The sequence below is a fragment of the Telmatospirillum siberiense genome (assembly GCF_002845745.1).
GTDB classification, from domain to species: domain Bacteria; phylum Pseudomonadota; class Alphaproteobacteria; order Rhodospirillales; family Magnetospirillaceae; genus Telmatospirillum; species Telmatospirillum siberiense.
Map to the genome: position 1 here is coordinate 1 of NZ_PIUM01000038.1, position 56,417 is coordinate 56,417.

Sequence of the window (56,417 nt, forward strand, 5' to 3'; positions counted from 1 at the left end):
CCGGAATGACCGTGTCCTTCTGATGACGGAAACAACGGGCATTTCGCTCGCCAGCCCCCCGGGGAAACCTCGCTTCCCCGGGGTAGTGCCTGGAATCGCCCTGTCCTTCGGCCTGCATGCGGCGGTCCTGGGATGGTGCCTCCAGGCCACCTCCCCGGGCACGGACGAGAGCGTCCTTCCGGCCGGCGCAGTTCTCGCGGTGGCGCTCGTCGCGCCACCGCCGCCGGAGGAGCCGGAACGCGAATCGACGACGCCCGCGCGCCCGCCGGCCAGCGATGCCGGCACCGCGACACGGCGAAAAAAAATCCCACCGCCCGCGAAGACGGCGCTTGCCGTCCCCACCCCACTTATCGACGGAAAGGATGACGGGACGACGGCGATGGAAGCGACACCCTCGTCCGCCGACGGCCCCAGCGCCCCGACGCCGCCGGGCGGCGCCCCCGAGGGCAAGACGCCGTCAGCGGACGAGGACAGCCTCCGCCTTTATGGCGAGACCATCCGCACCCTGATCCTGGCTCACCGGCCCGGACACGCCCGTTCACGGGGAACCGTGGAATTGAGATTTACCATTTTCGCGGACGGACGGCTCGACAGCGCCGCAATCGCAGCATCCAGCGGATCCGACACCCTCGATCAGTCGGCGCTGGCCGCCTTGCGGGCGGCGGCCCCCTTTCCGCCTTGCCCGGACGCGGCCGGACCGCTCACCTTTTCGCTGCCGTTCCAGTTCCGCTGAACGAGCGGAGCGCTCACCACGCCGGAAGGATCGCTCCCTTGAACCGGCTTTCCAGGAAGTCGGCCACCTCTTTCGATTGATAGGCGGCAACCAGCGTCGTCACTTCCCGGCGCCTTTCGGATCGGCGGGCACCGGAGCCCCGTCGACCAGCCCATAGGCCGCGCCGAGGCGGGCCGTACAATCCTTTTGCGCCGCCCCTTGGATGGGACCGCAGGTCTTCATCCAGTCGTCGGAATAATTTCCCGAGACCGCCGGCTTCTGTTCGGCGCGATCGGACTGAACGGCGGAGGGCTGCGGCTGACCGGCCTGGTTTTTCGATGACGGCCTGGTGAGGACGAAATAAGCCGCAACGATTACCAGCAAGCCGACAATCAGCGCCCACAGGCGCGCTCTCGTACTCATCGTCTTCTCACCCCTCGCTTTCGGCCGCACCTCCGGCCCGCCCCCTTGATAAACGCCGAACAGAGGAAACTCAACAAGGGGAACGGCCTGGCCCGGAACGCAGTCATTTAAACATATAAAAAGTGTTATTAAATTTCATAGCCACACCAGTTTTGTTGATATTGCATATTGTATATAAAACTAGTAGATAAGTTATGAGTTGTTTCCGGGCGCCAGGGCGGCCGGGATTCGCAAAAGAAGGGGCAAGGATGAACATTCGATCCATTGGATGGCGGTATCGCCCCGCCATGTTGGCGGCGGCGATGATGATGGCGGGAATCAGCGCCGGCGGCCAACCGGTCGGGGCGGCCGAAGCGGTCCTGCCCTCCATCAATCTGCAATTGTCGCCATGGACGGTAATCGCCCAGGAAAAGGGCATCTTCAAGGAAGAATTCGATAAGGTCGGCACCAAACAGGTCACCCTCATCGCCTCCGGCGCGGCCGAGCTTCTTGGGGCCGAGGCGGCGGCGGTCGGCGGCGGCGCCATCGCCATCGCCCAGCGCATGATCTATCCGGCGACCATCCACAGGGCCAACGGGCTGGACGGCGTCCTGATCTGGGTGTCGGAACCGTCGAACCGCTACCGGACACCGATCCTGACCCGCGTCGACAACGCGTCGGTCAATTCGGCCAAGGATCTGGACGGCAAGAAATTCGGCTCAAGCCGCATCAGTTGCTACTGGTCGGCGCCGTTCGAGATCCTCGATAAAGCCGGCTTGCCGCTTGACACCCGCAACCGCCAGGGCCGCGTCCGCTACGAATCGATCGACAATCCCACCGTGGCGATTTCCGCCGTCCTCTCCGGCGCCACCGACGCCACCGCCGCCCATCTGGCCGCCGGACATTTCACCGGCGCCTGGCTGTCGGGCAAGCTGAAGGTCGTGGCCAGGCCCGGAGACGACAGCGTCTACGTCAACCATGCGGGACGGGTCACCTATTTCGCCCGCCGCGATTTCGCCGAAAAATATCCCGAGGTGGTGAAAGCCTTCCTGCTCGCCCGCGAACGCACCCGCGAATGGGCGCTGGATCATGTCGATGAAGCCGCCGAGATCGTCGCCAAGGGCACCCGCGTGCCGCTGGAGGTCGCCAAGTTCCAGATCACCCATGCCGGCGAGTGGGAATTCATGGCCGGCGAAGCCAATGCCGGCCGCGCCCGGCAGAGCCTCAAGGCCTTCCAGGCCTGGTACATCGCCAACGGCGACGACATCCTGGTCGACCATAAGCTGAGCGACGAACAGATCGACGCCTTCGTCGACGAGAAGTTCTTCAACGGCGGAAAATACTCGATCTACAACTGACAACGATATCGGGCGACGGCTTTTCGCGAAGCCGCCGCCCGATTTTTTCGGACACGAGGGCCATGAACAGCATCAGCACCGCCATCGAAGTCGCCGAGACGCCGGTCATTCTCGCCCCGCGCAGATCATGGCGCTTCCCGAAAACCGCCAATTTGATCGGCCTCATCCTGCCCCTGGCCATTTTCGCCCTCTGGCAGACCGCGGCGACATTCGCCTGGATCGAACCGGTTTTCCTGCCCGCTCCGGCCAAGGTCGCCAGGGCCTTCTGGCAGATGCTGACCAAGCAGGATCTGGCGTTCGATTTCCTGGCCAGCGTCACCATCGTCGGGCAATCCCTGCTTTACGGCGGACTGGCGGGCGTCGGCCTGGGAATCGCGGCCGGACTTTCCGGCCGGGTGGAACGATTCTTCGGACCGACACTGGACACCATCCGCCACATTCCGGGGATCGCCTGGCTGCCTCTGATCGTGCTGTGGCTGGGCATCGGGGCGCCGGCCAAGATCCTGGTCATCAGCAAATCGGTGTTCTTCCCGATCTTCCTCAATACGCTGCAGGGCATCCGCAACGTCGAGAAGCATCACATCGAACTGGCGAAGGTGCTGACCCTGACCCGCTGGCAAATGGTCCGCAAGGTCATCCTTCCCTCCGCCCTGCCCAATATTCTGGTGTCCCTGCGCTATGCCGCCGGGCTCGCCTGGGCCCTGGTCGTCGTCGCCGAGGGCTTGAGCGGCATGCAGGGCCTGGGCTTCCTGATCTTCCGCGCCCAGGGATTGCTGCTGACCGACCAGCTCATGGTCTGCATGGTCGTCATCGGCCTGGTCGGCTTCGGCATCGATCGCCTGATGTTCGCCATTCAGCGCGGGCTCCTTCGCTGGAAACAAGGCTACGAAGGCTAGCCGCCCTGTCTCGCGAAACGCCCAAAAGGAACCCTGATCATGGCCGAAAAACTGGAAATTCAATCCGTCAGCAAGCATTACTCGATCGGGCAAAACCGGCTCGATGTTCTTTCCAACATCAATATCAACGTCGAATCCGGACATTTTCTCAGCATCGTCGGACCTTCGGGCTGCGGGAAATCCACCCTGCTCCGCCTCATCGTCGGCCTGGATGACCAATATGACGGTTCGATCCTGCTGAACGGGACGCGGATCGGCGGCACCAGCCTGGCGCGCGGCATCGTGTTCCAGGACCACCGGCTGCTGCCCTGGCTGACCCTGGAGGGGAATATCGGCCTCAGCCTGGAAAATTCCGGTTGGAGCAGACAAGACAGGGCCCTGGCGGTCGAGAGCCACATCGAGCTGGTCGGACTGACGGGGTTCGAGAAAAACTATCCCCACCAACTGTCGGGCGGCATGGCGCAACGCGCCGCCATCGCCCGCGCCCTGGTCGGCAAGCCGGAAATCCTGTTGCTGGACGAACCGCTGGGCGCGCTCGACGCCCTGACGCGGCTACGCCTCCAAGATGAACTGCTGCGTATCTGGCGCGCCCAGGCGACGACCATGATCCTGGTCACCCACGACGTCGACGAGGCGATCTTCCTGTCCAACGAAATTCTGGTCATGAGCGCCAAGCCGGGCCGTATCGCCAGCAGGATCGCCGTCGATCTCGACTATCCCAGGGATCGCGCCAGTCACGAATTCGCCGATCTGAAGCGCCGGGTCCTGTCCGATATGGACTTTTCCTCCAACCGCTCCGAAGCGGCCTGATCGTTTCCGGACGCCGGCCCTCAAGACGAGGGGCCGGCCCCATGCCCCCTCGAACCAGGGATTTCAAGTCAAGCCATGGCTACAACACTCGCACAGACCTCTCCCCAGCCCCCCTTCCCGACCGCGCGGGCGGCCTCCCCTTTCGCCGACGACGGGGGACTGACGCGCGAAACCCAACGACGGCGTTGCGAAGAGGCGGCGGCGAAAATCAAGGAGTTCCTGCTCGACGCCCCGCAGACCGTCGACACCGAACGATTGCCCATTCTGCTGGAAACCTACCGGACCCAGGCCCACGAACCCATCGTGGTACTGCGGGCCAAGCTCTTCGAGACCCTGCTGCGCAGGAAGACGCTGTTCATCGACGACAATCCGCTGGTCGGCACGGTGACCAGCCGTCCGGCCGGCGTCTACGTCTTCCCGGAATGGGGCGCCGAATGGATCCTGAAGGAACTGGACCAGCCGATGCAAAGCCATCTCGGCCATGTCGGCATCACCGGTGAGGAAAAGGCCCTGATGCAGGAAGCCGCCCGCTTCTTCGAGGAACGGAGCGCCGAGGCCAAGGCCCGCGCCCTGTCCCGGCAGTTGAACGGCTTCGATCCGGCGGAAGCGGTGGCGGCGGGCCTCTTCACCGAAACCGCCCCCTACACCATCGGCGCCGGCAACGTCGATTACGAAACCTTCATCGGCAAGGGCCTGGGCGCCATCATCGGAGAGACCGAGGAACGGCTCAAGGCCGTCCCGGTAACCGCCGAAAACAGCGCCAAAATAGACTTCTACCGCGCCGCGCTCATCTCGCTGCGCGCCCTGATCCACCTGGCCCACCGCTATGCCGATCTGGCGACGACACTGGCGGGGGAAACCAGCGATCCGGTGCGCCATGCCGAGCTTCTGGAAATCGCCGAAGTGTGCCGCCACGTTCCGGAAAACCCGCCCCGGACATTCCGGGAAGCCGTGCAATCCTGGTGGTTCCTGCATCTCGGCATCCAGATCGAACAAAGCGGCTGCGGCTCCTCCCCGGGTCGGCTGGGACAATATCTGGAACCCTATTACCAGGCCGACAAGGCGGCCAACGGCCTGACGGCGGAAGACGCGGTCGGCTGGTTCAAATGCCTGTTCGTGAAGATCCTGGAATATGGCTACTACCAGGGACTGATCAACGCCCGGCAGGTTTCGGGGCATACCGGCCACACGATCAATCTCGGCGGCCTGGACGCGGACGGTCGCGACGCCACGGGCGAGTTGGATTATCTGCTGCTGGATACGCAGATCGCGATGCACAACATCCAGCCGACCATCACGATCCTTTATCATGACGGCCTCAAGGAGGATTTCCTCCTGAAAGCCGTCGACCTGGAGCGCACCGGCCTCGGCCAGCCGCAATGGCTGAACAACCGCATCGTCATGGAACGTCTGCTGGTGCGGCATGCCAAAAACGGCATCACGCTAAAGGACGCGCGGAACTGCATCAACATGAGTTGCGTCGGCACCGGAGTGGCCGGAAAAACCGCCTTCCTGCATGAAAACGGTACCTTCAATCTGGCCAAATGCCTGGAACTGGCCCTGAACGACGGACGCGATCCCGGAACCGGCCACCTGGTCGGAGCCCGCACCGGGAATCCGCGCGACTTCACCGACTTCGAGCAGGTTTTCGCCGCCTACTCCGCCCAGGTCGGTCACCTGTTCGCCACCATCCGGCCCTATGGATCGCTGTCCAACAAGGCGCTGGGCGAAACCGTGCCGCCGGCCTTCCGTTCCGCCATGTATGGCGGATGCCTTGAACGCGGCCGGCACGTCTTCGACGGCGCCACCGATTATTACCTCTACTTCGTCATCAGCACGGCCGGCATCGACGTGGCCAATTCCCTGTCCACCATCCGCCACCTCGTATTCGAGAAAAAGGCCGTGACCATGGCGCGCCTCCTCGACGCGCTGGCCGCCGATTTCGCGGGCTATGAGGACGTCCTGGCCTTATGCCTGAAGGCACCGAAGCATGGCAACGGCGAGGCCGCGACCGATGCCCTGGTCCGCCGGGTCTACGACGACTCCATGGAGCGGTTCCGCGCCGTGGACGAGAAGTTCTACGGCGACCACATCGCCAACATCGAGGCCTATTCGCTGTCCATTCACAACTACTTCGGCCTGCTGACCGGCGCCTTGCCCAACGGCCACCGGCGGGGTTCCCCGCTCACGGACGGCAGCGTATCGGCCACTCCCGGCACCGACAGGGCCGGTCCGCTGGCCCTGGTCGCCTCGGCGGCGCAAGGGCTGGACACGGTCCAATTCGGTTCCAACCACTTCAATATGAAGTTCCACCCTTCCGCGCTGAGCGGTATCGGGGGGGCCCGCAAACTGCTGTCGCTGATCAAGACCTACATGGACCAGAACGGCTCGCACATTCAGTTCAACATCGTCTCGTCGGACACGCTGCGCGATGCCCAGGCCCATCCGGACGCCTACAAGGGCCTGACGGTGCGCGTCGCCGGTTTCAGCGCCTATTTCACCCGCCTGCACAAGGGCGTCCAGGACGAGATCATCGCCCGTACGGAATTGAACTTTTAGGAACGAAGGGGAAGCGACCGGGGCGCGGGAACGGTTTCCCCGCGCCCCTCGCGTTTTCAAGGCCCATCATGGACGACACACGCGGCGTCATCTTCGACATCCAGCATTTCAGCCTGCATGACGGGCCGGGAGTGCGCTCCACCGTCTTTTTCAAAGGCTGCCCCCTCTCTTGCCTTTGGTGCGCCAATCCGGAATCGCAGCGACACAAGGCCGAGTTGCTGTATTTCACGTCGCTTTGCACCCGCTGCGGCCACTGCGTCGAACAATGCCCGCAAGATGCCCTCGTCCTGGACGGGACCGGTATCCGGCTGGATCGCCGGCGTTGCGTCGGTTGCGGCGCCTGCGTGGACCTTTGCCCCCAAAACGCCCGTACTTTATCGGGCAAGACGATGACGGTCTCCGAGATCGCCGAGGAAGTCCGCCAGCATTGGCGGATCTTCATGCAAAGCGGCGGCGGCGTCACCTTCGGAGGCGGCGAAGTCCTGGCCCAACCGGCCTTCCTCGGCGCCTTGCTGCGGCATCTGCATGACGAGGTCGGGTTCCACACCTGCATCGATACCAGCGGCTATGCGCCATGGCCGACGCTGGAAGCCCTGTTGCCCCACATCGACCTGATTCTGCTGGACCTGAAACATATGGACGGTGCCCTGCATGCCGGAGCGACGGGCAAACCCAACGACTGGATCCTTCACAATGCCCGGACATTGGGCCGGCGGGGCTTTCCGGTGGTGGTGCGCCTACCCCTGATTCCCGATTTCAACGACACCGAGAGCAATCTCGACGCGCTCGGCACCTTCATGAACGAAGCCGGCCTGCCGTCGATCGAGGTTCTGCCCTACCATGATTTCGGCGTCTCGAAATACGAGGCGCTGGGCAAAAGCTATCAAATCCACTCGACCAGCAAGCCGCGCCTGGATCGGGCGAAGGACATCCTGAACCGCTATGGCCTCGACGTCTCGGTGAGCCGGGAGTAGCGGGAGTCCTCAGGAAATCCGATCGCCGCCCGAACCATGGCGGCGCATATGCACCAGCCGCCGGAAACGCGGATCGTCGGGATTTTTCTCCAGGGCCGGCTTCTCATCGCGATAGGGTTTGACGCTGACGCTGTCGAACAGCTTGCGATCGGCGCCGACCGGGCAGACCTTGACGCAGACGCCACAGGGCCAGCGGGTTTCCGTTTTCAGTTCGATGTGATGGCGGGTGCAGGCGTCCTTGTCCAGATCGCCCAGGATTTCCCCCTTCCTGGCCTTGATGGCGTTGACCGGACACAATCTCGCGCAGAGACCGCATCCGTTGCAGACCTGCGTCAGCTCGGCATCCCCGTCCATATCGACGCCCAGAAATACCGAATTCAGCCGGATCCTGGGCCCCCATTGCGGGGTGAGCAGATTGTGCGACATACCGACGGAACCGAGCCCCGCATATTTGGCGGCGTAGGTATGGCTGAACGACCCGAATGGATTTTTCAGCAACACCTCCAGGCTGCCATAGCCGTCACGCGGCAGGCAAATCGCCGGAATGCCCTGCTCGACCAGCCAAACCGACAGACGATAGCTGATCTCGTCCAGAAGCCGGTTCGAGGTATCGTACATTTCCTGATAGTTGATCGACGGCGTCGATTCGATGATCGGCAACAGCATCGGCACGCCGAAGGACACCACCGCCCGCGCCTGCGGCCAGAGATCCTGCGGGCGGTACCCTTCGGGAACCTCGCCATGCGCCGCCCACCGATCGACCGGCGCGAAACCGACGATCGAGGCGCCGAGCCGGCGCGCTTCGGCGGTGATGGCGGTTCTCAGGACCGCCGCCTCTTTCGTTTCCGCCCTTTCGTCCGACGCCGATCGCGTCAACTGGATATTCATGAATTCCACGTCCCTGAGCCAAGCCACCTTTGGCTTGGCTCAAAAATATGTCCATCCAGTTTATAGATAAAGATAATTAAGGCCGATATTTTGAAAATCCCCCTTACCAACCAGGACGCGATGCCGCTCCACCAACGATGCGCCGATGTTCGATTTCTTCCCGCATAAGGCCGGCGTAAGATCGAACGGTTTGGGTAGTTTCCGAACCTGTCGCCATCGCCCGACCGATTCTAAAATTCAGACGACGATCGACGGAGAAGCCCGAAGGCCCTCCACGAAGGACGAAACCGCTGAAAGTGTCCGATGAAGATCAATTCACGCGATTATCAGGTGCGAGAGGGAGACGGGGTCTCTCTCAAAAAATGGCCGACCAAAGGGGACCCCGCCTACGCGTCGAAGAAGCACTATCACGAAATGATGCACGAGCATGTCGCGCAACTCAGCGCGCGCCAGCAGCTTCTTTACGCCTCCAATGCCCATGCCGTTCTGCTGATCTTCCAGGCGATGGACGCGGCGGGAAAAGATGGCGCCATCAAGCATGTGATGTCGGGGGTCAACCCGCAAGGTTGCCAGGTTTTCAGCTTCAAGCATCCCAGTCCCGCCGAACTGCAACATGATTTCCTGTGGCGGACCACCCGTGTCCTGCCGGAACGAGGGCAAATCGGCATCTTCAACCGATCCTATTACGAAGAGGTCTTGATCGCCCGGGTCCATCCCGAGATTCTCCGCAGCGAAGGGCTCCCGGATTCCGTGCTCGATGAAACGACGGTCTGGCACGACCGCTACCGATCGATCCGGGATTTGGAAAAACACCTTGCGAGGAACGGAACCCGCATCATCAAGATCTTCCTTCACCTTTCGAAGGAAGAGCAGCGGAAGCGATTTCTCGAACGTATCGACGATCCCGACAAAAATTGGAAATTCAGCATCGCCGACATTGAGGAGCGGAAATTCTGGAAACAATATATGGCGGCCTATGAGGCCTGCCTGAGCGCGACCAGCACAGAAGACGCACCCTGGTACGTCGTTCCCGCCGACGACAAGAAAAATGCCCGGTTGATCGTTTCGCAAATCGTCCTCGACACGCTCGAAGATCTCAAAATGACCTATCCGGAAACAACCGCGGAGCGCCGGCAGGAATTGCTGACGATCCGAGCACAGTTGACGAAGTAAGACCCCGTAGATGTAAGGATCTATTGACGAATCGACGGGTCCTTGACGTCTTTTCATCGCGACGCTATCTAAACCCCAGGGATTTCGCCCGGTTTCATCGGTAAGATAACGTCCATGCGTCACCGGATATCCCTTCGAAGCCGCTGGCTGATTGCCGTGAGCATTCTGCTCGTCGCGTTCGTCATCGCCGTCGCCATCGCCAGCGCACTCGCCCCCACCCTGTTCCCCGGAGAAGAGCGGATGGGTGGGATGCGTCACGAGGTCGCCGCCTGCATCATCTTCGTCGGGAGCTATCTGGCACTCGCGATCGGCCGGATTCCCGGATTCTCCATCGATCGGGCCGGCATCGCCCTGGTCGGCGCGGGCCTGATGATCGCGTCGGGGGCATTATCCCTCGAGGAGGCCTACAAGGCCGTGGATCTCGACACCATCACCCTCCTTCTCGGCATGATGATCGTCGTCGCCAGCCTGCGCCTCTCCGGCTTCTTCGCCGCCGCCAGCGCCTGGATCGGCATGCATGCGGGGCGCCCGATGATCCTGCTCGGCGCCGTCGTCGCCATTTCCGGCGGCCTTTCCGCCTTCCTGGTCAACGATGCGGTCTGCCTGGTGCTGACGCCGCTGGTGCTGGAATTGACGCTCGCGCTGGGGCGGCGTCCGATGCCCTATCTGCTGGCCGTGGCAATGGCGTCGAATATCGGATCGACCGCGACGATCACCGGCAACCCGCAGAACATCATGATCGGCAGCTTCTCTCATATCCCTTACGGCAAATTCGTCCTGGCGCTGGGCCCCGTCGCGCTGGCCGGACTGATCATCACCGTGGCGCTGATCGCCGTCCTCCATCGCGCCGAATTCGCAGGCGTCGCGCGGCTGGACGCGCTTCGACAGAAGAACAGCGTCAATCGCGCGCTGGTCATCCGGGCACTGCTGGCGACGGTTATCCTGATCGCATCGTTCTTCTGCGGCGTGGTCCCGGCCAAAGCGGCGATCATCATCGGCGGCCTGCTGCTGCTGACCCGGCGCATGAAAAGCTGGCGGGTCTATGCGGAAATCGACTGGTCGCTGCTGCTGATGTTCTCGGGCCTTTTCATCATCGTCGCCGGCGCCGAACATGCGCTGCTCAGTCCCGAGGTCATTTCCGCCGCCGGCCGCCTTCAGCTCGATCGCATTCCCATTCTCAGCGCCGTGACGGCCGTGCTGTCCAATCTGCTCAGCAATGTGCCCGCCGTTCTGGTGATAAAGCCATTCGTCGATTCGCTGAAAGACCACGATACGGCATGGCTGGTGATCGCCATGTCCTCGACATTGGCGGGAAACTTCACCGTGCTGGGCTCGGTCGCCAATCTGATCGTCGTCCAGAGGGCGGCGGTTTCCGGGGTTACCATCGGCTTCTGGGATTACTTCAGGGTCGGCGCGCCGCTGACCGCCATCACCCTGATCCTTGGGACATGGTGGCTATGGCTTTGACCCTGCCGGGTTTCCGAACCTGTCTCACCCATCGCAACGGCGGGATCAATCGGGTATGAGCGGCACCGACGCACCGGAGGAGATCGCTCCCAAGGCCGCTTTCGTGGGCCTGTCCCTCGACGCCACCAACTTCTTGCTTGCCGATGTCCGCGGCGCGCTCGGACCTTATCTCAATGTCTTCCTGGTCACCCAGCAGCATTGGAGCCAGTCCGAAGTCGGATTGGTAACCAGCCTCGGCGGCATTCTGGCGCTGGCCGTCCAAACCCCCATCGGCGGCGCGATCGACGAAACCCGGGCTCGGACAACAGCGTCTGGCTGATCGGAGTCCAGTTGCTCGATGGCGTCGGTGCCGGAATTTTCGGCGTCCTCACCCCCTGGTGATCGCCGATATCATGCGTGGTACCGGCCGCTACAACCTGGCCCTGGGAGCCATCGCGACGATGGCGGGGATCGGCGCTTCGCTGAGTGGACTGGCGGCAGGACTCATTGTCGACCACTTCGGATATGACACGACCTTTCTTGTCCTGGCCGCCGTTGCCGCCACGGCTCTGACCGTCTTCGCTCTCGGGATGCCGGAAACCGCCGCACGATGATCCATCGATAGGTAATTTCCGAGTCTGCCGGGCGACAGCCTTGGTCGTTATTCTATGCAAAGCCGACGTTGAGACCACCGATTCGTCGCCATCCGGCGGCTGACGCCCATTCTCCCAGCCCCTCGGGACCCCAATGTCCGGTGAGAGAAATTCGGATAACGGCCGAGCGGGCCGACACCACAGCCGCCCCCACATCTTATTCTTCGGGACATACCGGATATGCTTGCCATTTCCCTTCAAAAGCTCGCTTTCATCATCGAAAAAGCGCGCGAATTCGATGCCGAAACTCCGGCGGATGCCGGGGACACCGACTCGAATCCGACCGACGATGGCGAAGGGGCGATCCTTCTGGATACGCCTGATAATTCGACCGCCGAGGAATTGCGCGATGCGATCGACGGCCTGAATACGGACGAACAGGAAGAACTTCTGGCCCTCATCTGGATCGGTCGCGGTGATTTCGACAAGGATGACTGGCAAATGGCGATAAGCCAGGCGCGACAACGCCGGACGGCGTCCGAAGCCGACTATCTGATCGGAACTCCGCTGCTTGCCGACTATCTCGAGGAAGCGGCATCCGCGCTCGGCCTGTCGCTTGAGGAGTTCGAAATGAACCGCGAATAGCCCGGAAGCCCGTTGATCAACAAAACACCCTTCAAGACTCCTTCAAGAACGGCAAGAACCCATATTGATCAAAGACGCATGATCGCCGAGGCCTCCAACCATTTCGGGACTCCCTGCACGATGAGCACATTATTCTCCCCCATCGCACTTGGGCCGCTGACGGCGGCGAACCGCATTTTCATGGCGCCACTGACGCGCTGCCGGGCCGACGCCCGACATGTTCCGACCGCCCTGATGGCCCAATATTATGCCCAGCGCGCCAGCGCGGGACTGATCGTCGCGGAAGCCACCATGGCGATCGAGGGCAACTCGGCCTTCTGGATGGAGCCGGGAATTTACTCCGCCGCCCAGGTGACCGCCTGGAAGACGGTGACCGATGCCGTTCATGCCGCCGGCGGACGAATATTCCTCCAGATCTGGCATGGGGGACGCGCCTGCCATCCGCTGCTCAACGACGGCGCGCAACCGGTTGCCCCCAGCCCGATCGCCATCGTCGGGGACGAGGTCCATACGCCGGAGGGGAAGAAACCCTATGTCATGCCCCGGGAACTTCGCGACGACGAATTGCCGGGCATTGTCGCTGGCTTCAAAAAGGCGGCGGAGAACGCGCTCGGCGCCGGCTTCGACGGGGTCGAGGTCCATGGCGCCAACGGTTATCTGTTGGATGAATTCTTGCGCAACGGCGCGAACAAGCGCGGCGGAGCTTATGGCGGCTCGCTCGAAAACCGGGCGCGCCTGATGTTCGAAGTGATCGAGGCCGCCATCGGCGTCTGGGGCGGCGGCCGGGTCGGTTTGCGGATTTCGCCGCTCAACAGCTTCAACAGCATGATCGACAGCGACCCGATCGGCCTTTCCACCTGGCTGGCCGAACGGCTCAATGATTTCAACCTCGCCTATCTGCATGCCATGCGCGGTGATTTCTTCAGTCAGCAGAAAGGCGATGTGATGACGCCCATCCGGGCGCATTACAAAGGGGTGCTCGTCGGCAACATGGGCTACACGCCGGAAGAGGCCGACAAAGCCGTCGCCGATGGAAAGCTGGACGCCGTCGCCTTTGGCAGCGGTTTTCTGGCGAATCCCGACCTCCCGGCAAGGATCAAGGCCGGCGCCAAACTCAATCCGGCCAATCCGGCGACATTCTATTCCCCCGGACCGGAAGGCTATACGGACTACCCCGTCCTGGCCGATCGCGTCTCGGGGAGTATTGCCTAATAAATAGGCGTAATATCACTACGCTCAAATTCTGTGCTGAAATGTCAAACGGGTTGACTCGCCGCCTTGCCATACTGCCGCTTCAATTTGACCGAAGCGGTATGAAGCAATGTCCCAGTTCGCGACCACTGCCGGCGGCGAGCGCCACGTCTTTCCCGATCTGAAGACGGTCCTGGCCTGTGCCTCGCCGCGCCGCTCGGGCGACGAGTTGGCGGGCATCGCCGCCGCAAGCGACGTGCGCCGGGTCGCCGCCCGGATGGTTCTGGCCGATCTTCCGCTGACCGTCTTTCTCGACCATCCCCTGGTGCCCTATGAGGAAGACGAGGTCACCCGGCTGATCGTCGATGGGCACGACGCCCGGGCCTTCGCGCCCGTCGCCCATATGACGGTCGGACAATTCCGCGACTGGCTGCTGTCCTATGCCGCCACGCCCGATGTCCTGACCGCCCTGGCCCCCGGCTTGACGCCGGAAATGGCGGCCGCCGTTTCCAAGCTGATGCGCAACATCGACCTCGTTACGGTGGCATCGAAATGCCGGGTGGTGACGGCCTTCCGCACCACCATCGGTCTGCCCGGATGCCTGTCGTCGCGCCTGCAGCCCAACCACCCCACGGACGATCCGTTGGGAATCGCCGCCTCCACCCTGGATGGCCTGCTGTTCGGCATCGGCGACGCCGTCATCGGCATCAATCCCGCCTCCGACAATCTGGACGCCTGCATGACCCTGATCCGGATGCAGGACGAGGTCCGGCGGCGTTTCGACATTCCGACGCAATCCTGCGTGCTCACCCACGTCACCAACACCATCGCGGCCATCGAACGGGGAGCGCCGGTGGACCTGGTCTTCCAGAGCATCGCCGGAACCGAGGCGGCCAACCGGGGCTTCGGCATCGATCTGGCGATCCTCGCCGAGGCCCGGCAGGCCGCCCTGGAATTGCGGCGCGGCACCGTCGGCGACAATGTCATGTATTTCGAGACCGGCCAGGGCAGCGCCCTGTCGGCCGACGCGCACCACGGCGTCGATCAGCAAACCATCGAGGCGCGGGCCTATGGCGTGGCGCGGGCTTTCGCCCCCCTGCTGGTCAACACGGTGGTCGGCTTCATCGGCCCCGAATATCTCTACGACGCCAAACAGATCACCCGGGCCGGGCTGGAGGATCACTTCTGCGGCAAGCTGCTCGGCGTGCCGATGGGCGTCGACGTCTGCTACACCAACCATGCCGAGGCCGACCAGGACGACATGGACGTCCTGATGACCCTGCTGGGCACCGCCGGCGTCAATTTCCTGATCGCCGTCCCCGGCGCGGACGACGTGATGCTGAACTATCAGAGTCTCGGCTATCACGATGTCCTGACATTGCGCCATCTGCTGGGGCGCCGCCCCGCTCCCGAATTCGAAGCCTGGCTGTCCCGAATGGGCATGCTCGACGAGACCGGGCGCCTGCCGCCCCAGGGGCCCCACGCCGGATCGGTGACCCGTCTACTGGGAAATGGAGCCTGATCATGGCCGACGAAGCGATCCCCTTCGATCCGTTCGCCCGCTTCCGCCTGGCCACCCGTGCCCGGATCGGCCTGGGACGGTCGGGTGACGCCCTGCCCAGCCGGCACCTCCTCTCCTTTCAACTGGCGCATGCCCTGGCCCGCGATGCGGTGAACGGCTCCGTCGACTGGGACGGTCTGACGGCGGGTCTCCCGGATGGCGTGGAAACCGTGGCCGTGCACAGCGCCGCCCCGGATCGTCAGACCTATCTGCGGCGTCCGGATCTGGGCCGACGCCTCGAAGCCGAAAGTCTGGGCCGGCTGTCCCATGCCGGCTGGGACCTCGCGCTGGTGGTCGCCGACGGTCTATCGGCGGCGGCCGTCCAAGCCTGGGCGCCGGCCACAGCCATCGAAATCCTGACCCGTCTCAAGGATTGGAAGGTGGCCCCCATCGTCCTCGCCCGACAAGCCCGCGTCGCCCTCGGCGACCATGTCGGGGAGCGTCTCGGGGCGCGCATGGTCGCGGTTTTGATCGGCGAACGCCCCGGACTTTCCGTGGCGGATTCCTTGGGGATCTACCTCACCTACGCGCCCCGGCCGGGATGCCGGGACGCCGAACGGAACTGCATTTCCAACATTCATGCCGACGGCCTGTCACCGGCCCAGGCGGCGGAAAAGCTGGTCTGGCTGGCCCGGGAGGGCATGCGGAGAAAACTCACCGGCGTCGGCCTGAAAGAGGAAACGCCATCGACTTCCATCGCCGGCAAAGAAGTCCCGGCCATACCGAACGACGCTTAGGAACCGGGAGGGAACGGAGGAACGCTTTCCGGTCTTGCGATCCCCGCCCCCTTCTCGTCGGTCCCTCGCACAGCAGAGGAAAAAAACATGTCAGACCATCACACGTCCGAACTCAAGCGAAGCCTGTCCGGCCTCCATCTGTGGGGCATCGCCGTGGGGCTGGTGATCTCCGGCGAATATTTCGGGTGGTCCTACGGCTGGTCGACCGCCGGAACGCTGGGTTTCCTGCTGACCACCATCCTCATCGCCGCGATGTACACCACCTTCATCTTCAGCTTCACCGAATTGACCACCGCCATTCCCCATGCGGGGGGGCCCTTCGCCTATTCCTACCGGGCATTCGGATCCTTCGGCGGCTTTGTCGCGGGATTCGCCACATTGGTCGAATTCGTCTTCGCGCCGCCGGCCATCGCCCTGGCGATCGGCGCCTATCTCAATGTGCAGTTCCCCGCGCTCGATCCCAAGCTGGCCGCCGTCGGCGCCTATGTGGTCTTCATGGGATTGAACATCGCAGGCGTCACCATCGCGGCCACTTTCGAGTTGTTCATCACCGTCCTGGCCATCATCGAACTGCTGGTGTTCATGGGGGTCGTCGCGCCCGGCTTCAGCTGGGACCACTTCACCGCCTTCGGCTGGTCCGGTTCGGCGGATTTCTCGACGGGCTCCTTGAGCGGCGTATTCGCGGCCATTCCCTTCGCCATCTGGTTCTTCCTGGCCATCGAAGGCGCCGCCATGGCCGCCGAGGAAACCAAAAACCCCTCCAAAACCGTTCCCATCGCCTATATCGCCGGCATCCTCACCCTGGTCGTCCTCGCCTTCGGCACCATGGTCATGGCGGGCGGAGCAGGCGACTGGCGGCAACTCTCCGACATCAACGATCCGCTGCCCCAGGCGATGAAGATGATCGTCGGCGAACAGTCCGGCTGGCTGCATATGCTGGTGTGGATCGGATTGTTCGGCCTGATAGCCTCGTTCCACGGCATCATCATGGGCTATTCCCGGCAGATCTTCGCCCTGGCCCGGGCGGGTTTCCTGCCGCGCGGCCTCGCCCGGGTCAACAGCCGGACGAAAACCCCCATCGCCGCCATCCTGGCCGGCGGGGTCGTTGGAATCGCCGCCATTTTTTCGGACAATCTGATCGTCATCGCCGGACAGCCGCTGACGGCGAACATCGTCACCATGTCGGTGTTCGGCGCCATCGTCATGTATATCATGTCCATGGCGGCACTGTTCACGCTGCGCCGGAGCGAACCGACCCTGGACCGGCCGTTCCGCGCCCCGTTCTATCCCGTCTTTCCCGGCATCGCCCTGGTCACCGCGCTGATCGCCCTCGGCACCATGATCTACTTCAATCTGCTGGTCTTCGCCGTGTTCTGCGGCCTGTTCATCCTGGGGTTCGCCTTCTACCGCCTGACCCCCGTCCTGCGGGAACAGGCCGAGGGGGATGAACTGCTCTCCATGGCGCCCGGCATGGACACGCCGCCTGCCGCCGAATAATCCGGACGCTCCCGGCACGGGTCTTGCGTGACGTAAAGACACGCGCCGGGATATGGAAAATGACGGAATTTTGTCTAACGAATGGGCAATCCGCGAGATCGATGCGCCCACGATTTGAGCAAAGAAACGTTCTCGCCGCCGCCGCCTCCGGGGTGTCCGATTTCATCTCGGGCCGGGGCGGCGACGCGGGCAAGGTGTTCGAACAGGCGGGCGTCAACGAGCGCTGCCTGGGCGACCCGTTCCTGGCGCTCGATCTTTCCGATTACTGCGCCATGATGGAAACCGCCGCCGCCGAGACCGGTGACGATAATTTCGGCCTATGGTTCGGCCAACAGTTCCAGCCGCGCAGCCTGGGACTGATCGGAGAAATCGCCCTCGCCGCGCCGACGCTGGGCGCCGCCCTCGATAATCTGGCCTCGCTTTTCCCTTATCATCAGCAAGCCACGGAAACCCGCTTCACCCAGGATGCGGACGGATTGCTGCATCTGGAATACCGGATTCTGGACGGGCGAATTCTCGAACGCCGTCAGGACGCGGAACTGACCATGGGAATGTTCGCCAACGTTTTCCGCTCCAGCCTGGGCCCGGGCTGGACGCCGGAGGAGGTCCATTTCGAACATCCCCGCCCCTTCGCCTGGCACGACCACCGCGACGCCTTCGACGCGCCGGTTTATTTCGGCCAGCGCACCAACGGACTGGTGTTTCGCAACCGCCACCTGGACCGGCGCATGCCCAAGGGCGATCTGGCGCGCCTGACCGATTTGCGCGCGCAACTGGTCGCCTTGGCCGGCAGTACCGGGGCGCCGCCCTTTCTCGAACGGGTCCGGGCGGAAATCCGCAGCCGGTTGCCGGAGGGTCCGCCGCATATCGAAGTCGTCGCCGGCAGCATGGGATTGGCGCGCTGGACGCTGCAGCGGCGCCTGGCCGACCAGGGCATCAGCTTTTCCCAACTGGTCGAAGAGGTCCGCCGCGCTCTCGCCGCCCACTATGTGCGCCAGCCCCATATCCCGCTTTCCGATCTGGCCAGCCAGCTTGGATATGCCGAACTTTCCGTGTTCAGCCGCGCCTTCGCCCGCTGGTTCGGCTGCGCGCCTTCGCGCGTCCGGACCGCCGGCGGGTGGCATTGATCAAAACGGCTCCTTGAAGGGGCGCAAATCCAACTCCTGGGTCCAGGCACTATTGGGCTGCCGGTGCAACGCCCAATAACTGTCGGCGATGGCGTCGGGCTCAAGCAGCCCGTCCTCGCCCTTGGCCCTGACAAAATCCGGGAACCGCGCCTCGGCATAGTCGCCGTGAATGACCCCGTCGATCACCACATGCGCCACATGAATTCCTTGCGGCCCGAATTCCCGCGCCAGACCTTGCGCCACGGCACGCAATGCCGCCTTGGCCGAAGCGAAAGCGACGAACGGCGGGCGGGCGCGAAGGGATGCCGTGGCGCCCGTGAACAGGACGGACCCCCGTCCGCGCGGCAACATGTGGCGAACGGCTTCCCGTCCGACCAGAAACCCGCCGAGAGCATTCTGTCGCCATAGCCTCTCGAAGACTTCGGCGGGCAAAGTCAGCAGGGGCTCCATGGCGTTGTTTCCGACATTATAGGCAACCAACTCCAGATCGCCGCCGACGGCTTCGAACAATCCCACCACATCGGATTCGCTGGTCGCATCCACCGTCCGGGCCTCGGCACGCCCCCCCTCGTCGCGGATGCCCCGGGCAACCTCTTCGATGCGCGCCGAGGTCCGCCCCGCGACGATCACTCTCAGCCCTTCCCCGGCGAAACGCCGCGCCAAGGCGGCCCCCAACCCCCGGCTTTCACCGACACCAACGACGACAGCCGTTCCCGCGCTCATCGATATGCCTCTCTGTCCACCATCGTCGGCCATCTTGCATGACGATGGCGGGGAACGTCGACCATCTCGCGATGGAACGGCCGACGCCCCTATGCCTTTCAGCCCCTGGCGAAAATCAAAATGAAATTGTTTGCCGGCCGGTCGATCTTTTCCTTCAGGACGATGCCATGGGGCTTCGCCGCCTTTTCCAGATCCCGCACATCCTTAAGGCCCCACTCGGGAACCTTGGCGGCCAGAATCTCGGCATCGAACGCCTTGTTGGAGTCCGTGGTGTAATCCCCATCCACTTTGAAGGGGCCGTAAATCGCCACGAAACCATCGTCCTTCAGCAGCTTGGCGGCCAGGGCGGCGATGCCGTCGGCGATGGATACCGGAGCAACCTGGAAAATATTGATCACGAAAATGACGTCGTAGCGCCGCTCCGCCGCGGATGGCCAAGTCGCCGGATCGGTAAGATCGATCCTGATGGGGTCGGCCACGTTGCTGTTGCCGGCGGCCTCCCGCTTCTCGGTGATCGAGTTGAAGACCTCGGGGATCAGATCCGACGGCTGAAAACGGATTTTCGGAAAATGGGGGGCAAAATGGTTGATATGCAGACCGCTGCCGCTGGCCAGTTCAAGGGCGTCGCCGGAGTCGGGAAACTTCTGCTGAAAGATCTCCAGGATGGGATCGCGGTTGCGCCGCCCCGCCCAGGCCACATAGTCGCTGAGAGGATAGGGATCGATCGGGGGTCTCGCTTGGTCGGTCATGGGCTACTCCTTCTTCATCAGTGAAAACGACGAATGGCGTCCCGGCGTTTCCGATCAGGACGTGGCAAGCAGCTCTTTGAGGTACGCGTCGACGCGTTCGTTGTAGCCAGGATCAATGCCGAACAGGGCCAGATGCCCCCAAGCCGAAGACACCAGCTTGAGGGAGCTGTTGGGGACCAGTTTCTGTTCGGCGGCGACATCGGCCAGGGGAAAGAACCCATCCTCTTCGATGGCGATGACCGCGACCTTCGCCGTAATGGCGCCCAGGGCCCGGCGCAGGTCGCCGCCGGCAATCCGCCCGACGTCGTTGTCGCGCCACTTGGAGGCAAGAAGAATCAGATTGTTGGGATCCTGCGGCAAAAAATGGTTCTCGACGAAGCCGGTGAGGAAATCGTCGACCGACGAGAAACCCAACCCCCGCCACAATTCGTCATTGAACAGGCGCGGAGTGAAACCCGAGGCCGCGAACACCCTTGCATGTCGCCGGAGCCCCCGGTGCGCGGCACCATCTTCCCGGTACCAGCCATCGTCGAACGCCGGATCGCCGGTAATCGCCTCGATAAAGGTTTCCACCAGCAGTCTGTTGTGCGCCGTCCCCCTGGCGGTGCCGGCAATCGGCGCCGCCCGCCTGACCACGGCGGGGAAGCGGGCCGCCCATTCATAGGTCTGCTGGGCCCCCATCGAACCACCGAGCACCAAAGCCAACCGCTCGATACCGAACTTCTCGGTGACCAACCGATGCTGCGCCCTGACATCGTCGGCGTTGCTGACCCGCGGAAACTTCGCGGCATTGAAGGGGGCCGGCGTATTGTGCGGGGAACTGGACAAGCCGTTGCCGAGCTGATTGACCAGAATGATGAAATATTTTTCGGGGTCGAGAGCCCTGCCCGGCCCCACATAGGCCTGCTCCAGGATCTTGTTGGTTCCGGAATACCAGGTCGGAAAGAGAATCGCGTTGTCCCGGCTGGCCGACAATGTGCCGAAAGTGGCATAGGCGAGCTTCCCGCCCCTGATCTTCCCGCCATTTTCGAGATCGAAGTCGCCAAGGTCATAGATCTCATAAGGGCCATGGTTTTCCTGGCCGTAATACGCCGCTGTCACAAGCCCCCTCCTCGCCACGCATCCACGGCGCCGCGCCGCCCCGCCCGATTACTATCTATAAATCTACTAGATTAGTCAATTTACGAGTCGCTGGTTCCCGTTCTTTTTTTAAACCACAGATTTTTCATGATTAAAGCGCCTTCGCTCCTGCCGTCGCTATGCAGTAGATTTATCTAGTAGATTTATGCACAATGTGCCGATTGGCATTGGTGGCTATTCCGTGGAGGGATATCGTGAGCGCGAAGAAAATCTTTCTCTATGCGGAGATTCAGGTCTCCATCCCCTTCACCGAGATTGATTGGAAATCAATAAACATAGCCATGAAAAAAAATGAAGGACTCAAAAGCAAAACATGGCTTAGCGGCATTAATAACCACACGATTGGCGGCTTCTATGAATTTGATTCTCTGGAGAATGCCAAGGCATATGCCGGGGGATATCTGTCAGATGCCGCGAAACAACTTGGCGGAAGTCTTTCAGTAAAATTATTTGACGGCGATATCGTGGCCGCGGCCAGCCGAGAGATCGCCTCACCCTATTACTCATAGAATTATTTGGACTGAGCGCTACCCGGAAATGGCGTCATTTCCGGGTAGCCAACCACGGCGGTCTTGCCCCCTCACGTTCCCTTGCGCTTCGGAAGCCGGTCGGAACAAGGCAGATTATTCTGGCAATGACCGCAGGAGTGATAACCCCACTCCTTGAATTCCGGACGGATATTGGTATCGCCATTGGTGACGCAGATCCGATGATCCTTGCCACCCGCATGAATGGCGCCGACCGGACAACGCCTGATGCAGGCGCCGCATGTCCCGTCGAACATCCAGGGACAATATTCGTAAATATCGGTATAGGGACGCGGGGTCGGCTCCAGTTCTAGATCGGTGACGACACTGCCGATACGGCCGGCGGCTCCTTTTTCCGTCAACAATCCGGCATGCAGGCCGAACGTTCCGACGCCGGCGATGAAGGCGACGTGTCGTTCCGACCACATGGGGAGCCAGTTCAGCGCCTTGTAAGCGGGGTCAAGATTGGGCGCCGCCGCCCGGCCGCCCCGCAGTTCCAGGAAACGAACCAGACTTCGACGCATCACATTGATGAAAACCTCGCCATTCAACCGGCCGGAGACCCACTCCAGCGAGGGAAGCGCCGATTCCCTGTCGTAACTCTGCTTTATCTCGCGGGAGAACGGGGCGAAAAAACTGATCACCGACTTCGCGCCGGCCAGCCAATGATCGGCCTTCACATGAATCGGCCCCACGACATGCGGCTGCGCCAAGGTGTCGAACAAGGGATCTGCAGCCGATGCGATACCCACCACCGGCGCTTCCCAGATCGGCACATTATCGCCCTCCGGCAGGGCATTGCGGGGATCGGTCCCGACCAGTTCGCCCAGATAATCGGCGATAGTGCCGACATCCAGGCCGGTTTCGCGGAACCGCCGGGTGATGTAGCCGCTTTTGGGATTGGACGACTTAGCCATGGACGACGTCCTGCGTCCCGTCCGATGTCGACGTGGCGGCCTCGTCCGAATATTTCCCCTTGTTCAAGCCGTAACTGGTCGGCGTGAAATCATATCCGTTCCATGCCCACAACTGATCCCAGACCTCGTCGACCAACGCTTCCGCACGCCGGACGGAACTTTCCCCCTCGGCCAGCCGCGTGGCGCCTTCCTTCGGAAACAGCTCGCCCTCGATGTAATAATAAACCTCCCAGCGTACCGGGATTCCCTCATTGCGCAGCCACGCGGTCCGGTCGGTACGGCGAACCGACAACACCTTGCGCGGATCCGGCCGATAACCGCGGTAATTGACCTGCAGCACATAATCGGCAATGGCGGCGACCACCGACCGTCGATCCAATCCATTTACCAACGGCGACATTCCTCGACACCCCATCGATGAACCGGGACGGGCCCGGCGGAAATCGGTTTTAAAACCCAATATATCTATTGTCTAGTGGTATTGTGGACTTTAACATACAGGGTGTGATTTGGCGATAAGCCGGGCGGGGTCAGAATTTTCCCCCCGGACCAGCGGCTCTGAGGATGAAAAATGAACAATCCCGATACCGTCTGCGTAATACCGGCGCAAAGGTCGAAACGGGCGCTGGGCAAGACCGGCCGGCGCGCCGGCTTCGATACGCGGCTGCTGCTGTCCTGGTCCATTCCCGTTCTGTTGTTGCTGGTCTGGGAGGAAGCCGCCCGTGCCGGATGGATATCTCCATATATCCTGCCGGCCCCCAGCAAGGTTCTTGAAACGGCCTGGGCGCTCACCATCAGCGGCCGGCTGGCCACCGATCTCGGCGTCAGCCTGCTCCGCGCCGCCAGCGGATTCGCCATCGGCGGCACCATCGGCTTCCTGCTCGGCACCCTGGTCGGTTTTTCGAAGATCGCCGGCACGGTCATCGACCGCTCCGTTCAGATGATTCGCGCCGTCCCGTTTCTCGCGCTGCTGCCGCTCGTCATCGTCTGGTTCGGCGTCGGCGAAAGTCAGAAGATATTCATGGTCGCTTTGGGCGTGAGTTTTCCCATCTACATCAACACGACGCTGGGCATCCGCCAGATCGACCCAAAGCTGATCGAGCTCGGCCGAGTCCAGAATTTGGAGTCGCTGGAGTTGATTCGCCGAATCATCCTTCCGGGCGCCCTGCCCTCCATACTGACCGGGGTCCGTTACGCCTTGGCGACCGCCTGGCTGGCGCTGGTGGTGGCCGAAACCGTGGGATCGAATGCCGGCATCGGCTTCCTGGCGATCGATGCCCGCGAGTTTCTTCGCACCGACGTCATCGTGCTGACCATCCTGATCTACGCGGCCATCGGCGTGAGCGCGGATTCGATCGCCCGCCTGCTGGAGCGCCGGCTGCTGTCCTGGCACCCCAACTTCACCGGGGAGGGACGGTGATGCCCCCCACGCCCGACGAAACGGCTGCCGTCACCGCCACCGGCCTCGTCCGGGCCTATGGCGACAGCCTGGTGATCAACCGGTTGAGCCTGCGTATTCCCTGCGGCGAGTTCGTCGCCCTTCTGGGGGAAAGCGGCTGCGGCAAGACCACCTTGTTGCGCGCCCTGGCCGGCCTCGACACTATCCAGGCCGGGCGCATCGACGCCCCGCGCCGGCCGGCGGTGGTGTTCCAGGAACATCGACTGCTTCCCTGGCTGTCGGTATGGCAAAACGTCGCCCTCGGCCTGAAAGGCGAGGCTCCACGGGCGAAAGCCGAGGCCGCCCTGACCGAAGTCGGGCTGGGTTCCCGACTGGACGACTGGCCACGGACGCTTTCCGGTGGACAGGCCCAACGCGTGGCTTTGGCCCGCGCCCTGGTCCAGGAGCCCCGTCTCCTGCTCCTGGACGAACCCTTCGCCGCGCTGGATGCCCTGACACGCATCAAAATGCACCATCTGGTCAGACGCCTCGTCGCCAAGCATCGCCCCGGGGTGCTTCTGGTCACCCACGACGTCGGCGAAGCCATTTCCCTGGCCGACCGCATCCTGGTCATGCGCGAAGGCGCCATCGCCTCGGAATACACCGTTTCAGACCAGCCGGATGCCCGGGAATTGCATTCCGTCCTGCTCGAAGAACTGGGCGTTGCCGCCGGCGAGCCCGTTCACTGAAACGATCGGCACGCCCGATTTCCCCCCTTTCTCCCAAACATACCAACCGGAGCTGTTCCATGCCGAAACCGTCATCTTTTTGGTCCCGCCGCGAGTTCCTCCGCACACTGGCGATCGGCGCCGGATCGGCGGGCGTGATTCCGGCCGTGATTTCCCGACCCGCCGCCGGACGGACCACCGATCGGGTCCGTTTGACCTACGCCCGGGGCGGCCTGACCCTGATCGCCAAGGAACGCGGCGAACTGGACAAACGCCTGTCCAAGGAGGGGATCAAGGTCGAATGGGTCGGCCCCTTCCCCAATCACGCACCGACCCTGCAGGCCGTCACCGGCGGCAGCGCCGATTTCAGTTTCGGCGGTTCGACCACTCCGGCACTGGCCGCCATCATCGCCGGCGCGCCGTTGGTCTTCACCCAGTTCTACCACTATGACCCGCGCACGACGGCCATCATCGCCAGAAAGGACACGGGCATCGAGACGGTCAAGGACCTGATCGGCAAGACGGTGGCGGTCAACCGCTCGGGATTGGGAGAGTTCCTGTTGATCGCCGCGCTGGAAAAGCATGGCATCGAGCGTTCCAAGGTCAACGCCATTTATCTGAATCCGCCCGATGCGGCGACGGCGCTGGCCGCCGGCAAGATCGATGCCTGGGCGATGTGGAGTCCCGCCGTCGACATCGCCCGGGTGGAATATCAGGCCAGGGACGTGTTCAACGAGGGGCGGGACCTGAACTTCGCCGTCGATTACAGCTCCTTCCTCACCTCCCGCGACTTCGCGGCGGCGAACCCCGATCTGGTCCGCGCCGTCAATGCCGCCTTCGCCGCCGAGGGAGCCTGGGCCTCGGCCAATGTGCGCGAGTCCGAGGAGATCAGCCAGCAGGCCGGCCAGTACAAGGACGAGGTCAGGGACTATTTCATCGGCCTCAAGCGTCAATATCGTTTCTACGCCGTGAACGACACCAGCTTCGTCACCCGGCTGCAGACGGCGGCGGACTGGCTCACGGATCGCAGCATTCTGACCGAACGGATAACCGTCGCCGGACATGTCGCCCGGCTGTGACGCCGTCGTCGACCGGTTTCAAACGCGGCGGGCCGACAGCAAACCGCCATGAATGAAAGCGGTCGACGACGATAATCTAAAAAAGGGAAGTGGGGGCGTTCTGTTGCCCGGTGCCCCCGGACCGCGAATCAAATTACTCTAGCGGCCGTTAGGCGGCGAGAGCAACATTTTCGGTGACAGCGATGTTATCGTTGGCACTTAGTGTGTTTGAGCCTGATGGACGGTCGCACTCATACCGAGAACAAGCCTGACCTTTACTACGCACGTCGATCCTATTTCGCCCCCACAAAGCCGCTCATGAACCGGAACGGCGGGATAGTGGTGGAGGCGCCGGGTACCGCCCCCGGGTCCGTAACGCTTATTCTGTGAGGCGTTTAGTTCCATAGCCGGTTGCCCGGCGAGCGCAGTGTAGCACGGACGGATTCGAAGACGGAATAAAATGATTAATCCTTCGAAACGTCGCCTGCATACGCAGATACAGATCCACATCAGGAGAACCGCCGGCATGAAATCGCGGCTCGAATAAGAGCCACATCGGCATCAATCGTCGGAATCGACCGACGGGCCGTCACCTGTCCGCTTGAAGATCACCATCCGATATTCATCCAATGGAGACGACAATGATCACCGCCATCGTTTTATATAAGCTGCCCCAAGGAATCGGACTTGAGGAATGCAGGGAACACTTCGCGAGAATTTCCCCAAATTTCCTCAATATACCTGGTTTTATCCAAAAGCAGTTTATCTGCATGCGTGAAGGTGGCGTCGCGGGCGGCGCATATCTGTGGGAGAATCGGGAAGCTGCGGAAGCGTTTTACTCCGGTGAATGGTTGGAGGGCATTCGCGCACGCTACGGGAACGACCCGGCGATCACCTATTTTGAAACCGTCGCCATCGCCGACCGGACCACGGGAGTTGCCGGAGCGGTCAACTGACGAAGCCGCAGCCATTACGCTCCTCCGGAGCTGCCGTAATGGAAGATGCCCCATCCGCTCCCGAACCGATCATGAAGATCGCATCAGCGGCCTGATAGAGGGGCGCCACACGGCGCCCCTCTATAAAAAAATCAATAATATATATGATCGATAATATATATTATTGATTCAACGCCTCACTGGGATTAGCCTCGAAGATCATGGTTATCCGCCTCAGCGCCGTTGGCGAAAGGCTCCATGCAACATGAAGCCCCCCGGCATCGGCGCCGATTTGGAGTTGCTGAAATGTTAAGTCGGCGAGAACTCATCAAAGGCACGCTTGCCACGCCATTTGCCATCGCGCCGAACAAAGCCTTTGGAACGCAATCATTGAAAATAGGCGCCATCCTGCCGTTCTCAGGGGGGCAGGAGCTCATTGGAAATCAGGCAAAACTGGGAATCGATCTCGCAATCACGGAGATCAACGCCGCAGGCGGCGTACTCGGATCGCCGATTGAAGTCGTGTATCAAGATGATCAAACCGACCCCAAGACGGCCGTCGAACGGGCGATCACATTGATTCAAAGAGAGACGGTAGCCGCAATTGTCGGCCCTATCTTATCCCCGGCGCGGGATGCCAATCTTGCCATTCATCGACGCCACAAAGTGGCCCTCCTCTATGGCGCCAGCTTCGAGGGTGGCTCATGCGATCAATATCTATTCAATTTTGGCACTTCCCCGAATCAAGAACTCGACGCGTTGCTGACGGAACTCCAATCCCAGGCAGGTAACGATTTTTATCTATTCGGCGCAGACATCGCCTGGGGACAGAAGCTGTTCCCGAAAGCCGAAAAAGTAATAACCGAACATGGGGGAACCGTCGTAGCGAAAGAACTAACCGCACTAAATACAACGGATTTCACAACCAGCATCAGGCGCATTAGGGAAAGCGGAGCCAAAGTCGTTATCCAGGCTTTTCCCGGCTCCAGAGGGTTGAGTTTTCTCAAACAAGCGGAAGATCTGGGCCTGTTCGGAAAGGTGACGTTTGCTTGCGTCGGGTTCAGCGAATCCAGTCTGGGAGCGTTCGGCCCAGGTCAGGGAGAGGATATCTGGGTTGAGACTCCATTCGTCAGCACCCTGGACCAGCCCGCCATCAGAGATTTCGTATCTCGGGCAAAGAGCGGATCGCCATCCGGTTTCGTGACGCGCTATGTGGTTTCACATTACAACGCGATCAAAGCCGTCGCCGCGGCGGCCTCGGGAAAGAAAAGCTCCGCACGCGAGGACATCCTGGCAGGGTTATCCGGCCTGGAAATCGACAGCCCCACCGGCCAGCTGACTGTCGATCCAGTCAACCACTGCGTAAATCAGTCCATGTTTCTCGCCAAAACGGAAAAAGGCAGCTTACGAGTCGTCAAATCCGTCGGAAACATCCGGGCCGACGCCGGCTGCGCACTGCTTTAGACATGCGCGCCGCCATTCACTTTGAGGAAGACGCCTCCGAACCGCTGCTCGTGCTGGACGCCATCTCCCATCGCTTCGGCAAAGTCCTCGCACTCGACAACGTCTCCCTGAAGCTTCAAACCGGAGAGATACTTTGTATTATCGGCCCAAACGGGTCAGGTAAAACGACCTTGTTCAACATCATAACGGGGCAATTGAAACCCCAAAAGGGGTGCGTCCGATTCGCCGGAAAATCTATTTCCGGCCTTTCTCCGGATCGGATCGCCCATCTTCGAATCGGCAGGAAATTCCAGACTCCCAGTATATTCAAAGACCTCTCGGCCCTTGACAACCTTTTGGTCGCGCACACGGCAGCGAAATCAATTCCGAAAAAGGACCGCCCCCTGCAATTTCTCAAGGCCGTCCGCCTGCACGGCATGGAGGATATCCCCGCCGGCTTCCTGTCTCACGGACAGAAGCAATGGCTCGAACTAGGCATGCTGATTTCTCAATCGCCCCGCCTGATCCTGCTTGATGAACCCACCGCTGGAATGACGCAGGCGGAAACCCTGGAAACGGTGGCTTTGATTAGAGCCTTGTGCGAACAGACCCGATGCGCCTGCCTGATCGTCGAACATGATATGCGCTTTGTAAAAGCGATAAATTGTCGCGTACTCGTCCTCTCGGCGGGCGAAATCATCGCATGCGGCGAATATGACGACATCCGCCATTCACCCTCCGTAAAAACCGCTTACCTCGGCACCCATGCCTAACCGCGGCTTGATTATCACCAATATCGCTTCCGGCTACGGTGACGGCACCGTTCTTTCAGCCCTCAGCCTGATCTGCGCACCCGGGGAACGCCTCGGCGTGATCGGCCGCAATGGCGCAGGAAAGACGACCTTGCTCCGCACCATTCTCGGGCTTCTACCCGTCCGAAGCGGGACTCTCCGTTATTTGGAACAAGACCTGACGACAGTTAAGACGCATGAAATTGCCCGACTTGGCATCGCATACGTCCCGCAGGGAAGACAGTTATTTCCAGACTTCACCGTCGCGCAGAATTTGTTTCTAGGGACGTATGCCCCCCTCCGGCAACGCCACCGGATCGAAGGCCATCTGGACATCGCCTACGAGTCCTTCCCCTGGCTTTATGAGCGCAGAGATGACCGCGCGGGAGGCTTGTCCGGCGGACAGCAACAGCAGCTCGCCATCGCGCGCGCAATGGTAAGCCGCCCGAGCCTTCTGCTACTGGATGAGCCTCTGGAGGGAATTCAACCTTCCATCGTGGAGGAAATATCTCGCGTATTGAAGATTTACGGCACGCAGGCTGCAACCAGCATGCTCATCATTGAACAAAACCTAAATATTCTTACCGAGTTATGCGACAGAATACTTCTTATTGAATCGGGAGAAATCATCAACGAATTTAACGCTTCACAATTAAAAGAAGACAAATCGTCAGCAGAATATTACATGAATATTTAAAACTATATTATCATGAATAATATTTTCGAATATCTTCTGGATACAACAAATTACATAATAATAGTGGCAGTAGTTACCCTTGGATTGGCAATAATTTTTGGCTTGATGCATATCATCAATATGGCTCACGGAGAATTTATGATGATGGGCGCATATATGGTGGTCGTCGCCAACTCCTTCGGGATCTCGGCGTGGGGCGCCATAATTGCGGCACCTCTTGCCATCGCCTTTTTCGGGTTGGCCGTGGAAGAAATATTGATCCGCCGGATCCATACAAGACTAGCCGGCACGATTCTCGCGACATCCGGCTTGGCGTTAGTCTTACGGCAGGGCGCTGTTTTGATCTTTGGACCGGGAGCACGCACGGTGCAGCCCCCCTTATCGACGACGGTACATATTTTTCAAACTCCTTATCCAGCCTACCGGCTTTGCGTTATGGGCATGACATTGCTCGTCATCCTCTCCGTCTATCTGCTTTTTTTCCGGACTCGCTGGGGGTTGATAGCCAGAGCGGTCATGATCAATCGGGAGATGGCATCCTGCCTTGGTGTCGATTCCCGGCATTTCGATCGCATCACCTTCGCCGTCGGAGCGGGATTGGCGGGGTTTGCGGGAGCAATCATCGCCCCCACGATTTCAATCGATCCTTCGATGGGAAGTTCCTATGGGGCACTGGCCTTTCTTGCGGTTCTCCTCGGCGGAATGGCAAGCACGTTGGCACCAATGGTCGGGGCGGCATTACTGGGTTCCGTACAAAGTCTCGGCGCGACCTTCATTTCATCGACCTGGGCCCCCGCCATCACCTTGATCATGGCCATCGCCTCTATTCGCCTTTTCCCGAGAGGTTTATTTCGGCAAAAGGATCGCATCGTATGACGGCAATAATTAAATATATAAAGAAAATTACTTTATCGCAGAATAATGATTCTGAAATAAAATCAGCATTATTGTTATACGCAGTGTTAGCCGTTGCCCCATGGTGCATTGAAGATTGGCAGAGAGGCGAATTTGCACGTTATTTTTCGTATATGCTTCTGGCAGCAAGCGTAGCTTGGGTTTGGGGCCACTGCGGCATACTTTGTTTCTGCCAGGCCCTATTTTTCGGCATGGGCGCCTATGCCATGGGCGCTGTTGAACTTGGTAAACTGCCCTTTCTTCCACAGATCAATTCCATGTGGATGGGACTGTTACTTAGCATTCTCCTCGCCACGCTCACTTCCTATGCCATCGGCAGACTATTCTTTTCTGTAAAGGCAATGGAAGGGCCACAAATCGCTCTTACGACCTTGGCCATCGGAATGATTGCAGAGAATGCGCTGACCAGTTGGCGTTTTTTGGGAGGTGAAAACGGTCTTCTCGGTGTTCCCTCCCTCCGCTTTGGTCTGACCGGAGGACCTGAAACCAACGACGCCTTGGCCGCGTATTTGGTCGGCTTCGGTTTATTCTCAACGCTCTCCGGTCTGCTGATTTGGATCGTACGCTCCCGATGGGGAAAAACTCTGCGGGCAATCCGCAACAACGGAATCCGAGCGGAAGCTCTTGGAATAAACGTCGTCCACCAGCAAAGCAAAGCATTCGCCCTCGGTGCCGTCGTGGCCGCGACGGCCGGCGCATTTTTCGTAACCCAATTCGGGTTCGCCTCGCCTTCACTTGTCGGGCCGGCGCTTTCCACCGAAGCCATCATCTGGGTCGCGCTAGGCGGCAAAAATCTTATCGTCTCGGCATGTGGCGGAGCGTTGTTGGTGCGACTGGCGGAGAGTTGGTTGACGGGATATTTCGAGGGTTTTTTCCCTCTTGTTCTCGGCACGGCCTTCCTTTTGGTGGTTGTCCGGTTGCCTCGCGGCGTCATCGGAGAACTCCTAATGGCAAGGAGGAATTCTCGCCATACGCGATCGTCAAACGAAATGGTGGTTCAAAAAATCACGGAATAAACCTCGCCGATTGAGTTTTTCACCAACCCGACGGCTGATCAGGAATCTCGGAAAATGCGTTTTGTCATCGCCCGTATGCATCATGAGACCAACACCTTCTCGCCGATCGAGACACCCCTCGAATCATTTTCTCCACGCTGGCAGCAAGACGCCCTGCGTGCCGGAAGAGGCTCACGCACCGCGATGGATGCCTTCCTCGCCTTTGCCGAGGAAATGAAAGGCGAGACGGCAACTCCGGTCTTCGCCTCGGCCAGTCCAAGCGCCGCCGTCCCCACGGATGCCTATGAACAGATGTGCATTGCGATCATCGAAGCCGTTCGAACCGGTTGCGACGCGGTGCTGCTCGATCTGCATGGGGCGATGGTTACCGAGAAACATGACGATGGCGAAGGCGAACTGCTCGCGCGGATTCGCGCGATAGCCCCCAGCGTTCCAATCGGCATCGCCCTCGATCTGCATGCAAACATCTCGCACCGGATGGTGTCGAACGCCGATGTCCTCGTCGGCTTCAAAACCTATCCGCATGTCGACATGTATGAGACCGGAGAACATGTTACAAAAATTCTGCGGACGATGATCGATACGGGAAAAGAATATGCCTGCGCCTTTTGCCGCCCCCCGCAACTTGCACATACGCTGAAGATGAACACATCCGTGCCCGGGGCCATGCGGGAGGTGATCGCGGCCGCACGAGCGGCAGAGAAACGACATGGCGTGCATGCCGTGAGCATTTTTGGCGGCTTCCCGATCGCCGATATCGCGGATACGGGCATGTCAGTCGTCGTCTACGCCGACGATCATCAATTGGCGGCAAAAATCGCGAGAGAAATCGGTGCCTTGCTGTGGGAACGAAGAACGGACTTCGTCTATGAAGAACGCCCTTTGACCGAATCGGTCGCCGCCGCCCGTGAGGCCGCGGAGAGGAACGGGTCTGGCCCGGTGCTGCTCCTGGATCACGGCGATAACTGCAACTCCGGAGGCACCTGTGACACGATGGACGTCTTCGAGGAGGCAATGAGACAACAACTGAGCGGTATCATCATAGGCCCCATCTGCGACCGGCAAGCCGTGGCAGCGGCGACCGCCGCCGGAGTAGGAGCCACGCTGACCCTCGAGATCGGCAATCGCACGCCGATGCCGGCCATTGGAATCGCCAAGACACCGCTTTCCCTCACCGGAACCGTGAAGGTGCTGGGCGACGGGCAATACGTCATTACCGGCCCGACTTATACGGGAATGCGCTGCTCGATGGGACGAGCGGCGGTCATCGATACCGGACGCGCTCTGATGCTGGTAACGGAACGCCCACACGAACCGTGGGATCACGGCGTCTTCACAAGTGTCGGAATCGATTTTTGTGATTGCCGATTCCTTATTCTGAAATCACGGATGTATTTCCGCCCGGCATTCGAGCCGTCGGCAAAAGCCGTGGTGGACTGCGCAAGTCTTGGCGTTACGAGTTCCGACTATTCACTGTTCCGCTTTGAGAAACTGTCACGGCCGATCTACCCTCTGGATCGCCATATCGAATGGCGCGCGACAGCCATGACGATACCAGACCGCCCAAACGCCGGAGTCGGCACCTCGGTCCGGTAAACGGCCTCTGTCCGGTCGTCAAACCACCCGCGAATTGGGCCGAACATAAATGGCGACGGTGAACAAGACGAAACTCAATATGGCCGCCACCACGTTATAAATCGTGGCTATCGCCAATGCGTGGCCATAAACCTGATGCGTCAAGAGCGATGAAGCGGTTGTCGCATGTTCGATCAAAGAAAACAGCAGCACGCCCACGATCGTGACGCCGACGGAAGTCCCGATGGTCTGCATGGTGCTGAGCACGCCCGCTCCCATGCCGGCCTGATCATCCCTGATTCCGCTGAGGATCGTATTGAAGGCAAGCGGAATGACGATCCCCTGCCCCAGGCCGTTTAGTATCAACGATAAGATCATGAGCCGAAGATTATCCACCGCCGTCGCGGCAACCAAGGCCGACAGCCCCGGTCCACAGGCAAAAATCAAGATTCCGGCCAGCAATGCGCCGCTCCCCGACCGGGCGGCCAGACGCGGCCCGGCAAGAGAACCGACGAAAAAAGCAACTGCGGAAGGCGTGAAAATCATCCCGGCCACAAGCGGCGTCAAACCGAGACCGAATTGAAGGAGCACCGTCAGCGACAGGAAGAAGGAACTGATAGCCGAATAGAACAGAAAGACCGCGCCAACACCGGCGACGAAGCGAGGATTCTCGAACAGCGACATCTCGATGATGGGAACCCCCCCTCGCGCCCACAGCCCGTTCTCGTAGCGTACGAAATTCCAGAAGACGGGAATCGACAACAGAGGGATCGCAAAGGCCCACCAGGGCCAACCGTATTCCCTTCCCTCCATGACGGGAACCAGCACCAGCAGCAGACCGAGCGCCCCCGTAAGAGCGCCGCGCAAGTCAAGCCGCGCGGCAACAGGTGCTTTTGTCTCGATAAGGACGACAGAGCCCGCCGCCATCGCGATCAAACCTATCGGTAGATTAATAAGGAAGATGAGCCGCCAGCCCTCCCCGCCACCATGTTCGATCAGCATTCCCCCCGCCAGTTGCGAAATCGTGGCGGCCACCCCCTGAACGGCGCCCATGACGCCAAAGGCATGCCGCCTCTGATCCCCCTCGAACAAGACGCGAATCGAAGCCAGCACTTGCGGCATGAGAATGGCGGCGCCGGTGCCCTGCAACACTCGCGCCGCAATCAACCAACCGGGCGACCAAGCGATGCCGCAAAGCCCCGATGCGGCGGTAAATAAGCCCATCCCCGTCAGGAAAACGCGACGTCGCCCGAAGAGATCTCCCAACCGCGCGCCATTCATGAGAAAGACGCCGTAGGCTGCGGCATAACCGACAAGGACAAGCTGCACCTCGGCGAACGAAGCCGCCAGATTGCCCTGGATGCTGGGAATGGCGACGTTGACGATGAAAAGATCAAGAATGGTGACGAAATTTCCGGTCAACAAAATCGCCAGCGCGAGCCACCGCCGACGCGGAGACGGTATCAAGGCATCGATCGCGTCTCCCGGAAACGGAGACGACCGCGAGGACATCCCTTCGGATGAGGCCGGTTCGAATTGGGAATTGGAATTGGTCATCATTACCCACCAATAATATTACGTACGATCGTAAATATAATAAACGACTTCGTCAAGCGGCTGCGTTGAGCCCCCCGCTCGAACGCGCATGAGCCACGGGGCCGGATAGGCCGTCTCACGCCGACCAGAAACTTTCCACCCAGTCTATTGACAAACGCTGGTGTCCCGTGCGAAATCGCTATCTACACAATTTTATTTACGCTCGATTACATATATTACACGGCATATCGGGACAATCGACATGACGCCGGTTCCCCATTTTTCGGACAGCCTCATTTCGATCGGCGCATCTGTTGATTGACGCAGGAATACGAGCAATGTCGAAAAGACGGGATTTGGACCGCAAGGACCGCCGCATCGCCTACTACGGCGGATCCTTGATGACCTTCATCGGGCTTGCGGCGATCATCCAAAGTATTCAGTACCATGTCGGCACGTTCCGGCAGATGGGCCCCGGTTACTTTCCGGCAGCGGTCGGCACAATACTGCTGCTGAGCGGAATCGGCATCGCGCTGTCTCCGCACCGAACCGGGACGGTCGCGGCGACCGGTGCCGACACGCAGCCAAGAACGCAACTGCGCGGCTGGACATGCATCATGCTCTCCATCATCGCCTTCATCGTGGTGAGCCGGCACGGAGGACTTCTGCCCGCGACTTTCTCCACCGTTTTCATCGCGGCGCTGGGCGATTGCGACAACACGCCGCGCGAGGCGGCGATCCTCGCCGCCACTTTGTCGATCGTCAGCGGCATCGTATTCTGGTGGGCCCTGAGCGTGCAGATTCCGCTTGTAACGTGGAACTGACGCGATGATGGCGCCGGCATTGCAGGATCTATGGAAAGGCTTCGGCGTCGCCTTCGAATTCCATAATTTGATATGGTCCTTTTTCGGAGTGCTGCTCGGTAATCTGATCGGCGTCATGCCCGGCATGGGAGCGATGTCGGCGATATCGCTTCTGCTGCCCCTGACATATTCACTCAGCCCCATCCCGGCGATTCTGATGCTGGCGGGAATTTTCTACGGCTCGCAATATGGCGGCGCGATCGGCGCCATATTATTAAATCTCCCCTGCCATCCGCCGCACGCCGTGACCTGCCTGGACGGCTATCCGCTGACCCTGCAAGGCAGGGGTGGAGCGGCGCTGGGCATTACGATGCTGTCATCTTTTTTCGCCGCATCGATGGGCATCGTCGTCATGATTTTCGCCTCGCCCCTGCTCGTCCGCGCGGCCCTCAGTTTCGGACCTACCGAAGTCTTCTCGATCATGCTTTTGGGATTGCTGGCCGGCGCAACAATGTCGCGCGGTCCTCCGCTCAAGGGAATCGCAATGACCGCCCTCGGCCTCCTTGTCGGCACCGTTGGCACCGACGTGAACACCGGTGTCCAGCGCTTCAATTTCGGCCTGCCGGAACTAAGCGAAAAAATCGAGCTCATCGCGCTCGCGCTCGGCGTTTTCGGCATCGCCGATTTTCTGCTCAACGTCAATCGGATGAAGACCCGTGGCGATGAGATCAGGATAAGAATGCGTGACATGCGTCCCAGTCGCGCCGAACTCAAGCGTTCGTTCTTTCCGATGGTCCGGGGAACGCTGATCGGCATGCTGTTCGGGGCGATGCCCGGCACCGGTCCGACGATAACGACATTCGTCGCCTATGCGTTGGAACGCAAAGTCGCCAAGGATCAAAAGCGCTTCGGGCATGGCGCGATCGAAGGTGTTGCCAGTCCAGAAGCGGCATCGCATGCGAAGACGCAAGTCGATTTCATTCCGACCATGAGCCTCGGCATCCCCGGTGACCCGGTCATGGCGTTGCTTCTCGGCGCGCTACTGATCCACGGCGTGCAGCCGGGTCCTCAACTGATAACAGAACACGCGGATTTGTTCTGGGGTCTGATTGCCAGCTTTTGGGTCGGCAATATTTTACTTATTATACTCAATGTTCCTTTGATCGGAATTTGGGTCAGACTGTTGCGAGTGCCTTATCGTTATCTCTTTCCATCGGCAATCCTCTTTATCGCCATCGGCGTCTACAGCATGAACAACAGTTTGTTCGAAGTGGCCGAGATACTCGTTTGCGGTGTCGCCGGCGCAATTCTGCTCTCCCTCGAATTCCCGGTCGCGCCGATCATCCTCGGATATGTGCTGGGTCCGACTTTGGAGGAAAATTTCCGCCGTGCGGCGCTGCTTTCCCGCGGCGATCTCATGGTGTTCATCGACCAGCCGATCAGCGGACTGTTCCTGGGCTTCAGCGCCCTGCTGATCGCGACCCAGCTGCTTGTCGCCTGGCGCGCCGGCGCCGAAACCTGAAACGGATGTCCAACGCTTCTGCTCAACCAAGGAGGCCGCCATGGAAAAGATCTCGAAAACACGACGGAAATTGCTGGCCCTGAGCGCCGCCGGACTCTTCGGCGCGATAAGCGGCATCGGTCCTCAGGCACGCGCCCGTCCGGATACGCCCTATCCTTCACGAGCGGTGAAGGTCGTCATTCCTTATCTGGCCGGCGGCCCCAATGACATTACGACGCGTATTCTGACCCAGAACCTGTCCGCGCAATGGGGCACCCCGGTCATCGTCGAGAACCGGCCAGGCGCCAACGGAACGATCGGAACGATGGCGGTCAAAAATGCTCCGCCGGATGGCTATACGCTGTTGTCCGGGGCGACCTTTCTCGTTCTGAACCCACTGATCGAACCCCAACCGCAATTCAAGATCCAGGACTTCGTTCCCATCGGCTCGTTCGGAACGCCACCCAATCTGATCGTCGTCGCAAACGACTCCCCCTGGACCTCGCTCGAAGCGCTGGTCGCCGCCGGTCAGGCCAATCCAGGCAGTCTGCGCACTCCCCATGCCGGCATCGGCAGTTCGGTCCATCTTGGAATCAGCCTGTTTCTGAAGACGGCGAATATTCAGGCTCTCGTCGTTCCCTACAAAGGCTCACCACCATACGTGATCGATCTGCTCGGCGGACGTTTGGACTTTGCCTACCTGTCCGCTCAACTGGCCTTGCCGCAGATCCAGGCCGGTAAGTTGAGAGCCCTCGCCACGGTTTCCGATCATCGTTTGGCGGACCTTCCCGCTATCAGGACCCTGGCCGAGATTGGCTACCCCGGCGGCGTGGTGCTTCCCTGGTCCGGGCTGTTCGCCCTGGCCGAAGTGCCCGGCGATATCGTCGATCGCATCCGCCGCGATATCGGCAAGGCCCTGGCCGATCCGACCGTGGCACAGCAATACCGGAACATCTATGCCGAAATCCCCGCCGATCCGGCGGCGCTGCCGCAGTTGGTCAGCGCTGAACAGCAACGGTGGCAAAAGGTCGTCCAGGACCGCCTGATCGACGATTTGTGACGTCGGTCGGCGAAGTGGGCTTCCCGAACCGACATCAGCCATTGATCAGGGACCCGATCATGCCTCAAACGTCCAACATCGACAGGACGCGCTGAGAGTTTATCTCCTTTGGGAAAGCCAGCTTCTCGACCGCATCGCCGGGATCGGACTCGTCACCGGCCCACCCCCCGCAAAGCGGCTGGAACCAGGGCGCTCAGATTCTCGTCGATGAAAAAATGTCCGCCATCGAACCGGGCGATGGTGAAGTCGGCTTCGGTATGCGCCGCCCACTCCTTCGCACCATGCTCATCGACATAGGGATCGGATGCCGCCAGAAGGAAGAGAATATCGCAATGAAGCCGTGTATCCGGACCTGCCTTGTACTGGGCATTAGCGTTGAAATCGTTCCTGACGGCGAACAGGATCGAATCGCGGAAGGTACTTTTCTTCAAAAGCGTTTCCGGAACCGCTCCGGTTTCCTTCAGATGGGCCAGAATCGCGTCGTCATTGGCGGGGGGCGGAAAACCCAATCCCGATGACGGCGCGCGCCGTCCCGAGACGATGAGCCGCGCCGGCCGCCATTGGGCATTTTCCAACAGACGGCAGACCTCGAAGGCAAGCGCGGCCCCCATGCTGTGCCCGAATAGGAAAAGAGGCTTTTCCTTGAGAAAGGACAAACCGACGATCTCCTCGCAAACGATTTCGGCCAGTCTTTCGATATTTCCCACCTGATCCTCGTGACGCCGGTCACCCCGCCCCGGATATTGGATCGAGGCCCCCAGCACATTGTCGGGTAAAGCCCCGATCAGGCGGCGTCCGGAACTCGCACTGCCTCCGGCATAGGGAAAGAAAAACAGCGCACTGTCGAACGGATCGGGTTGAGCGAGAACCCTGATCGCACCTGACGCCGCCGGCTCGCGCTCAGACATCGTTGCCACTCCTCGCAATGAATTTTCCGGTGATAGCTCTCACGCCCGCAGGACGGCGATATAACTGGCCCCCGAAACGGGGTCGGTATCACAAAGGATGATCGTCGAAAAAGTGTCCCTTAACCGCGAGGACGCCTGGGAAAGAGCCACCCAAACACCGGTGCAGTAATGCCGCGCATCCGCGCGTTGGACCGTGCAGTCGAGATCGCCGGCATCCACGGAAGCCCCCAGGATCACCAGCGTCGCCCCCGCCTCCTTATCGATATGACGGGTGATCGACGACCGGACCGGCGTTTCCGGGTCAAGAAGCAGAACTTGAGAGATGGGAAAACCAGCGTCTTCCGACAACACCAGGATCACGCCGGAATCCAGAAGCTCCCTTTCTTCCGCGACCGGATGACGACTGGGAAGAGTCGTCTGTTCCAAGATGGCGATTACCGCCAGCCGCGACCGCGACACGCGATGATAGCCGAGAGCGGTCCGCAGCGCGGTGAACGGCGCCCCGAGCCCCTGCTGAGAGATCCCGAAACAAGTCGCGCCGCCATTGAGCCGATGATCCAGATAAGGGCCCACCACCGTAAACGGCAACAGATCCGGCAGGGCATGGGCGATCACGATCAAATCCGGTCGGTAGGCAAAGTCATCCCGGATCAAATCGTCAATGATGTCGCGGTGCTGGATCCCTCCGCCCCTGCTCAACAGGTCTTCGTCGACAGATCGACCGAAAGGCTGGACCAGATCCCTGTAGAAGTCGATGGTCGCCTGGTCGAAGCCGGGAGATGGCCGGGCCGGAAACACCACATGGCGAGTATCGACGATATTCATCCGGGCGCTCATTCGCCCCCCAGGGACAGCGGACGACGGGCCTCGACATAATCGGCCAGAGATCCAATCGTGCGAAAGCTGTCCATATCCAAATCGTCAGGATCGATTTCAATCCTGAATTCGTCTTCCAATCCAAGGAGAACCTCGAGAATGGAGGTGGAGTCCAGATTGATGTCGTCAAATAGCGCCGTGTTTTCGGAGGCGTCGCCGATATCGCGCGAGACGACCTTCCCGATTACCGCGCCAACCACCTTAACGATGGATTCCCTCTGCATTTTTCACCTCCATGAAATGACGTCATGCCGTGAATGGCTGGGCCAGAACCTGATGCGACAGCAAATCATCGACCGTATCCCGCCTGCGGATGAGGTGCGGCGTCCCATCCAGGATCAGCACTTCGGCTGGAAAACCGTGCCCCAGGAACAATCCCGGCGATGCCGTCAGCCCATAGGCCCCGGAACGCCGAATCCCCAGAACGTCTCCCCGCCGGATCTTCGGCAATAACACGCGCTTGCCGATGACGTCGTTCGGTGTGCAAAGCGGGCCGGTCACGGTCGCATGCTCCTCCGCGCCGGAGGAACCATCGGTGAAGGAAACGATCGGATAGTTTCTTTTGACGAAACTGCCGATGCCCACGGCCGCCATATGATGATTGGTGCCGCCGTCGGCGATGGCGAATTTCTCCCCCATGGATTCCTTGATGTAACGGACCTTGACCAGATAAGACCCACTCTCCGCCGTCAGAAAGCGCCCCTGTTCGGTAATCAGCCGACTGCCCGGATTGGCCGCGACGAACGCGTCGATAAGCGCCGCCAATTCCGGCAACAGGCTGTCGACGTCGAGATCCGTCTCATTGTCAAAATAAGCGATGCCGAAACCACCACCGAAATCCACGGTATCGAGCGGAATATCGAGGGCTTGTTTGAGCGTTTCCGCCGTCTTCAGTATGTTTTCGGTATTTCGGACGATTTCCCGATAATCGAGGAATCGAGTGCCGAGATAGGCGTGAAGCCCCCTTACACGGACTTTTTCCAGGCTTTTCAGCAAAACCGCAGCGGCCAGGACCGCAGAGACATCGATACCGAACTGGCGGGGTTTTCCTCCCATGGTCAGGCCGGAACTCTTGGCGGCGAAATCGGGATTGATCCGGATCAGCGCATCGACATGATCGACTCCTCGCTCGCGAGCGATCCGGTCGAGATCAAACAATTCATCGAGGGATTCGACGATCACCGCGCCAACATTCCATTCGACGCAGGCGGTCAACTCCGCCTCGCTTTTCCCCGGCCCCAGAAAAATGATCTTGTGATGTGGAATTCCGGCCCACAGCGCCGTCCGCAATTCCGTCAGCGAGGAGACTTCCGCGCCGGCCCCCAGACGCCCGAGATGGGCGCAAACACTGACATTCGGATTGGCCTTGAGAGAATAATAAATATCGACATCCGCGGGCAACCCTCCGCGCAATTGCCGATAACGGGCGCTAATCACGTCCGCGTCATAAACAAACAGCGGCGAACCGAACCTTTCGAGCAGCTCGGCATAGGAAGCGGCCAAAGCCGGTGTCGAAAGTGGTAGTGAGCCGGGGGACAAGGCGGAGTAAGAGGTGGAGGAGAAGTCGTTTGGCATGGCGTCTCTCCATTTCACGGTTTGTTTGCAATGTTCATTTGGACAAGACCGACAAGGACTGCGCGACCTTGAATTCAAGTGACTGCAATCGTTCGGCGCTCCGACCGAACAACATTACGTAGAGACGGCCGTCATAGGATTCCTTCCTGCCGGCGAAGGCGTTGACCGTACCGAAGCACGTCACCAGGACGCCCTCGCCATCGACGGGTACCGTCGGCAAGGATCCGAAGACATCCAGGATTCGCGAAAAGGGAACCGATGCGCCGTCCACATGGACGTTGAATTGTTGGGCCTGCGCATGTCCTTGGCTGTGCGAAAATCGCTCCAGCACACGGGTTTGATACGTGGACATATTGAGGCGCGCGTTGATTTCGAGCACGGGACGCACCACGTCCTCGGCGTCGAGCAGGGCATCGACGCCGGCCACGCCAAAAAAGCCGTCGCCATGAAGGGCCGCTCCGATCCGCAGGCCGGCGTCGCGGATCTCGTCATAATGCCTGGCCGTCAGTCCGGCGGGAATGACGTGCCCTTTATGGACACCGCCTTCGGTTACCGCTCGCTTGACGAAATCGAAGGTGACCTGCCCAGTCCGCGAGACGGTAATCTGATAGTTAAGGTCGAACCTTTTTTCGAGGAAGGTTTCGACAACCACATGAAGCGCGTCGCTGCCGCGCCGTTCGGCGCGTCTTTCGACCATGCGCAACAAGCCGGCAGCGGCATCGGGCGATCGCAGCACCAGCAGGCCTTTCCCGGATACTCCATAAGCGTCCTTCACGATCAACGGATAAGGTCCGCAAGGATCCGTCAGCAAGGCCGAGCGCAACGCGTCGACCGTCTCGCAAGCGCGTCCCGCAATCGGCCGCAACCCCAACCGATCGGTCAGACGACGACTGTAGATCTTGCTGTTGACCGTCACGCAGACCGAAGATGGAGGCCCCGCCAGCCGCAAACCGGTGGCCGCGGCAATCGTCTCCTCGACACCGGAGACTCCCATCGGCATCAGATAGGCCCCGCATTTTGCCAGGGATCTGAGTTCAGCCAAGACGGCGGGAGAATCGAGCACTGCCGCGTTGGTCGGCTTACCGTCGGTATTGCCGACGACGATCTGCTCGGCCAGCCCCAATCCACAACGGTCGAGATAAGACAGAAACTCAGGGTCTATGGCCTGGCCGGTTATCACATAATCGCCCGGCTCGGCGATCAATATGCCCTGTTCCTCCATTCGCTGGACGAGCAAATTGGCTTCAGAAATCCCACCTCCCGGTAGCCCGGTGAATCCTTTCGACCATGCGTCCTCGACTTCGAAATTGCATAACCAAACGAACGTCGCCGTTCTGCTTCCAGTCAAAGCTTCTTTCAGATCGCCGATACGCGACAGGTGCAAATTGGAGATAGAGCCCATCAATTGGACTCCTTCCGTGTCACGACGAGAGCACCGAACGTGGCCCCCAGTCCCACCGAAGCTAAAACATAATTTCCATTACCGACGAGCCTCTTCTCCTCCAGAAGAGTCGTGTAATTTATGAAGACATCCGATGAGTAACAATGACTAACCTTGGGTATATTTTCCAAAAAGAACTTATCAATACCGATTTCCAGCTCCTTGATCGTCTGCTTCCATGTAATGGTATTGACGTTATGCGGAATGATCAGATGGATATCATCCGGACGAAGGCCAGCCTCGGCGATGGCCTCGGAGATGACCAGGGCAAGAGTCTTGGCGTAAAGAGCTCCCAGTTCGCGTATTTCCTCATTCGTCATCAAAAGGCCCGCCGAAAATTGACCGAGCGTCCGGGTGACGAACGATCTGACCCTGTCGCCTCCGCCATCCAGCGTCACGAGGCAAGCGGCGGCGCCTTCGGCCATGATGGCGCTGTGGGGGATCAATTGAATCTTGGGACTAAAAGCCTGCTCCCCAGTAACGATCAGCGCATAGGCCCCTTTCGGCGCCTCGGAACGCAGCAGCGTACCGGCCAAATCAATGGCTCCCAGACTGCTGACGCAGGCCTGCTGGTTTAGGGCGAAGGCTTCAGCTCCCTCAATACCGAGTTCGCGCTTGATCACCTGAGCAGGATCGATGTCGGGCGGCGCCACCGTCTGCACCGTATGGGCGTAGATGACATAAGCGACGAAACCGTCGGTCGGCAGATGGAGCAAGGCTCGTCTGGCTGCCGGCAACAGCAGATCGAAAAAGTCCAAATCGGTATCGAAATGCAATCTGTCGAGACCATATATTTTCCGGAACACTCCGATTTCGGTAGGACGAAGGGACAGCCGTTCCGCCAGGTCATCGATTCGAATCGACCGCGCGGGCAAGTGGGACTCGATACGTTCGAGTGTCGTCACGCTCATGATCGCCCTCCGAAAAGCCACACTACCCGTTCGAACCGGTGATCAACCAATTGCGGGGCACCCCCGGGACATTCCGAGGCAACACCGGATAGGACCAGCGCCCCTCACCGGCTCCCGGTTCTCCCGGCTGGCTGAGATCCGTCAGCGTCCAGCCTGCGCTCTGCAAAAATGCCGGTGGATCGTCGGAACCGAACAGCCAGGGCGTTCCGTCATTCCTCAAGGAATTCAGAAAAGACTGCGTGATCGGATGCCGAAGAAGGGTGGCGCTCGTCATGTCGGTGATCAGACGGCTTCCTGGAGAAGATGCCCGCGCCAGCGTCGACAACAGGCCATGCGCTTGCACCTCGGTCAGGAAAAAAAGCAACCCCTCGGCGACCCACAGCGTCTTTTCGTCGGACCGGTAGCCGCTGGCCTCCAGCGCAGGCAACCAATCGCCGGCGAGATCAACCCCGACTTCGACCGTCCTGACCCTTCGCGGCACCGACAGCTTTTCCAGCCGGCTGCTTTTCACGTCGAACAGGGAAGCGTGGTCGACCTCATACAAGACAGCATCATCCGGCCATGGCAGACGATAGGCCCGACTGTCCATGCCACTGGCAACCAGCACGATCTGCCTGATACCGGTTTTTTCCAGAAACCGTTCGATCGCGTCATCGACGTATTTGGTACGGATGGCGACATATTCGGCGACACCGCTGCCCTTGTATTTCTCAAGCAGCTCGAACCCTTTCGGCTCGGCGAGATATCTGGCGAAATCGTCCCTGAAGAGGGCCGCCTCGCCTCGCTCCGATTCGACGGCGCGGGCGGCGGCTGTCCATTGGGCGGTGTAGGATACGGTTTCCATGACGCGTCCTCGTTCATGAAGTTTGGTGTTGACGTCAGAAATAAGCCTGGCTGATGGCATTCAGCGTCCGCAGATTATCGAGTTCGATATTCTCGGGATCGACCTCCTTGCCGCTCGCCTCGCCGATCACATGGATGAACTCGACGAACGACAGCGAATCGACCAGACGCGCCTCGATTAAATCGAGCTCGCCGGGAAGCTCGTTTTGTGCCGGATGTTTGGCGAGGATCCACGCCCTCACCACCTCTATTCTCGCATTCTTCAATGTGCTCATGAGAACCTCGACGGTATCGATGGGAATGCCTATTGGTCGACCAGGCTGACGGCGACGGCGATTGCATAATCGCCGTCGTGAGACAGACTGACCGCAATATCGCTCGTCAGATTGGCGCCTTTGGCCAAAGCCGCCGCGCGACCACTCAGTTGGACCGCGGGAACGCCCCCCTCGGTCGAAGAGACATGGATGTCACTCCATGGAAGAACGCCGTCACGGCAATGAAATAGCTTGAAAACCGCTTCCTTGATCGCCAGTCGCCCAGCAATGGAGAATTCGTCCAATCCGCCGGCACGTCGGCATTCGGAAACCTCTTTCTCGGTCAACATCGCGTAAAGCGCAGAGATCGCGCTTCCATTGATCATCCGTTTCACGCGGTCGATTGGAACCAGATCAACGCCTATTCGTCCATTCATGCGACGGTCCTCACATGGCATTGTCAAAACGAAGCCAATTCAGAAATCCGGACGTTATCCCAAGTCTCGGTGAGGCATCCTCATCGAGACTTGGTATTAGGCGTGTCTCTCGGCATGAGCAGCAACGGACGACAGTCTGAGCAAGGCGCCGAGATCGACTTTGCCATTTTGGTTCACGGGAAACGCCGAGGTTATCCAGACAATTTCGTCAGGCACCATATAATGCGGAAGAATTTCCCGGAGCTGACGCTTCAGATCGTCCTCATTTCCCGGCGCCCCAGAGATAAAGGCGACAAGAGTTGCCGGAATTCCGCCAATATTTTCGTTTATGGAACGGACACTTCTGACAACGACGTGAAACGCTCCGGTAATTTTGTAGATGGCGGTTTCTATTTCCTCAAGCTCAACCCGAAAACCATTTATTTTTATTTGATGATCGACACGACCGATATATTGCAAGATACCGTCATCGTCCTCCCTCACGAGATCTCCGGTGCGGTAATAGAGCATCAACTCGCCATTCTCATGTGCCCACAGGACATGCGCCGCTTTCGTTTTTTCCGGTTCGTTCAGATAGCCCGCGAATTTTTGTTTTCCTGAAACGCACAATTCGCCCTCCTGTCCTTTTCCGACAGGATTGCCGCTTTCATCGATCAGCAGATAGCGATGCCCGCGGTGAATCTGCCCAATCGGCACGGTGGCCTTCGCCTGTTCGTCGTTCAAAACCACACGGGGCGACACCTCGTAGACGAAACAACTGATCGTCAACTCGGTCGGACCATAGAGATTTTCCACCACCGAATTCGGAGCGGCTTCGGCCCAGGCCAAAGCCGCGTCCCAACTCAAAGCCTCGCCGCAAAACAGGCTGAAGCGCAGATTGGGAAACTTGCCTTTTCCCAAAAGGCCGTTGTGCCGCAGGATTGTTATCACCGACGGCACCGAAAACCAGACCGTGACCTTGTGCTTCGTCAGATAACGATGCGGCGAGGCGATATCGATGAAACTCGGCACGCAAAAATGGGCTCCGTGCCGCCAAGGTACGAACAAGTCGAAGACCGAAAGGTCGAACGTCAATTCGAAGTTGTGCGTAAAGACGTCCGCATCGGAAAACGTATAGCGTTCGGCAACGACGTCGATGTAATGGAGAACATTGGCATGGGAAATAGGTACGCCCTTGGGCCTGCCGGTGCTTCCCGAAGTGAAAAGGACATAAGCCGGGATATCAGCCAGTTTTCTGTTGAGAAACGTGCTGATATCCGGTTCAGCGCCGACATCGTCACCCTTCAAATCGGTAGCGGGATGTCTCGCGACCGGCAGGGGGATCACGGTCTTGTCGGTTTTCGACAGAATGGCGGCAACGCCTTCGAATTGCGACGGCTCGTAAATGATCGCCTCAACGCCCGCGGCACTCAGGATCGCGGCATTGCGCTCGGCCGGATATACCTTGCTGACGGGCACATAGGTGTTACCCGAATACAGGATCGCCAGGATGCCGATATAGCATCCGAAACTTTTGTCGGCAAAAACGGCGACGCGAACGCCGGAGCCGACGGACCGGTTGATGACCCCCGCGAGTAAAGCCGCGCGTCGTTCCAACGCCGCATAGGAAATTGTATCGTCGCCGCGTGCGATCGCGACCTTCTCGGGATATTGGGACGCCGTTTGATGAAACAGCGTAACCAGGTTACGTTCCGTTTTTGTCATGTGCGTGCCCATCCGTTAAAATTGACGGCAGAAACCGGGTGTCGTCCGAAAATCCATCGGAGACATCGTCCTCCGCGAAACAGGTTTCACAGAAAATCGGAACTCGAAACTGCCCCAAGATTTTCGAAATATTTGGCGGTCTTCTTGAACCATAGGGCATGGTAGGCGGAGCGTTCCGGCGCGTTTCTCAGGACATTTCTCAATTCCGGCGCCGAAGAGAAGCCAAGAGACTTATGGGTCTCAGCATCAGCATAGGCTGACGGGCTATACATCAATCCGATGAAATGAAGAAATATTCGCTTTATTGTTTTCTCTATTTCGGCATGGCGTCCCTCCCAATTCGGATCGGTTCGCCTTATTTCTTCATAAATATCTTTTATGACTTCACGGCCAAATTGAACATGCCGAGATTCATCAATATAATGCTGCCTATTTATTTCTCGAATAATTTCTGGAACGCTATCATTATTACCGACCTTTTGGTTATAGAACCCCACGAATTCCTCGAAGATCAAAGTCGAGGAAAACATGTAGAGGTCGCTGACAAGAGCAGAGCTGGCATCATCCGTCTTGACGGATAGCGTCCGATAAATCTTTCCACCATAGTCGAGGCAAAACTTGGCGAAGAACCACATATGCGCATTTTCTTCGGAAAGAAAAAAATGCAGATATTCTGAATATTTCTCATACCGCCGATCGTAAAACCGGTTGCAGACGAAGGCGATCGCGTCCTTGATGCCGTGAACGTTGAGGCTGAAAAAATTGATCGCCTCCCATTTGCTCAAAGCGATGCGCTGTCGCTCGTCAAGCCGGTCATGCAACGGGGTGCCATATGTCGTGAGAAGATTCTCATCGCACCACAAGGCGTCTTCCGAGACCCGTTCCGGCCAAAGGAACCTTTCATAGACGTCATAGGAGCGGTCCTTCGAGATCTTTATCAGTTTTTCCAACGCGGGCATGGTGGTCCCTCCCGATGACGGAGCCATTGTCTGCCGGATTGGACGGGCAGACAGAACGAACATCGGACGCCTCTCCCGCTTCGGACGAGAACCACACCGGAATTGCGCAAAATCGCATTATCCACAGAACCCATCCCCTTCACTCCCATCCCGAATAGCACACAACCGCCATGTAACTTCTAAAGAATATACACGATCGTACGTTTATACAACTACAATTATCTACTATTTTGGTATATTTCTTTCGCTGCATGCCACACTGCCAATTTCTATAGAAAAGCCTGTTTTTTCACTCTTTTCCGACTCCCATATGGCATAGGGATTGAGAGACCGGTCAAAATCGTCTATAACTTAGTCATGTATACGTATGTATTTATTTCTGAAGCCATCAAAAGCCTGGAATTGAATGGAAGGGCGAGAGCATGAGCATCGCCGAAAATGACGGCCGGCGTCTTCGCGGACTCCGGTCTCGCTCGAAAATTCTTGAGCACGCCATTCTGATCGCGTCCGCCGAAGGTCTCGATGGTTTGACCATCGGGCGCGTCGCCACCGAAGCCGGGGTCGGCAAGGGGAATATTACCGTTCTTTTCGGTGACCGGGAAAAGTTGCAACTGGCGATTCTCGATCATGCGATGGAACTGTTCCGACAGATGGTGATCGAACCGGCGGAGCAACAGCGAGACCCTCTGGCCCGCATCCGATCATGGATCGAGTCATGGTTCAGTTTTGTCGAGAGGCGAGTCCTGCCCGGCGGCTGTTTTCTGAACGCGGTCAGCAGCGAATATCGGACGCGCGATGGCGTTATTCGCGACAAGATCACGGAATACCGCACGCTTGGCCGTCAGCGCCTGCGAAATTGGATCGAAGAAGCCAAACTGGCGCGGAAAATAGCCGATGACGTCGACGTGGAAGCATTGGTTTTCGAATTGATGTCCTATCAGGCGATCGCCAATGTCGCGGCCCTGATGGGAGAACAGGAATTGTTCGAACGCGCCCGCAAAGCGTCACAAAGCATTGTCGCAGATGCCGCCGCCGTTGCCGTGAAACCGATCAGGCGCCCCCCGCTTCGCATCCGCAAACAACCACGAAGACTCCACCGTCCCCCCTCTCGCTAAGCGGTAGAAAAGAGCTGCCTTATACCAAGTCTCGATGAGGATGACTCATCGAGACTTAGGCTGGCGCGATTAGCGCGAAGCCTTCGCAGCCCGAAGGGCAAACGACGCCGCAGGCGGGCCCTAAAGCTGCCCGGCCTTGAATTGCGCCCTGCCTAAAAGCCGCCATGCTCCCGCCAAGGCATTGGTGCGGAGAAAAATTTCCGAAGGCCGGAAGCGAACCCGGCAATTGATCTGCGGCCCGTCCTCTCGAGGCTCGCTCCCCAATGGCGACGGCCAGAGGATTTCGGCCCTGCCCGACAACTGCAGCAATCGGCCGTTTTCGAAATCCGGCACGAGAAGGCCACAGGAAGCGTCAAAAAGGAGATTTCCAAGGGTGTTGAAATAGGAATTTCCCGTGTATTCAGGCCAAACAATGGTGTTGTCGCAAATCTCCAGGAACCCCGGCCGGCCCCCGCGGTGGGAAATGTCAACGCCGTTGAAGCGAGGCTCCGCATCACCGGAGTGACGACTGGCGATGAAAAAGGTGTCGGCGCCGCGGATGATCCGGCCGATCTCGGCATCTACGAATTCCAGCGACTTCGGCTTTGACGGCAAGGAAATGGGTGCCGACTGTTGGAGATGAGGAAGGCACCGCGGCCAAATATATTGCGGACAATTGTTGAACGCCTGATCCACCTCGACGCGAATCACGTCGTCCCCGCCTTCCACCAAACGTCCGTTCATGCGAACACGGCGCCTTTCCGCCAGATCGATCCCCAGAACGCCGAGGAACCGTCCGGGCACCAATTCCGCAACCGCCGGATCGCCCCTATCCAGGCCGGTCCGAATTTCCAGCGAGGCAGGACCGATCGGCACGATGAAGCCGGGAGCCCCGAACAGTACCGTCGGCCAGAGGGAACCGGCCAGGTCATGCGTCCCGATCAGGACATAGCGCAGCCCCCCCAAAAAAGCCCCTTGCTGTTCCGTTATGAAAGGCCGGATCGCCCTCGCGCCATTTTCCGCCACCCGCGACCTTACACCGAACAGCGTCTGAACGGCCCGCTCTCCGGCATGGAACACCTCGCCTTCGATATGGCTTCGATTGTCCTCAGGATCAGGATTTCCACTCATGGCCTACCCCTCCCACACCATCATTTTCCCCCTTCGCCGCCGGCTCTCGGTTCGGGTTTCCCGACTTTCCCAAAAAACGACATGCCGATGCAGGGTTCGAACCATCTGGGCACCGCACATGCCGATGACGGCAAGCAGCAGCACACCTTCGACCATCGTCGCGCCACTCATATTGACCGAGGCCGAACTGACGAGATATCCGAGCCCACGCTGCGAGGACAGGAACTCCCCCACCACGGCACCGATCAGTGCCAGTGAAATCCCGATCTGCAAACCGCCGAATATTTCCGATGCCGCCGATGGCAGTTTCACATGCAGGAACAGAAAAGCGCGAGATGCGGAAAACGCCCGACAGGCGTCGAGAAGGTCCTCGTCGGCACGCCGCAGTCCATTGATGGTATTGATGAAGAGCGGAAAAAAGCAGACCAGGACCACCAGAACGATTTTCGAGGCGACGCCATAGCCGCACCACACCAGGATAATCGGCCCGAGCGCCACCTTGGGCACCGCCTGCAGGCCTGTTAACAGGGGAAGCAGGAAGCGCTCGAACATCTTCGATTCGGCAAGCAGAACGCCGAGACCGATCCCGAGCGCCGATCCGACCACATAGCCGCCCAAGGTTTCGACGAGCGTGGCGCCGATATGCGGCCAGAGGGCACCGTCGACAAACCCATTTACCAATAAGTCGAAAACCTGCCACGGCGGCGGCAGGAGATAGTCCGGTATCACAAAAAGACGCACGGCGGCGAACCAGATACCGACTATTGCCGACAGGCTCACCAGCGGATAGATGAATGCCGGAAGCGCCGCCAAATATTTCATTGGAAATGACCCCTGAGATAGCGGCAAGCATCGCCGAAGGGTGCGCTGCTCAAAGTGTCCGTGTTCCGGGGACGCGCGAGAGTAATGGGGACGTCGTCGATAACGCGGCCCGGTCGCGACGACATGACAATCACTCGGTCGGCCAGAAAAACCGCCTCCTGGATACTGTGCGTAATGAACAGCACGGACTTGCGTTGCCCGAGCCAGATCCGCTGCAATTCCAAGGCCAGTGTTTCACGGGTCATGGCGTCCAAGGCGGCGAAAGGTTCGTCCATCAGCAGCAGTTGCGGATCATGCAGCAACATTCTGGCGATTCCGACCCGTTGCTGCATACCCCCCGACAATTCGGCCGGATAATTCGCAGAAAAAGCCGACAGTCCGACCAATGCCAACAACTCCATGGCCCGCCTCTCCGCCGGCGCACGCGGCAGGCCGAGTGTCAGGGCCGGCAACATCACATTGTCGAACACGCTCTTCCAAGGGAGCAGATTGGGCTTTTGAAAAGCGACTCCGACGTCGCGCCCTGGCCGATCGAGCGGCTTCCCGGCAAGCGTCGCCCGTCCGGACGTCGGTATGATCAGCCCGGCCGCGATCTTCATGAGCGTGGACTTACCGCAACCAGATGGCCCGAGGACGGCGACGAATTCGCCTTGCATGATATCCAGGTTGATGTCGCGCAAGGCCTCGATGGCACCTTTCCGCGTCTGATAGCACACCGAAACATTTTCGGCCGTGAACGCCACTGGAACCGGTTCCAAAACAGGCCCGCCGACCGCCCGCCCATTCGCTGCCGTCATTGCGCGAGCCGGGCCTGGGTCCGGATTTCGCCGGAATCGAATTTGGCAAAATCAGCCACCAGCCTGTTGGTGAAAAGCTGGTCCACCGGGACATTGTCGGAGACGAACTCGCCATCCAGAGCCATTTGCCGAACATAGCGGCGGATCGCCAGAAGATCGAAGGCGCCCGGCTCGCGGGGAGAGCCGTCGGGAAACAGCGTGATCCGATCCAACCGTCTCCGCACCACCTCAACGGCATTTTGCACGGCCTGCGGGAGATCCCCCTCCTTCGGACGAGCCTCGGGATGTTGCCGCCAGAACGCCTCGACGCAGAATCTCACATTGGCGGCGCAAGCCACCTCGGCCGCCGTGAAGGCGCGCCCGAAGCGAATGAATAGATCAGGATTTTTCTCCAATGCCTCAGCATGGGCGATGAAAGCATTGGCCGACATCGCTCCGATCACGCCGGGAAGCTTGATACGCCGAAGGGGTGTCCCCGAAAGCTCCAGAATGTCATGCCAACCACTGTTGTAATTCAGCGCATCCACTTCGCCAGCCGTCAAAGCGTGAAAACCCGACGAAAGGACACCGACCGGCACGATGCTATAATCGGCCGCCTTCAGGCCTGCCTCTTTCAGAACGGCGCGCGTACTCGGAATATTGCCCCAGGTCAGGGCACCGACACCAATCTTCTTGTTCTTCAGATCGGCGACTTCGTGGATCTGAGAATCTGCGAGAACGGCAAACTCCATCGTATTCACCGGAATCACATTGTAAAAAAACCGTATCGGCAGATTTGTTTGTCCCGCCGCGAAAGCGGCCAGAATAGTTTCCGGACTCGGCAACCCGATGGTCACATTGCCGGAAGCCACTTGCGGCACCAGGACGCCCGCGCCCTGAAATGTCAGAACCTTGACCTCCAGATTTTCTTTTTCCCAGAGCCCAAGTTCATCGCCGACCGCCCAAATTCCACCATCGGCGACGCTGGGATATACCGACAAGCCTACGGTTACCGAATCGACGGCGAAAGCCGGCTGCATCACCGAAAAAAAGAGCATCACCGCGACAATGCGATGGGAAATACCAATTTTATATTTGATAAAAATATTGTTTTTGCCAAATCTACGAGCGATAGAAAGACAAATACTATAAAAAATACTTTTTAATATCATGCCCCGTCACCCTTCCCCATCCACACAGGAATCGACTGGACGACACTCCAATTCGATTATTTCACCAGGAGAAACCGGTATTATTTATGGTCGTATATATTTAATATATCTAAATCAGACGCTTCTGGGTAGGTCTTTTTTGCAGCACCACCGAAGGTCTTCGGTGGACGGGTCGATGAACTCCCGGGAAATTCACGGTGAAAAACATCCCCATTTACATTTACACTCGACAATATTTACATATGGGTGGGAAAAATTTCAGAGGCCACCGATGAGCAGATCGATCCAACCGATACTCGATCATATCGTCATCAATGTTCGCACCAGACTCGACGAGGGTTGCGAAACCTATCGCAAACTGGGTTTCCATCCGACCAAACGGGGTCATCATCCGTTCGGCACCAGCAATCATCTCCTGGTCTTCGGCGAAACCTACGTCGAATTGCTGGGCCTTGAACCCGGAAATGAGCATAAGCGCCCGGATTTGTTGGCCTTTCCGCCCGGGGTGACCGGCCTCGTTTTCAAAACGACGGATTCATCGGCGCTTCACGATGCGATCGAAGCGCTCGGCATTCCGGTCGAGGCCCCCTTTGAATTCGTGCGCCCCGTCACTTTGCCATCCGGTCCCGCGGAAGCGCGTTTCCGCACGGTACGATTAGGTGCCGACCTGGTTCGAAACGGTCGTACCTTCTTTTGCCATCATTTCACCCCGGAACTCATCTGGCGCGATGAATGGCGGGACCACCCGAATGGCGTGACCGAAATCCTGGGTCTGGTCATCGCCAGCGAAACCCCGGGAGATACGGCATCGCTTTATGGCAAGCTGTTCGGTCCGGAAATCCTGACGGCCGACGGAGACGGATATGTTTTCCAGGCCGGTCCGGCCCGGATTCATATCCTTCCCCCCGCCGAAGTCGACCGCCGGTTCGGGGAGATCGAAGCAACCACGGACGGATCCGAGCGGATGGTCGCGCTTGCCCTGCGAACGCGATCCACCGCCGCTCTGCGCGCGCTCCTGGACGCCAACGGCATCGCTTCGCGCGGATTTGACGACGGCTCGGTACTGGTGCAGGCGAAGGACGCGGCGGGTGTCGCCTTACGTTTTTTCGAGGGAGGAAAACAATGAGTGCGGATCCCGATTATTGGTCCTGTTTTTCCGCCGACTATCCCGGAGCCCGGCGCAAGTTCCGCACCGCCGCCGACGCGCTCGGCGCCGAAGTCACCGCCTATGTCCATCCCACCGCCCACGGACCCGCCGGAGAGGAATTGGTCATCGACGTCGCTCGCGTCGGCCCCCGTTCGGCGAGCCGGATCCTCCTGATGGTCAGTGGTACGCATGGCCTGGAAGGCGCCGCCGGTTCGGCCATTCAAGTCGCCTGGCTGACCTCGGTCGGAAAAACCCTGCCGGAGAATGTTGGCGTCGTCCTCCTGCATGGGCTGAATCCCTATGGCTTCGCCCATACCACACGCACGACCGAACGCAACGTCGATCTGAACAGGAATTTCATCGACCACACCGCTCCCCCTCCGGAAAATTCCCGATATGCCGAACTGCATCCGCATCTGGTTCCGGACGAATGGACCGAGACAAGCCTCACCGCTGCGGCCGATGCCCTCGAACGCTTCCGCGCGGTCCATGGCGACGATGCCTGGTTCAACGTGCTGGCACGCGGTCAATACACCCATCCGGAAGGCGTGATGTATGGCGGGACCGAGCGCGCGTGGTCGAACGTCACCTTGCAGATGATTATCGACGACCATCTGCACTCGGCCGAAAAGGTGGCTTTCATCGATTGGCATACGGGAATCGGCGACCATGGCGAACCGTTTTTTCTGTGCTTCCACGAGGAAAACAGCCCGTCACAGGAACGTGCGGCTCTGTGGTGGGGGGAGGATCGCGTGAAGGGGCAACGTCCTCACGGACTGGCGCGCCCCGACTACCAGGGCTTGGTTTTCCACGGCGTTGCGCGCTTTCTCGGCGATCGCCCGATGGTCGGAGCCGTGATCGAATTCGGCACGCGCGGTCGCGACACCGGCCTCGCCACCCGGCTCGATCAGTGGCTGCGCTTCAAAGCCCCGAAAAGCTCCCGCCCCGACACGGAACGCGATGCGATGCTGCGCGCCGACGTTATCGACGCCCTTGTCCCGACATCCAGCGTTTGGCGCCGTTCGGTCATCCGCCACGGTTGCTCGATCACCACCCAGACCATCGCCGGCCTGGCAGACTGGTAAGACCAAGTCTCGATGAGGACGACTCATCGAGACTTGGTCCGGCCCATTGAGGGCCCGCGCCATCGTTGGCGCGAAGCCAAGGGATACGGATGTATCCCGCCCGGCGATTGAGGGCTCGGGGATCGGGTCCGATCACCGAGACTTGGTAGTAAGACCGACGCGCGTCATGGGCTCCGGCGGGATGAGGCACAAGCCCTCGACGTCCCGGCGGCGCCTGTAGGCGGTGCGAAGCCTTAAGGCCACGCTTAGTTTTTATCTTTATTCAATTCGGTCAGGCGGCGGAATCTGCCGTGCCCGCGTCAGGCGGAGTCCAATGACGCCCAGGCACGGAGGCGATCAGAGCTTGCGTGTAAGGATGCTTGGGATGCAGCAATATTTGGCTGGCCGGACCGGATTCGACGATCTCGCCGTTCTGCATGACCAGGATATCGTCGGCCACTTTCGCCGCCACCCGCAAATCGTGGGTGATAAAGACCAGCGACAACCCCAAGCGTTCGCGCAAATCGGCGAGCAGATCCAGAACTTGAGCCTGGACGGAGACGTCCAGGGCCGAAACGGGCTCGTCGGCGATCAAAATCTCCGGCTCCAGCGCCAGTGCGCGGGCGAGACCGATGCGCTGGCGCTGGCCGCCCGAAAATTCATGGGGAAACCGTAAGGTGGCATCGGGATCCAATCCGACTAGATCGAAGAGCCGCCGGACGCGGTCTTGGACCTGTTTCCGAGGCTCGCCACGAACGATGGACCCTTGCGCCACGATCTCTCCGGCGCGGCGGCGAGGATTGAGCGATCCGAAGGGGTCTTGAAAAACCATCTGAATCCGGCGGCTTTCGCGTTGCCACTGCTTCGCCGACAACGCTGACAAATCGATCCCATCCAGTCGAACCTGACCGCTATCGGCTTCGAGCAGGCGAACAAGGCACCGCGCCAGGGTGGATTTACCGGAACCGCTTTCGCCGACGATCCCCAAAGTGACGCCACGATGCAAATCGAAGGACACGTCCTTTAGCGCATGGATGACACGGCCGTGTTTCCGAAACGGCCCTTTGCCGCCATAGGTCTTCGTCAGACCGGTGACCTGGAGTTGGGCAGACCTCTCCGGCAAGCGCGATGGCGCCGGATGGAGCGGCGGTATGGCGGCGATCAGGCGACGGGTATAGGGATGCTGTGGCCGGTTGAGAATATCCTCGGCCGCCCCTTGCTCGACGATTTTTCCGCCTTGCA

The 56,417-nt window shown here is 59.6% G+C and carries 57 protein-coding genes and 1 other RNA gene (1 of these 58 running past the window's edge); 33 read left to right on the forward strand and 25 right to left on the reverse strand.

What is annotated here, in order from left to right:
• A partial coding sequence (locus CWS72_RS23295; RefSeq protein WP_206747707.1) for a TonB family protein occupies positions 1-733 on the forward strand: 733 nt, incomplete at its 5' end.
• A 99-nt stretch (positions 734-832) separates the two neighbouring features.
• On the opposite strand, the gene CWS72_RS23305 is transcribed toward CWS72_RS23295, so the two are convergent.
• On the reverse strand, positions 833-1,135 hold the full coding sequence (locus CWS72_RS23305) for a hypothetical protein (protein ID WP_146002846.1): 303 nt from the start codon (positions 1,133-1,135) through the stop codon (positions 833-835).
• 248 nt (positions 1,136-1,383) lie between these two features.
• Here CWS72_RS23305 and CWS72_RS23310 point away from each other — a divergent pair, with 248 nt between their 5' ends.
• The 5 genes from CWS72_RS23310 to CWS72_RS23330 all read left to right on the forward strand — a co-directional run bounded on the left by CWS72_RS23310 (position 1,384) and on the right by CWS72_RS23330 (position 7,711).
• Positions 1,384-2,472, forward strand: a complete 1,089-nt coding sequence (locus CWS72_RS23310) for an ABC transporter substrate-binding protein (RefSeq protein ID WP_199175924.1) — start codon at positions 1,384-1,386, stop codon at positions 2,470-2,472.
• Between the two features lie 62 nt (positions 2,473-2,534).
• A complete protein-coding gene (locus CWS72_RS23315; RefSeq protein WP_101253060.1) occupies positions 2,535-3,368 on the forward strand; it encodes an ABC transporter permease in 834 nt (277 codons plus the stop codon).
• A gap of 39 nt (positions 3,369-3,407) precedes the next feature.
• Positions 3,408-4,178, forward strand: a complete 771-nt coding sequence (locus CWS72_RS23320; protein WP_101253061.1) for an ABC transporter ATP-binding protein — start codon at positions 3,408-3,410, stop codon at positions 4,176-4,178.
• 75 nt (positions 4,179-4,253) lie between these two features.
• The gene (locus CWS72_RS23325; RefSeq protein WP_101253062.1) at positions 4,254-6,737 is read left to right on the forward strand and encodes a glycyl radical protein; all 2,484 of its coding nucleotides are present in this window, start codon (positions 4,254-4,256) and stop codon (positions 6,735-6,737) included.
• Positions 6,738-6,805: 68 nt separating this feature from the next.
• A complete protein-coding gene (locus tag CWS72_RS23330) occupies positions 6,806-7,711 on the forward strand; it encodes a glycyl-radical enzyme activating protein (RefSeq protein ID WP_101253063.1) in 906 nt (301 codons plus the stop codon).
• A 9-nt stretch (positions 7,712-7,720) separates the two neighbouring features.
• On the opposite strand, the gene CWS72_RS23335 is transcribed toward CWS72_RS23330, so the two are convergent.
• Complete coding sequence (locus CWS72_RS23335) at positions 7,721-8,599, reverse strand: 4Fe-4S dicluster domain-containing protein (RefSeq protein ID WP_101253111.1); 879 nt, start codon at positions 8,597-8,599, stop codon at positions 7,721-7,723.
• Positions 8,600-8,902: 303 nt separating this feature from the next.
• On the opposite strand from CWS72_RS23335, the gene CWS72_RS23340 reads away from it, so the two are divergent.
• The 10 genes from CWS72_RS23340 to qhpR all read left to right on the forward strand — a co-directional run bounded on the left by CWS72_RS23340 (position 8,903) and on the right by qhpR (position 18,569).
• Positions 8,903-9,772, forward strand: a complete 870-nt coding sequence (locus CWS72_RS23340) for an ADP-polyphosphate phosphotransferase (protein WP_101253064.1) — start codon at positions 8,903-8,905, stop codon at positions 9,770-9,772.
• Between the two features lie 156 nt (positions 9,773-9,928).
• Entirely contained in the window at positions 9,929-11,239 is a 1,311-nt protein-coding gene (locus CWS72_RS23345; RefSeq protein ID WP_241911867.1) for an anion transporter, read from the forward strand.
• Between the two features lie 55 nt (positions 11,240-11,294).
• Positions 11,295-11,558 (forward strand): hypothetical protein, encoded by a 264-nt coding sequence (locus CWS72_RS28160; RefSeq protein ID WP_199175925.1) that lies wholly within the window; start codon positions 11,295-11,297, stop codon positions 11,556-11,558.
• A gap of 73 nt (positions 11,559-11,631) precedes the next feature.
• Entirely contained in the window at positions 11,632-11,832 is a 201-nt protein-coding gene (locus CWS72_RS28165) for a hypothetical protein (protein ID WP_199175926.1), read from the forward strand.
• Between the two features lie 219 nt (positions 11,833-12,051).
• Positions 12,052-12,456: a DUF3775 domain-containing protein gene (locus CWS72_RS23355; protein WP_101253065.1), complete on the forward strand. Its 405-nt coding sequence runs from the start codon at positions 12,052-12,054 to the stop codon at positions 12,454-12,456.
• Between the two features lie 120 nt (positions 12,457-12,576).
• Complete coding sequence (locus CWS72_RS23360; protein ID WP_101253113.1) at positions 12,577-13,668, forward strand: alkene reductase; 1,092 nt, start codon at positions 12,577-12,579, stop codon at positions 13,666-13,668.
• 109 nt (positions 13,669-13,777) lie between these two features.
• Positions 13,778-15,169 carry an ethanolamine ammonia-lyase subunit EutB gene (locus tag CWS72_RS23365; protein ID WP_101253066.1) on the forward strand — a complete coding sequence of 464 codons (1,392 nt, stop codon included), beginning with the start codon at positions 13,778-13,780 and terminating at the stop codon, positions 15,167-15,169.
• A gap of 2 nt (positions 15,170-15,171) precedes the next feature.
• Positions 15,172-15,945, forward strand: a complete 774-nt coding sequence (eutC, locus tag CWS72_RS23370; protein ID WP_101253067.1) for an ethanolamine ammonia-lyase subunit EutC — start codon at positions 15,172-15,174, stop codon at positions 15,943-15,945.
• Between the two features lie 87 nt (positions 15,946-16,032).
• The gene (gene eat, locus CWS72_RS23375; RefSeq protein ID WP_101253068.1) at positions 16,033-17,442 is read left to right on the forward strand and encodes an ethanolamine permease; all 1,410 of its coding nucleotides are present in this window, start codon (positions 16,033-16,035) and stop codon (positions 17,440-17,442) included.
• 101 nt (positions 17,443-17,543) lie between these two features.
• Positions 17,544-18,569, forward strand: a complete 1,026-nt coding sequence (gene qhpR, locus CWS72_RS23380; RefSeq protein WP_101253069.1) for an AraC-like transcriptional regulator QhpR — start codon at positions 17,544-17,546, stop codon at positions 18,567-18,569.
• Here qhpR and CWS72_RS23385 read toward each other — a convergent pair whose 3' ends face one another.
• The 3 genes from CWS72_RS23385 to CWS72_RS23395 all read right to left on the reverse strand — a co-directional run bounded on the left by CWS72_RS23385 (position 18,570) and on the right by CWS72_RS23395 (position 21,142).
• On the reverse strand, positions 18,570-19,292 hold the full coding sequence (locus tag CWS72_RS23385; protein ID WP_199175929.1) for an SDR family NAD(P)-dependent oxidoreductase: 723 nt from the start codon (positions 19,290-19,292) through the stop codon (positions 18,570-18,572).
• A gap of 98 nt (positions 19,293-19,390) precedes the next feature.
• Positions 19,391-20,041 carry a DUF938 domain-containing protein gene (locus tag CWS72_RS23390; protein WP_101253071.1) on the reverse strand — a complete coding sequence of 217 codons (651 nt, stop codon included), beginning with the start codon at positions 20,039-20,041 and terminating at the stop codon, positions 19,391-19,393.
• A gap of 54 nt (positions 20,042-20,095) precedes the next feature.
• The gene (locus CWS72_RS23395; RefSeq protein WP_101253072.1) at positions 20,096-21,142 is read right to left on the reverse strand and encodes an alpha/beta fold hydrolase; all 1,047 of its coding nucleotides are present in this window, start codon (positions 21,140-21,142) and stop codon (positions 20,096-20,098) included.
• 233 nt (positions 21,143-21,375) lie between these two features.
• On the opposite strand from CWS72_RS23395, the gene CWS72_RS23400 reads away from it, so the two are divergent.
• Positions 21,376-21,690: a hypothetical protein gene (locus CWS72_RS23400; RefSeq protein ID WP_101253114.1), complete on the forward strand. Its 315-nt coding sequence runs from the start codon at positions 21,376-21,378 to the stop codon at positions 21,688-21,690.
• Positions 21,691-21,761: 71 nt separating this feature from the next.
• On the opposite strand, the gene CWS72_RS23405 is transcribed toward CWS72_RS23400, so the two are convergent.
• Both CWS72_RS23405 and CWS72_RS23410 read right to left on the reverse strand, forming a co-directional pair.
• Positions 21,762-22,625, reverse strand: coding sequence for an epoxyqueuosine reductase (locus CWS72_RS23405; RefSeq protein ID WP_101253073.1), 864 nt, complete (start codon positions 22,623-22,625; stop codon positions 21,762-21,764).
• Entirely contained in the window at positions 22,618-23,025 is a 408-nt protein-coding gene (locus CWS72_RS23410) for a hypothetical protein (RefSeq protein WP_101253074.1), read from the reverse strand. Before CWS72_RS23410 ends, CWS72_RS23405 begins: the two co-directional genes overlap by 8 nt.
• A gap of 171 nt (positions 23,026-23,196) precedes the next feature.
• Here CWS72_RS23410 and CWS72_RS23415 point away from each other — a divergent pair, with 171 nt between their 5' ends.
• Genes CWS72_RS23415 through CWS72_RS23425 form a run of 3 tightly spaced genes read left to right on the forward strand, consistent with a single transcriptional unit; the run spans position 23,197 to position 25,810 of the window.
• Positions 23,197-24,045: an ABC transporter permease subunit gene (locus CWS72_RS23415; protein WP_101253075.1), complete on the forward strand. Its 849-nt coding sequence runs from the start codon at positions 23,197-23,199 to the stop codon at positions 24,043-24,045.
• On the forward strand, positions 24,045-24,752 hold the full coding sequence (locus CWS72_RS23420) for an ABC transporter ATP-binding protein (protein ID WP_101253076.1): 708 nt from the start codon (positions 24,045-24,047) through the stop codon (positions 24,750-24,752). Before CWS72_RS23415 ends, CWS72_RS23420 begins: the two co-directional genes overlap by 1 nt.
• A gap of 59 nt (positions 24,753-24,811) precedes the next feature.
• Positions 24,812-25,810 carry an NrtA/SsuA/CpmA family ABC transporter substrate-binding protein gene (locus CWS72_RS23425; RefSeq protein ID WP_101253077.1) on the forward strand — a complete coding sequence of 333 codons (999 nt, stop codon included), beginning with the start codon at positions 24,812-24,814 and terminating at the stop codon, positions 25,808-25,810.
• Between the two features lie 88 nt (positions 25,811-25,898).
• Here CWS72_RS23425 and ssrA read toward each other — a convergent pair.
• Positions 25,899-26,248, reverse strand: a transfer-messenger RNA (tmRNA) gene (ssrA, locus tag CWS72_RS23430).
• A gap of 182 nt (positions 26,249-26,430) precedes the next feature.
• Here ssrA and CWS72_RS23435 point away from each other — a divergent pair.
• The 7 genes from CWS72_RS23435 to CWS72_RS23465 all read left to right on the forward strand — a co-directional run bounded on the left by CWS72_RS23435 (position 26,431) and on the right by CWS72_RS23465 (position 33,182).
• The gene (locus CWS72_RS23435; protein ID WP_101253115.1) at positions 26,431-26,745 is read left to right on the forward strand and encodes a YdhR family protein; all 315 of its coding nucleotides are present in this window, start codon (positions 26,431-26,433) and stop codon (positions 26,743-26,745) included.
• Between the two features lie 237 nt (positions 26,746-26,982).
• Positions 26,983-28,188, forward strand: a complete 1,206-nt coding sequence (locus tag CWS72_RS23440) for a substrate-binding protein (protein WP_101253078.1) — start codon at positions 26,983-26,985, stop codon at positions 28,186-28,188.
• A 2-nt stretch (positions 28,189-28,190) separates the two neighbouring features.
• Complete coding sequence (locus CWS72_RS23445) at positions 28,191-28,940, forward strand: ABC transporter ATP-binding protein (protein WP_101253079.1); 750 nt, start codon at positions 28,191-28,193, stop codon at positions 28,938-28,940.
• Positions 28,933-29,655, forward strand: a complete 723-nt coding sequence (locus CWS72_RS23450) for an ABC transporter ATP-binding protein (protein ID WP_101253080.1) — start codon at positions 28,933-28,935, stop codon at positions 29,653-29,655. Before CWS72_RS23445 ends, CWS72_RS23450 begins: the two co-directional genes overlap by 8 nt.
• 12 nt (positions 29,656-29,667) lie before the next feature.
• On the forward strand, positions 29,668-30,531 hold the full coding sequence (locus tag CWS72_RS23455; RefSeq protein WP_101253081.1) for a branched-chain amino acid ABC transporter permease: 864 nt from the start codon (positions 29,668-29,670) through the stop codon (positions 30,529-30,531).
• The gene (locus CWS72_RS23460; RefSeq protein ID WP_101253082.1) at positions 30,528-31,586 is read left to right on the forward strand and encodes a branched-chain amino acid ABC transporter permease; all 1,059 of its coding nucleotides are present in this window, start codon (positions 30,528-30,530) and stop codon (positions 31,584-31,586) included. The genes CWS72_RS23455 and CWS72_RS23460 overlap by 4 nt, the downstream gene beginning before the upstream one ends.
• A 54-nt stretch (positions 31,587-31,640) precedes the next feature.
• Entirely contained in the window at positions 31,641-33,182 is a 1,542-nt protein-coding gene (locus CWS72_RS23465) for a M81 family metallopeptidase (protein WP_101253083.1), read from the forward strand.
• An 18-nt stretch (positions 33,183-33,200) separates the two neighbouring features.
• On the opposite strand, the gene CWS72_RS23470 is transcribed toward CWS72_RS23465, so the two are convergent.
• Complete coding sequence (locus CWS72_RS23470; RefSeq protein ID WP_338056221.1) at positions 33,201-34,721, reverse strand: MFS transporter; 1,521 nt, start codon at positions 34,719-34,721, stop codon at positions 33,201-33,203.
• A gap of 314 nt (positions 34,722-35,035) precedes the next feature.
• Between CWS72_RS23470 and CWS72_RS23475 the strand changes: the two genes are divergently transcribed.
• The 3 genes from CWS72_RS23475 to CWS72_RS23485 are packed head-to-tail and all read left to right on the forward strand — an operon-like array spanning position 35,036 to position 38,061.
• Positions 35,036-35,521, forward strand: a complete 486-nt coding sequence (locus tag CWS72_RS23475) for a tripartite tricarboxylate transporter TctB family protein (RefSeq protein ID WP_101253084.1) — start codon at positions 35,036-35,038, stop codon at positions 35,519-35,521.
• A 4-nt stretch (positions 35,522-35,525) separates the two neighbouring features.
• Positions 35,526-37,022 (forward strand): tripartite tricarboxylate transporter permease, encoded by a 1,497-nt coding sequence (locus CWS72_RS23480; RefSeq protein ID WP_101253085.1) that lies wholly within the window; start codon positions 35,526-35,528, stop codon positions 37,020-37,022.
• Between the two features lie 40 nt (positions 37,023-37,062).
• A complete protein-coding gene (locus tag CWS72_RS23485; RefSeq protein WP_101253086.1) occupies positions 37,063-38,061 on the forward strand; it encodes a Bug family tripartite tricarboxylate transporter substrate binding protein in 999 nt (332 codons plus the stop codon).
• Between the two features lie 152 nt (positions 38,062-38,213).
• Here CWS72_RS23485 and CWS72_RS23490 read toward each other — a convergent pair whose 3' ends face one another.
• The 11 genes from CWS72_RS23490 to CWS72_RS23540 all read right to left on the reverse strand — a co-directional run bounded on the left by CWS72_RS23490 (position 38,214) and on the right by CWS72_RS23540 (position 48,032).
• Positions 38,214-38,969 carry a thioesterase II family protein gene (locus CWS72_RS23490; RefSeq protein ID WP_101253087.1) on the reverse strand — a complete coding sequence of 252 codons (756 nt, stop codon included), beginning with the start codon at positions 38,967-38,969 and terminating at the stop codon, positions 38,214-38,216.
• Positions 38,970-39,008: 39 nt separating this feature from the next.
• Positions 39,009-39,794 (reverse strand): hypothetical protein, encoded by a 786-nt coding sequence (locus CWS72_RS23495; RefSeq protein WP_146002847.1) that lies wholly within the window; start codon positions 39,792-39,794, stop codon positions 39,009-39,011.
• Positions 39,795-39,802: 8 nt separating this feature from the next.
• A complete protein-coding gene (locus CWS72_RS23500; RefSeq protein WP_101253089.1) occupies positions 39,803-40,069 on the reverse strand; it encodes an acyl carrier protein in 267 nt (88 codons plus the stop codon).
• Between the two features lie 22 nt (positions 40,070-40,091).
• Entirely contained in the window at positions 40,092-41,420 is a 1,329-nt protein-coding gene (locus CWS72_RS23505; protein WP_101253090.1) for a type III PLP-dependent enzyme, read from the reverse strand.
• A gap of 34 nt (positions 41,421-41,454) precedes the next feature.
• Positions 41,455-42,822 (reverse strand): preATP grasp domain-containing protein, encoded by a 1,368-nt coding sequence (locus CWS72_RS23510; protein WP_101253091.1) that lies wholly within the window; start codon positions 42,820-42,822, stop codon positions 41,455-41,457.
• Positions 42,822-43,772: a 3-oxoacyl-[acyl-carrier-protein] synthase III C-terminal domain-containing protein gene (locus CWS72_RS23515; RefSeq protein ID WP_199175933.1), complete on the reverse strand. Its 951-nt coding sequence runs from the start codon at positions 43,770-43,772 to the stop codon at positions 42,822-42,824. The genes CWS72_RS23510 and CWS72_RS23515 overlap by 1 nt, the downstream gene beginning before the upstream one ends.
• Positions 43,773-43,794: 22 nt before the next feature.
• Positions 43,795-44,616, reverse strand: coding sequence for a class I SAM-dependent methyltransferase (locus tag CWS72_RS23520; protein WP_101253092.1), 822 nt, complete (start codon positions 44,614-44,616; stop codon positions 43,795-43,797).
• Between the two features lie 34 nt (positions 44,617-44,650).
• Entirely contained in the window at positions 44,651-44,890 is a 240-nt protein-coding gene (locus tag CWS72_RS23525) for a holo (RefSeq protein WP_101253093.1), read from the reverse strand.
• A gap of 29 nt (positions 44,891-44,919) precedes the next feature.
• On the reverse strand, positions 44,920-45,306 hold the full coding sequence (locus CWS72_RS23530; RefSeq protein WP_101253094.1) for a holo-ACP synthase: 387 nt from the start codon (positions 45,304-45,306) through the stop codon (positions 44,920-44,922).
• 96 nt (positions 45,307-45,402) lie between these two features.
• Positions 45,403-47,010, reverse strand: a complete 1,608-nt coding sequence (locus CWS72_RS23535) for an amino acid adenylation domain-containing protein (protein ID WP_158240797.1) — start codon at positions 47,008-47,010, stop codon at positions 45,403-45,405.
• An 86-nt stretch (positions 47,011-47,096) separates the two neighbouring features.
• Positions 47,097-48,032: a diiron oxygenase gene (locus tag CWS72_RS23540; protein WP_101253096.1), complete on the reverse strand. Its 936-nt coding sequence runs from the start codon at positions 48,030-48,032 to the stop codon at positions 47,097-47,099.
• Between the two features lie 359 nt (positions 48,033-48,391).
• Between CWS72_RS23540 and CWS72_RS23545 the strand changes: the two genes are divergently transcribed.
• On the forward strand, positions 48,392-49,084 hold the full coding sequence (locus tag CWS72_RS23545; protein WP_199175935.1) for a TetR/AcrR family transcriptional regulator: 693 nt from the start codon (positions 48,392-48,394) through the stop codon (positions 49,082-49,084).
• 120 nt (positions 49,085-49,204) lie between these two features.
• On the opposite strand, the gene CWS72_RS23550 is transcribed toward CWS72_RS23545, so the two are convergent.
• From CWS72_RS23550 to CWS72_RS23565, 4 genes are read right to left on the reverse strand one after another with little or no spacing between them, the layout of a single operon-like run.
• On the reverse strand, positions 49,205-50,194 hold the full coding sequence (locus CWS72_RS23550) for a pyridoxamine 5'-phosphate oxidase family protein (RefSeq protein ID WP_101253097.1): 990 nt from the start codon (positions 50,192-50,194) through the stop codon (positions 49,205-49,207).
• A 3-nt stretch (positions 50,195-50,197) separates the two neighbouring features.
• Positions 50,198-51,016 (reverse strand): ABC transporter permease, encoded by an 819-nt coding sequence (locus tag CWS72_RS23555; RefSeq protein WP_101253098.1) that lies wholly within the window; start codon positions 51,014-51,016, stop codon positions 50,198-50,200.
• The gene (locus CWS72_RS23560; RefSeq protein ID WP_199175936.1) at positions 51,013-51,759 is read right to left on the reverse strand and encodes an ABC transporter ATP-binding protein; all 747 of its coding nucleotides are present in this window, start codon (positions 51,757-51,759) and stop codon (positions 51,013-51,015) included. The genes CWS72_RS23555 and CWS72_RS23560 overlap by 4 nt, the downstream gene beginning before the upstream one ends.
• A 50-nt stretch (positions 51,760-51,809) precedes the next feature.
• Positions 51,810-52,964 carry an ABC transporter substrate-binding protein gene (locus CWS72_RS23565; RefSeq protein WP_101253100.1) on the reverse strand — a complete coding sequence of 385 codons (1,155 nt, stop codon included), beginning with the start codon at positions 52,962-52,964 and terminating at the stop codon, positions 51,810-51,812.
• A gap of 271 nt (positions 52,965-53,235) precedes the next feature.
• Between CWS72_RS23565 and CWS72_RS23570 the strand changes: the two genes are divergently transcribed.
• Both CWS72_RS23570 and CWS72_RS23575 read left to right on the forward strand, forming a co-directional pair.
• Positions 53,236-54,090, forward strand: coding sequence for a VOC family protein (locus CWS72_RS23570; RefSeq protein WP_101253101.1), 855 nt, complete (start codon positions 53,236-53,238; stop codon positions 54,088-54,090).
• Complete coding sequence (locus CWS72_RS23575) at positions 54,087-55,196, forward strand: M14 family metallopeptidase (RefSeq protein ID WP_101253102.1); 1,110 nt, start codon at positions 54,087-54,089, stop codon at positions 55,194-55,196. The genes CWS72_RS23570 and CWS72_RS23575 overlap by 4 nt, the downstream gene beginning before the upstream one ends.
• 271 nt (positions 55,197-55,467) lie before the next feature.
• On the opposite strand, the gene CWS72_RS23580 is transcribed toward CWS72_RS23575, so the two are convergent.
• Positions 55,468-56,417, reverse strand: partial view of an ABC transporter ATP-binding protein gene (locus CWS72_RS23580; RefSeq protein WP_101253103.1) — the 3' portion only. The gene runs 685 nt beyond the window's last position; the window shows 950 of its 1,635 coding nt (coding positions 686-1,635); its start codon lies off the right edge, out of view — the gene reads right to left on this strand; its stop codon occupies positions 55,468-55,470.

Excerpts from the sequence above, each read along its gene's own strand:
- qhpR (WP_101253069.1), top strand. The coding sequence starts at position 17,544 with ATGCGCCCACGATTTGAGCAAAGAAACGTTCTCGCCGCCGCCGCCTCC.
- CWS72_RS23475 (WP_101253084.1), top strand. The coding sequence starts at position 35,036 with ATGTCGAAAAGACGGGATTTGGACCGCAAGGACCGCCGCATCGCCTAC.
- CWS72_RS23450 (WP_101253080.1), top strand. The coding sequence starts at position 28,933 with ATGCCTAACCGCGGCTTGATTATCACCAATATCGCTTCCGGCTACGGT.
- CWS72_RS23515 (WP_199175933.1), bottom strand. The coding sequence starts at position 43,772 with ATGAGCGTGACGACACTCGAACGTATCGAGTCCCACTTGCCCGCGCGG.
- CWS72_RS23480 (WP_101253085.1), top strand. The coding sequence starts at position 35,526 with ATGATGGCGCCGGCATTGCAGGATCTATGGAAAGGCTTCGGCGTCGCC.
- CWS72_RS23530 (WP_101253094.1), bottom strand. The coding sequence starts at position 45,306 with ATGAATGGACGAATAGGCGTTGATCTGGTTCCAATCGACCGCGTGAAA.
- CWS72_RS23305 (WP_146002846.1), bottom strand. The coding sequence starts at position 1,135 with ATGAGTACGAGAGCGCGCCTGTGGGCGCTGATTGTCGGCTTGCTGGTA.
- eat (WP_101253068.1), top strand. The coding sequence starts at position 16,033 with ATGTCAGACCATCACACGTCCGAACTCAAGCGAAGCCTGTCCGGCCTC.
- CWS72_RS28160 (WP_199175925.1), top strand. The coding sequence starts at position 11,295 with ATGAGCGGCACCGACGCACCGGAGGAGATCGCTCCCAAGGCCGCTTTC.
- CWS72_RS23535 (WP_158240797.1), bottom strand. The coding sequence starts at position 47,010 with ATGACAAAAACGGAACGTAACCTGGTTACGCTGTTTCATCAAACGGCG.
- CWS72_RS23420 (WP_101253076.1), top strand. The coding sequence starts at position 24,045 with ATGCCCCCCACGCCCGACGAAACGGCTGCCGTCACCGCCACCGGCCTC.
- CWS72_RS23510 (WP_101253091.1), bottom strand. The coding sequence starts at position 42,822 with ATGGGCTCTATCTCCAATTTGCACCTGTCGCGTATCGGCGATCTGAAA.
- CWS72_RS23325 (WP_101253062.1), top strand. The coding sequence starts at position 4,254 with ATGGCTACAACACTCGCACAGACCTCTCCCCAGCCCCCCTTCCCGACC.
- CWS72_RS23385 (WP_199175929.1), bottom strand. The coding sequence starts at position 19,292 with ATGAGCGCGGGAACGGCTGTCGTCGTTGGTGTCGGTGAAAGCCGGGGG.
- CWS72_RS23465 (WP_101253083.1), top strand. The coding sequence starts at position 31,641 with ATGCGTTTTGTCATCGCCCGTATGCATCATGAGACCAACACCTTCTCG.
- CWS72_RS23435 (WP_101253115.1), top strand. The coding sequence starts at position 26,431 with ATGATCACCGCCATCGTTTTATATAAGCTGCCCCAAGGAATCGGACTT.
- CWS72_RS28165 (WP_199175926.1), top strand. The coding sequence starts at position 11,632 with ATGCGTGGTACCGGCCGCTACAACCTGGCCCTGGGAGCCATCGCGACG.
- CWS72_RS23445 (WP_101253079.1), top strand. The coding sequence starts at position 28,191 with ATGCGCGCCGCCATTCACTTTGAGGAAGACGCCTCCGAACCGCTGCTC.
- CWS72_RS23495 (WP_146002847.1), bottom strand. The coding sequence starts at position 39,794 with ATGAATATCGTCGATACTCGCCATGTGGTGTTTCCGGCCCGGCCATCT.
- CWS72_RS23360 (WP_101253113.1), top strand. The coding sequence starts at position 12,577 with ATGAGCACATTATTCTCCCCCATCGCACTTGGGCCGCTGACGGCGGCG.
- CWS72_RS23485 (WP_101253086.1), top strand. The coding sequence starts at position 37,063 with ATGGAAAAGATCTCGAAAACACGACGGAAATTGCTGGCCCTGAGCGCC.
- CWS72_RS23340 (WP_101253064.1), top strand. The coding sequence starts at position 8,903 with ATGAAGATCAATTCACGCGATTATCAGGTGCGAGAGGGAGACGGGGTC.
- CWS72_RS23355 (WP_101253065.1), top strand. The coding sequence starts at position 12,052 with ATGCTTGCCATTTCCCTTCAAAAGCTCGCTTTCATCATCGAAAAAGCG.
- CWS72_RS23335 (WP_101253111.1), bottom strand. The coding sequence starts at position 8,599 with ATGAATATCCAGTTGACGCGATCGGCGTCGGACGAAAGGGCGGAAACG.
- CWS72_RS23460 (WP_101253082.1), top strand. The coding sequence starts at position 30,528 with ATGACGGCAATAATTAAATATATAAAGAAAATTACTTTATCGCAGAAT.
- CWS72_RS23500 (WP_101253089.1), bottom strand. The coding sequence starts at position 40,069 with ATGCAGAGGGAATCCATCGTTAAGGTGGTTGGCGCGGTAATCGGGAAG.
- CWS72_RS23505 (WP_101253090.1), bottom strand. The coding sequence starts at position 41,420 with ATGCCAAACGACTTCTCCTCCACCTCTTACTCCGCCTTGTCCCCCGGC.
- CWS72_RS23545 (WP_199175935.1), top strand. The coding sequence starts at position 48,392 with ATGAGCATCGCCGAAAATGACGGCCGGCGTCTTCGCGGACTCCGGTCT.
- CWS72_RS23555 (WP_101253098.1), bottom strand. The coding sequence starts at position 51,016 with ATGAAATATTTGGCGGCGCTTCCGGCATTCATCTATCCGCTGGTGAGC.
- CWS72_RS23440 (WP_101253078.1), top strand. The coding sequence starts at position 26,983 with ATGCAACATGAAGCCCCCCGGCATCGGCGCCGATTTGGAGTTGCTGAA.
- CWS72_RS23540 (WP_101253096.1), bottom strand. The coding sequence starts at position 48,032 with ATGTTCGTTCTGTCTGCCCGTCCAATCCGGCAGACAATGGCTCCGTCA.
- CWS72_RS23570 (WP_101253101.1), top strand. The coding sequence starts at position 53,236 with ATGAGCAGATCGATCCAACCGATACTCGATCATATCGTCATCAATGTT.
- CWS72_RS23330 (WP_101253063.1), top strand. The coding sequence starts at position 6,806 with ATGGACGACACACGCGGCGTCATCTTCGACATCCAGCATTTCAGCCTG.
- CWS72_RS23410 (WP_101253074.1), bottom strand. The coding sequence starts at position 23,025 with ATGTCGCCGTTGGTAAATGGATTGGATCGACGGTCGGTGGTCGCCGCC.
- CWS72_RS23390 (WP_101253071.1), bottom strand. The coding sequence starts at position 20,041 with ATGACCGACCAAGCGAGACCCCCGATCGATCCCTATCCTCTCAGCGAC.
- CWS72_RS23425 (WP_101253077.1), top strand. The coding sequence starts at position 24,812 with ATGCCGAAACCGTCATCTTTTTGGTCCCGCCGCGAGTTCCTCCGCACA.
- CWS72_RS23315 (WP_101253060.1), top strand. The coding sequence starts at position 2,535 with ATGAACAGCATCAGCACCGCCATCGAAGTCGCCGAGACGCCGGTCATT.
- CWS72_RS23365 (WP_101253066.1), top strand. The coding sequence starts at position 13,778 with ATGTCCCAGTTCGCGACCACTGCCGGCGGCGAGCGCCACGTCTTTCCC.
- CWS72_RS23490 (WP_101253087.1), bottom strand. The coding sequence starts at position 38,969 with ATGTCTGAGCGCGAGCCGGCGGCGTCAGGTGCGATCAGGGTTCTCGCT.
- CWS72_RS23405 (WP_101253073.1), bottom strand. The coding sequence starts at position 22,625 with ATGGCTAAGTCGTCCAATCCCAAAAGCGGCTACATCACCCGGCGGTTC.
- CWS72_RS23575 (WP_101253102.1), top strand. The coding sequence starts at position 54,087 with ATGAGTGCGGATCCCGATTATTGGTCCTGTTTTTCCGCCGACTATCCC.
- CWS72_RS23470 (WP_338056221.1), bottom strand. The coding sequence starts at position 34,721 with ATGATGACCAATTCCAATTCCCAATTCGAACCGGCCTCATCCGAAGGG.
- CWS72_RS23455 (WP_101253081.1), top strand. The coding sequence starts at position 29,668 with ATGAATAATATTTTCGAATATCTTCTGGATACAACAAATTACATAATA.
- CWS72_RS23520 (WP_101253092.1), bottom strand. The coding sequence starts at position 44,616 with ATGGAAACCGTATCCTACACCGCCCAATGGACAGCCGCCGCCCGCGCC.
- CWS72_RS23320 (WP_101253061.1), top strand. The coding sequence starts at position 3,408 with ATGGCCGAAAAACTGGAAATTCAATCCGTCAGCAAGCATTACTCGATC.
- CWS72_RS23565 (WP_101253100.1), bottom strand. The coding sequence starts at position 52,964 with ATGATATTAAAAAGTATTTTTTATAGTATTTGTCTTTCTATCGCTCGT.
- CWS72_RS23310 (WP_199175924.1), top strand. The coding sequence starts at position 1,384 with ATGAACATTCGATCCATTGGATGGCGGTATCGCCCCGCCATGTTGGCG.
- CWS72_RS23525 (WP_101253093.1), bottom strand. The coding sequence starts at position 44,890 with ATGAGCACATTGAAGAATGCGAGAATAGAGGTGGTGAGGGCGTGGATC.
- eutC (WP_101253067.1), top strand. The coding sequence starts at position 15,172 with ATGGCCGACGAAGCGATCCCCTTCGATCCGTTCGCCCGCTTCCGCCTG.
- CWS72_RS23415 (WP_101253075.1), top strand. The coding sequence starts at position 23,197 with ATGAACAATCCCGATACCGTCTGCGTAATACCGGCGCAAAGGTCGAAA.
- CWS72_RS23550 (WP_101253097.1), bottom strand. The coding sequence starts at position 50,194 with ATGAGTGGAAATCCTGATCCTGAGGACAATCGAAGCCATATCGAAGGC.